Consider the following 57,413-nt stretch of genomic DNA (forward strand, 5'->3'; position numbering starts at 1 on the left):
ATTGTGCCCCCGGTCTGTTTCCCCTCTTCGAGGGCTCCGTTGGGGGGCAGCGTGTGCGGGGGGGGGGGGGGGCCCCCCCCCCCCCCCCCCCGCCACGTCGGCTATTGCAGGTAGCGCTCCACCTCGGGCTTGGGGCGTTCGCCCTGGGCGTCCGGATCGCCGTGGGTCTCCCGGGCGGCCCGTCGGCGGCGCAGCAGGTCCCAGCACTGGTCGAGGGACTCCTCCAGTGCGCGCAGTCGTTCGCTGGTCTCGCCCTCGGTGCCCGACTCGTGGGCCTGGGCGTCGGCACGCAGCCTGTGTTCCTCGTCGACCAGCTCGGAGATCCGGTTCAGGATGGTCTTGTCGTCCATGTCACAGAGCCTGGCACAGGGTGCCGGGCATCGCCCGGATTCGGGGGTACCGGTGCGTCCCATGTCACCGACCCGCACCGGCCAACCCGGGGCCGCCCGTCCGGTGCCGATGCGGCGGTCAGATCGGCGGCACGCGGCCGCTTCGTCCAGCGCGCGTGGTCGTCGGCGCACCCGGCCTGGTGTCGTTCCTGAATATCCACTCAGGATCTGCGTGCGGTGAAAACATCGATGAGTGTGCGTGCGCTTAGATGGAAATTGCGTCGTCCGCAAGTCTGGAGGTGCCCCTCGTTTGGTGAGATGCTTCCGTCGGCCCAGAAGGTGAAAGTTTCATCAACCTGCCCGACCGAAGTGGACCGCTGCGGTCGGCGGGACGACGAGGAGATGTGGTTCGATGTCACAGGTGTCCGAGGCACGCCCCGCCACCGTCAGCACCGAGCCCCGGACAATCCCGTTACGACGCGCTCTGCCGGCACTGGTCCGCGATCCGCTGGGCGCGCTCGTCGACTTCGCGCAGGACGCCGACGGCGACGTCATCCGGCTCAACCTCGGCTCGTTCCGCCCCTATCTGGTCAGCCATCCTGAGCACCTGCAACGCGTCCTGCGGGACAACGTTGCCAACTACACCCGGGACGGCGACGGGTTGCTCTGGCGACCCGTGCGTCGAATCGTGGGTGACGCCATCCTGGTCGCCGAGGGTGAGATCTGGGAGTCCAGCCGAGGCGCGCTGCAACCGTTGTTCACCGCCAAGCGGGCCGAGACGCTCGTCGACAAGATGGCCGAGGCGATCAACGAGGCGGTCGACGAGTGGCTCGAACCGGCCCTCGCCGGTCGCCCGATCGACGGCGGCGCCGAGCTGACCCGGATCGTCCTGCGCACCACAATGCGGGTGCTTTTCGCCGACCGGATCTCGGTCTCCGATGCCCTGCGGGTCAGCGCCGCGCTGGACACCGTCACCACCGCGATGCTCCCCCGGCTGCTGATGCCCGCCGTGCCGTACGGGGTGCCGATGCCCGGCGACCGGCGCTTCCGCGACGCGGTACGCGCCATCGACGAGGTGGTGCTGCCGATCATCCGGGAGGCCCGGGCCCATCCCACCGACGGCGACGACATCATCTCCACGCTCTGCCGGCCGCGCGCCGACGGCAGCGAACCCGACGAGTACGCGATCCGCGGCGACGTGGTCGCGATGTTCTCCACCGCCACCGAGACCACCATCGCCCTGCTCTCCTGGCTCTGGCCGGTCCTGGCGTCCCGGCCCGACGTGGCCGAGCGGATGACCGACGAGATCGAACGGGTGGTCGGCGTCGAACGGGTCGGCCGCGAGCACCTGCCCCAACTGCGCTACGGCCGGATGGTGCTCGACGAGATGCTGCGGCTCTACCCGGCCGGCTGGATGATCCCGCGCACCGCGGTCGGCGACGACGTGTTGGGCGGGGTGCGGATCAAGGCCGGCGGCACCGTGCTGGTCAGCCCGTACGTCACCCAGCGGATGTCGACGTTCTGGACCGACCCGGCGCTCTTCGACCCGGAGCGGTTCGCGCCGGAGCTGCCCCGGCGCCGCTACCGCTACTCCTACTTCCCGTTCGGCGGAGGCCCGCACCAGTGCCTCGGGCAGTACCTGTTCCTGCTGGAGGCACAGCTCATCGTCAGCACCGTGCTGAGCCGCTACCGCTTCCGGCTGCGCGAACCGGTCGACCTCACCCCTCGGATGGGCGCCTCGCTGCAACCCAAGCAGCGGGCCGAGGTCATCCTCACCCCGGTCGAGCGCCCGGTCGCATCGTGACGGAGACCCCGCGACCGGCGCGAGCCGGTCAGGACGCGGTCGCCGAACAGGGCCGGGTGTGTGCGCTCGCCGTGCGGGGCGTACGCGACCTCCAGGACGTCACCGCCGCTCACCCGGAGCTGTTCGACGCCGCGCCGTTCGACCCGGCGATGCTCAGCTCGGTGGCCACCGCCATCGCCTTCACCGCGCCGTGGCACACCGCCGCGGAACTGCGGATCACCACGCGTACCCTGCTCTGGGTCTTCGCGGCCGACTGGCAGGTCGACTACCTCGCCCGGTCCGTGGACGACGTCCGGCACGTGGTGAACGACTGCCTGGCGGTGGCCGACGGCGCGGTGCCCCCACCGGGGCGACACCTGGCCCGGCTGCTGGCCGACCTGCGCGACGAACTGGCCACCGTGCCGGCGTTCGCCCGGCTGCGCCCGATCTGGCGCGACGAGCTGGCCCGGATGCTCGCCGCCGTGGCGCGGGAGTGGGACTGGAAGCACCTGCCGACCGACCCGACCACCGGCCGGCGCCTGCCGGACCTGAACCGCTACCTGGACAACGCCGACAACCTCGCCTGTTCCTTTGTCAACGTCACCCACTGGATAGCCACCGGCGACGAGAAGACCCTCGCCCAGTTGACCGACCTGCTGGACGCCGGACGTGGCGTGCAGCGGGTGCTGCGGCTGGTCAACGACCTCGCCACGCAGAAGCGCGACGCCGAGTGGGGTGACCTGAACGCCCTCTCGCTGGTCGACGACCCGGCGCAGGTGCACGACCGGTTGGCCGAGCTGACCGCCCGGTCCCGCGGGGACTTGGCCGCCCTCGCCGAGCGGTGCCCCCGCCAGGCGGACTACCTCAACCGGCAGATCTCCTTCACCGGCGGCTTCTACCAACTGTCGGACTTCTGGGGGGCGCGCGATGAGTGAGCGCGCCACCCGGGTGCTCGCCGCCGACCCGGTCGCCGAGGCCGCCCGCGAGTTGATCGCCGGCCTTGGTCTGCGGCCGTGGGGGCAGGTCGCCGCGTCGGTGTACGAGACCGGGCGGCTGGTCGCCGTCGCGCCCTGGCTGACCGGGCACCACCAGCGGATCGCGTTCCTGCTGCGCAGTCAGCGCCCGGACGGGGCGTGGGGCCCACCCGAGGGGTACGCCCTGGTGCCGACGCTGAGCGCCACCGACGCGCTGCTCGCGGCACTGGCCGACGGCAGGGCCGGGACGGAACTGCTCGCCCCGGTGGCCCGTGGGCTCGGCGCGCTCGTCGGCACGCTGCTCCCCACCGACGCCCGGACTCTGCCGGACACCCCCGCGCTGGACCTCATCGTTCCGGCGCTGGTCGACACGATCAACGACCGGCTCGCCGGGCTGGAGCGGGCCACCGCCGCCCAACTGCCCCGCCCGCCGTTGCCGCTGCCCACCGGGCTCAAGCGGGACCGGCTGCGCGCGGTGCGGTCCGCTGTGGCCGCCGGAGCGACGCTGCCACCGAAGCTGGCCCACTTCTACGAGATCCTGGACGCGACACCCACCGACGCCGGCCCCACGCTCACCGCGGTGGGCGCCTCACCCGCCGCGACCGCGGCCTGGCTGACCGCGGCCGGCCCGGCCGCCGGCCCCACCGCGCACGCCTTCCTGCTGGCGTTGATCCGCGACGGAGGCGGCCCGGTGCCCTGCCCGGCACCGATCACCGTCTTCGAGCGGGCCTGGGTGCTGAGCGGCCTGCGTCGCGCCGGGATCGCTGTCAACCCGCCGGCCTCCGTCCTGGAGAGCCTGACCGCTGCCACCACCGGCCAGGCAATCGCCACCGGCGACGGACTGCCGACCGACGCCGACACCACATCGGTGTCCCTCGACGCGTTGGCCCGGCTCGACCGTCCTGCGGACCCGGCCAGCCTGTGGGCGTACGAGACGACTGACGGTTTCTGCACCTGGCCGGGGGAGGACGGCTTCTCGGTCACCACAAACGCCCACGTGCTGGACGCCTTCGGTCAGCACCTGACCCGGCACCCGGACGCGGACGGGCGCTATCACCGGGCGGTCGACCGGCTGAGCGCGGTGCTGACCGGGCATCAGCGCGCTGACGGCGCCTGGCAGGACCGGTGGCACGCCTCGCCGTACTACGCCACCGCCTGCTGCGTGCTGGCACTGGCCGAGTTCGGGCGGGGCGCGGCCGCCGCCGAGGCGGTGGATCGGGCGGCCGGTTGGGTGCTGAGCAGCCAGCGCGCGGACGGTTCGTGGGGGCGGTGGGACGGCACCGCCGAGGAGACCGCGTACGCCCTCCAGGTGCTGCTGACGGTGCCGACGACGGTGCCACGGGTCGACGACGCCGTGGCGCGTGGGCACGCCTACCTGCACGAATCCGCCGACCGGGAGCACCCTCCACTGTGGTACGGCAAGGAGCTGTACTGTCCGACCGTCATCGTTCGCGCCACTGTGCTCGCCGCCTGCCGACTGGCCGGCGTTCGTGCCTCGGGCGTGGACCGATCGGTGGTGGATTGCGGTTACCAGTCAACAAAAACAGCAACTTGAGGGGTTGTGTGGACACTGCTAGCGTACGCAGAGCCTCAGCCCGGATGCCCCGCTGTGGTGGGACGTCGCCCCCTCTGATCATTCGTTGATGAGCTGAGTCAACGCCCAGCCTGGGACGGTTCAATGCGTTCTCGCGGTACGAGTATCCGCACCAAGGTTGTCGCCCTGCTGCTCTCCCTGGTCGCGCTCTGGATGTTCGCGGCGTGGGTGACCCTGCGTGACGGGTTCAACCTGCTCGGTGTCCAGTTGCTCAACAGCAAGGTCTACACGCCGAGCGAGCCGCTCTTGCAGGAGCTCCAGGTGGAGCGGCGATTGACCCAGGCGTACCTGAGCAACCCCGAGGCCGCGCAGCGGACGGCGCTCGAGGCCGAGCAGCGCAAGACCGCGCAGTTGGCCGCCGACTTCGCCGCCTCGGTGCGCAACTGGCAGGTCGACGTCGCCGGCAGCTCCGCACTGGACACGCAGCTCGGTATGACGATCGCCCAGGTCAACGGGTTGGAGCGGACCCGCGCGGAAGTGCTGGACCGCAAGATCGACCGGATCGCCGCCGCCGAGGCGTACACCGACACTATCGAGTCGATCTTCCAGATCTACGACGTGACGGGCAGCCTGGACGACAAGCAGATCGCCGGCGAGGCCGCTGCCCTGATCCAGCTCAACCGGATGAAGGAGCTGATCTCCCAGGAGGACGCGCTGCTCAGCGGCCTCTTCGGCAACGGTCGGATGAGCGGCGCCGAATACGCCCGCTACGTCGCGCTGGTGGGCTCGGAGCGGTTCCTCGGTGAGGAGACCCGGGTCCGGCTCGCCGACGCCGACCAGCGCCGTTACCAACAGCTCGTCGAGGGTGAGGCGTTCACCCGGCTGCGCGCCGTGCAGGACAGCATCATCCGCGAGGGCCGGCCGTCGACCCAGCTGCCGGTCGGTGCCGAGCAGTGGCGGGGCACTGTCGAGCCGGCGCTGGCCGAGGTGAACGACGTCGTGACCGCCGGCGGTGAGGGCATCGTGGACCGGGCCACCGGCGTCGCCGTGATGGTCGTCGTCCGGCTGGTGCTCGCCACCGGCCTCGGCCTGCTCGCCGTCATCGCCTCGGTCGTCGTCTCCATCACCACGGCCCGGACCCTCCTGCGCCAGCTCGAGCGGCTGCGGCAGGCCGCCTGGCAGCTCGCCGACGAACGGCTGCCCCGCGTGGTTGAGCGGCTCGGCCGAGGCGAGGAGGTCGATGTCGCCACCGAGGCACCCCCGCTGGAGTTCGGCACCGACGAGATCGGCCAGGTCGGCAAGGCGTTCAACGCGGTCCAGGAGACCGCGCTGCGCACCGCAGTCGAGCAGGCCGACCTGCGTCGCAACGTCCGCGAGGTCTTCCTGAGCCTGGCCCGACGCACGCAGGCACTCGTCCACCGCCAGCTCACCCTGCTCGACGCGATGGAGCGCCGCGAGCACGACGCGGAAGAACTGGAGGACCTGTTCCGGGTCGACCACCTGGCCACCCGGATGCGGCGCAACGCGGAAAACCTGATCGTGCTCTCCGGCTCCACCCCCGGTCGGGCCTGGCGGCGCAACGTCCCGGTGGTCGACGTGGTACGCGGCGCCGTGGCCGAGGTGGAGGACTACACCCGGGTCAACGTGCTTCCGCTCGGGCCGGTCTCGCTCGCCGGCCGCGCGGTCGGCGACGTCATCCACCTGCTCGCCGAGCTGATCGAGAACGGCCTTTCGTTCTCCCCGCCACACACGACAGTCGAGGTCCGCGGCCAACTGGTCTCCAACGGGTTCGCCATCGAGATCGAGGACCGGGGCCTCGGCATGAGCGAGGAGGACCTGGCCGCGGCGAACCACCGGATCGTCGACCAGTCCGAGTTGAACCTCGCCAACGCCGCCCGCCTCGGGCTCTACGTGGTGAGCCGGCTGACCGAACGGCACGGCGTGCGGGTACGGCTCAAGGAATCCGCGTACGGCGGCACCACAGCGGTCGTGCTGATCCCGCTGGAGCTGGTCACCGAGGCCGGCGCCTCCCCGGAGGACTCCGGCTCGTTCCGGACCGGCTCGGCCATCGCGATGCCGTCGGCGCCCGCGAAGGACAGCGGCCGGCCGGCGACCCTCACACCGGTCGCGCTCGCCACACCGACGACCACCGCTTCGGAGGCGGCGGTGACCTCGGTGGCGCCGATGCCGGCCGACACCACAGCGCCGGCGACGGACGAGGAGGCCGAGGCGGACACCGTTCTCCCCACCCGACAGCGGACCACCCCGGCAACCGGCACCCCCGACCTGCCCACCCGCGCCCGGCGCGGGCCGGCTCAACCAGCCCTGGAAGCCCCGACCGTGCCCACCGGCCTGCCCGCCGTCGACCGCACCCGCCCGGAGACCCCCGACGGAGAGCCGGCCCCGGCCGGCGACGGTGGCCCGGCGCCCGCCCGCGCCGAGGCGGAGCGGACCGACTCCGGCCTGCCCGTCCGGGTCCGACAGGCGAACATCGTTCCCGAGTTGCGAGACGACCCGGCGGTGTCCGAAACCGACGACGAGGATGTGGTGCGCCCACCGGAGCAGGTTCGCCGGATGATGAGCTCCTACCAGACCGGCACCCGGCGTGGGCGGACCGACGCGGCTCGGCTGCTCGGCGGCGCCTCCGGCGCCCCGGCGGCGACGCCGTCCGAGCCGACCGACGAGGATCCACAAGCGACCTGACCGAGCACCGACGACGCGGGTTGCCGCGCGGTGTGACGGTCGAGCCCCAGACGAACAACGGCGCACAGCCGGGCGAGAAGAGGACGACGAAGTGACCCAGAAGACGGCTTCGAGCGCCGACCTGACGTGGTTGCTGGATGACCTGGTGGGCCGGGTGAAGCAGGCCGAACACGCGGTCGCGCTCTCCACCGACGGCCTCTTGATGGCCTCCTCCCAGGGGTTGAGCCGGGACGACGGCGAGCACCTCGCAGCGATGGCGGCCGGCATCCAGAGCCTCGCCCGAGGCGCCGGCAAGCGCTTCGGTGGTGGGCAGGTGCAGCAGACCATCATCGAGATGCAGTCGTCGTTCCTGTTCGTCACCGCGGCCGGCCGCAACGCCTGCCTGGCCGTACTCGCCAGCGAGGACGCCGACGTCGGCCTGATCGCCTACGAGATGGCGATGCTGGTCACCCGCGTCGGCAAGTACGTCGCGTCGCCGTCGCGCGGCACCGATCAGCAGGTCGGCGAGAGGTAGCGGCGATGACGGTCCAGGGGGAGTCCGCAGACCATCAGTGGGTGGATGACCACGCGGGTCCGGTGGTGCGTCCGTACGCGATGACGCGTGGTCGGGCCCGCCCGGTCACCGGCACATTCGACCTGATCTCCCTGGTCACGGCCACCCGAGCCGAGGTCACGCCCGAGGTCGGTCTCGGTCCCGAGCATTTGGCGATCGTCGGGCTGTGCCAACGCATACAGTCCGTCGCCGAGATCGCCGCCCATCTCGACCTGCCGGTGGGCACCATCCGGGTGCTCCTCGGTGATCTGGCGGCCCGCAGCCTGGTGCAGGTCCGCGAGCCGCAGACCACGGCCGGTCTTCCCGACAACAGCATCTTCGAGGCGGTAATCAATGGACTACGGGCACTCTGACCGGCCGGCGGGAGCGACGCCACTGCCCACCGCGATCAAGATCCTGGTCGCGGGCGGCTTCGGCGTGGGCAAGACGACAATGGTTGGCGCGGTCAGCGAAACCCGGCCGTTGCGCACCGAGGAGGTGCTGACGGAGACGGGGGTCGGCATCGACGACCTGTCCGGGGTGGAGGGCAAGACCACCACCACCGTGGCCATGGACTTCGGCCGGATCACCATCAGCGACGACCTGGTGCTGTACCTGTTCGGCACGCCGGGGCAGGACCGGTTCTGGTTCGTCTGGGACGAGCTGGCGTTGGGGGCGATCGGCGCTGTGGTGCTGGCCGACACCCGCCGGCTCGCCGACTGCTTCCCCTCGATCGACTACTTCGAGGGTCGGGGCACACCCTTCGTGGTGGCGGTGAACTGCTTCCAGGACGCCCGGAAGTACCGACTCGACGAGGTGCAGGCCGCGCTGAACCTGGACCCGGGTGTGCCGGTCCTGCTCTGCGACGCCCGGCAGCGTGAGTCCAGCAAGGAGGTGCTCGTCACGCTGATGGAGCACGCCATGAAGACCCGCGAGGCCCGCCGCCGCGCCGCCAGCGGAGACTGACCAGAGTTTTTCGGGGGAGGGTGTCCGGAACGCCGCCCGCCGATCGTCATGCTGGCGACACCCCGAGAAACCAGGGAGCGACCAGATGAAGTACATGATGTTCGTTTGCAGCGACACCGAGCCGGACACCGACCCCACCGAGCTACCCGACATCGAGAAGTGGGTGGCGGAGAACGACTCTCGGGGCCGCCGCCTGACCGGCAACGTCTTCGCGTCGCCCAGCGCGGCCACCACCGTCCGTGTTCGCGACGGTGAGCTGCTCGTGTCCGAGGGGCCGTTCGCGGAGACCGCCGAGGTGATCGTGGGCTTCGACCTGCTCGACTGCGCCGACCTGGACGAGGCGATCGAGGTGGCCCGCACCCACCCGATGGCCCGCGTAGGACGACTGGAACTGCGTCCGTTCGCGGACCTGTCCGACTGACGAGGTTGTCCACCCCGCAGCGCCGGCCGGTGCGCAACCCGGCACCGGCCGGCGCGGCGGCGGCGGAGGCCGTCGCGGCCGCCAGCGTCGAGGCGTACCCCCGGATCGTCGCGACCCTGATCCGGGTGACCGGGGACTGGGCGTTGGCCGAGGACTGCGCCCAGGAGTCGTTGACCGTCGCGCTGGAGCGTTGGCCCACCGACGGTGTGCCGGCCAACCCGGGCGGCTGGCTCATGACGGTGGCGCGCAACCGGGCGATCGACGTGCTGCGTCGGGCCACAGTGGAGCGGCGCAAGCTGCACGACCTGGCGTTGCTCACGCCAGACGAGGCGCAGCCCGAGCCCGAGGCGGGGCAGGACGTGGTGGACGACCGGCTGCGTCTCATCTTCACCTGCTGCCATCCGGCGCTCGCGATCGAGGCCCGGGTGGCGTTGACGCTGCGAACGGTCTGCGGTGTGCCGACCGCCGACATCGCGCGCCTGCTGCTGGTCAGCGAGTCGACGATGACCCGCCGGTTGACCCGGGCGCGCACCCGCATCACCCAGGCCGGCATCCCGTACCGGGTGCCGAGCGGGCCGGCGCTGACCGAGCGGCTGCCCGGCGTCCTCGCCGTGCTGTACCTGCTGTTCACCCGGGGCTATGTCGCCGACGGCGAGCCGGCTTTCGCCGACGAGGCGGTCCGGCTGGTCCGACTGCTCGACCGGCTGATGCCCGACCAGTCCGAGGTCGCGGCGTTGCTGGCGCTGTGCCTGTTCCAACACTCCCGTCGGGACGCCCGCCGCGACGCCGACGGCAACCTGCTCACCCTGGAGCGGCAGGACCGCGACAGGTGGGACCGTGCCGCCATCGCCGAGGCCCTGGTCGCCCCTCGATCGGGTACGCCACGACGGGCCGTACGCGTGGCAGGCCAGGATCGCCGCCTGTCACGCCACCGCGGCCTCGGCCGACGACACCGACTGGTCGACGATCGCGGGAGCCTACGACGCGCTCGCCGACCTCCGCCCCTCGCCGGTGATCGCGCTCAACCGCGCGGTCGCGCACGGCTACGCGTACGGGCCGGCTGCCGGGTTGGTTCTGCTCGACTCGGCGCGCGCCGGCGGCGGGCTGGACGGCTATCCGCTCGCCGTGGCGGTGCAGGCCGACCTGGTGGCCCGGCAGGGCGACCGGCGGCGTGCGGCAGGACTCTTCCGGGAGGCGGCGGCAGCTGTGGGCTCAACCGCCGAGCGTCGTGCGCTGCTCGACCGGGCCGACGAACTCGCCCGGTAGGGCAGTGGGGGTCAGCCGCGCTTGGCCAACACCAGGAACCGGGCCCAGGCCGCCGGGTCGAAGGCGAGCGCCGGACCGGCCGGGTCCTTCGAGTCACGTACGCCGATGACACCCGCGAGGTTGTCGGCCACCTCGACGCAGTCGCCGCCGTTGTTGCCACTCTTGCTGCTCTTGCGCCACCGAGCGCCGGTCAGGTCCATGATGCTGCCGCTTCCCTGATGAGATTGAGGGACTGCGCCCGCGACAGGGCGCCGTCGCGAATGCGTTCCCACCGTCGGTCGAATGTAGCAACGTCGGCAACCTTGTCGATGAGTTGCGCCTGCGCCTGGCTGTCGACGTGTGCGACCCGCGCCCCGTCCGGCATCTCTGCCACTGTGAACGGGCCACCGAGGCCTGGATACATGCCGACGTCGGCGGGTACGACGAACAGCGACACGTTCGGCAGCGCGGCCTGCTCGGCCAGCCGCTCGCACTGCTCCCGCATCATGGCCCGGTCGCCGTCGAGGGTGCGCCGCAGGACTCCCTCGTCGAGGACCGCGACGAGCAGCGGCGGGCGTTCCCGGCGCAGGATGGCCTGCCGGCTCAGCCGCGCCTCGGCGAGGTCGTCGGCCTCGGCCGGTGTCAGCGCCTCACCGACAAGCGTCGCCAGCGCGTACGCCTTGGTCTGAAGGAGACCCGGTATCCACGCGAGCTGAAACGACCGCAGCGACAGTGCCTCGCGCTCGATCTCGGCCCAGGGCCGGAACCAGGCCGGCGTCCGGCGCTTCAGCGCGTCCGGCCACAGCTCGTCGACGTTCCGGCCGAGCAGCTCGGCGACCCGCGCGCGGTGACGCGTCTGCGGAATTCGTCCCGTGCTCGCCCACTTGGCGGCCGTCTTCGGATCGACACCAATCTGCGCAGCGAGACTGTCCGCTGTGTGGCCCCTCTCGGCCATCGCCGCCTGTACGGCTCGATTCATCTCCAGACCCTCCAGAACGTTCCAGACGTCGGAAGGAAATACTTCTACGCGGTGTGATCGGTAGGGACTGGCCCTGCCCGGTGCTGCGAGCGACCCCGACGGACGCGGCCCGTCGCGCGACACTGATCCCCGAGTTCTCCCGGATCACCCGCCGGGCGATCCGCGACCTGCGCGGCCAGCCCGGCAGACCCGACCCGGTCGCCATCGTCCGCCGTTTCCTCTGGTTCCTGCCCCTCACCGACGAGGAAGCACGGGCGGTCGCACTGCGGCTGCGCTGAGCTGGGGCCTGCGCTGCTGACCCGCCCCTCGCACCATCCGGCCCGGCGGTGCAGGTGCTCCTCGTGTCCTTTGCTCTGCACCCGCCCACGCGCCAGTTACGGGCCGTTCGTGGTGCGCGGGCGGGTGCAGAGCAAAGGACGCACCTGAACCGGGCGGCGGGCCCGGCTGACCACCGAAGGCGGCGACAACCCGTGCGGCCCGGCGCCACGACCGGGCCGATGGAGGCCACTGCTGAGTCGAGAGCGAGGAGAAACGAAAGGGCCGCCCCCCGCAAGCGCGGAAAGCGGCCCTTTCGCCGGACGTCGGTACGTCAGTTGGCGATCATGCGGCGCAGCACGTACTGCAGGATGCCGCCGTGCCGGTAGTAGTCCGCCTCACCGGGGGTGTCGATCCGCACCACGGCGTCGAACTCCACGCCGGTGTCGGTGCTGACCTGCACGGTGCGCGGGGTCTCACCGTCGTTCAGGGCGGTCACCCCGGTGATGGTGAACGTCTCGGTGCCGGTCAGGCCGAGCGACTCGGCGGTGACGTCCACCGGGAACTGCAGCGGCAGCACGCCCATCCCGATCAGGTTCGAGCGGTGGATCCGCTCGTACGACTCGGCGATGACCGCCCGGACGCCCAGCAGCATCGTGCCCTTGGCCGCCCAGTCCCGCGACGAGCCCGAGCCGTACTCCTTGCCCGCCAGCACGACCAGCGGGATGCCGGCCTCCTGGTAGGCCACCGAGGCGTCGTAGATCGAGGTCTGCTCGCCGGTGAGGTGGTTGACGGTGAAGCCGCCCTCCACCCCGGGCACCAGCTGGTTGCGCAGCCGGATGTTGGCGAAGGTGCCCCGGATCATCACCTCGTGGTTACCCCGGCGGGAACCGTACGAGTTGAACTCGTGGCGCGGCACGCCGTGCTCGGCCAGGTACGAGCCGGCCGGGGAGTCCGCCTTGATCGCGCCGGCCGGCGAGATGTGGTCGGTGGTCACCGAGTCACCCAGCTTGGCCAGCACCCGGGCAGCGGAGATGTCGACGACCGGGCTCGGCTCCTGCTGCATGCCCTCGAAGTACGGGGGCTTGCGCACGTAGGTGGAGTCGTTCTCCCAGGCGAAGGTGTCGCCGGTCGGGGTCGGCAGCGACTGCCACCGCTCGTCGCCGGCGAAGACGTCGGCGTACGCGGCGCTGAAACCGGTGGCGCCGATCGCCTGGGCGATGACGTCCTGGATCTCGGCGCTGTTCGGCCAGATCTCGCGCAGGTAGACCGGGTTGCCCTCGGTGTCCTCACCGATCGGCTCGTTGGCCAGGTCGATGTCCATGGTGCCGGCCAGGGCGTAGGCGACCACCAGCGGCGGCGACGCCAGGTAGTTCATCTTGACGTCCGGGTTGATCCGGCCCTCGAAGTTCCGGTTGCCGGAGAGCACCGAGACCACCGACAGGTCGTGCTCGTTGACCGCGGCGGACACCTCCTCGGGCAGCGGGCCCGAGTTGCCGATGCAGGTGGTGCAGCCGTAGCCGACCAGGTTGAAGCCGAGCTTGTTCAGGTACGGGGTGAGGCCGGCCCGCTCGTAGTAGTCCATGACGACCTTCGACCCGGGCGCCAGGGTGGTCTTCACCCACGGCTTGCGGGTCAGGCCCTTCTCCACGGCGTTGCGGGCCAGCAGCGCGGCACCGATCATCACCTGCGGGTTGGACGTGTTGGTGCAGGAGGTGATCGCGGCGATCACCACGGCGCCGTGGTCCAGCTCGTACTCGACGCCGTCCGCGCCGGTGACCCGAACCGGGTTGCTGGCCCGGCCACCCGCGCCGACCGCAGCGGTCTCCAGGTCACGAGGCTCGTCGGCCGGGTCGCTGAACTCGTTGGCCGGCGGGTCGCTGGCCGGGAAGGACTCGGCGCTGGCCTCGTCGGCCGGGCCGTTGGCGCCACGCGGCAGCTCCTCGCGGGGGACACCCGGCTTGAGGTCGCGCTCACCGACGGAGTCGTCGGCCACGTAGTCGGTCAACGCGGAGCGGAACAACGTCTTCGCGGCACCCAGCGGCACCCGGTCCTGCGGGCGCTTCGGGCCGGCGAGCGACGGCTCGATGGAGCCGAGGTCCAGCTCCAGGCGCTCGGAGTAGTCCGGCTCGGCGTCCGGGTCGTGCCAGAGGCCCTGCTCCTTGGCGTACGCCTCGACGAGCGCGACCTGCGCCGCGTCGCGGCCGGTCAGCTCCAGGTAGCGGATCGTCTCCGCGTCGATCGGGAAGATCGCCACGGTGGAGCCGTACTCCGGGGACATGTTGCCGATGGTGGCCCGGTTGGCCAGCGGCACGGCGCCCACGCCGGGGCCGTAGAACTCGACGAACTTGCCGACCACACCGTGCTTGCGCAGCATCTCGGTGATGGTCAGCACCAGGTCGGTGGCGGTCGTGCCGGCCGGCATCTCACCGGAGAGCTTGAAGCCCACCACCCGGGGGATCAGCATGCTGACCGGCTGGCCGAGCATCGCGGCCTCGGCCTCGATGCCGCCGACGCCCCAGCCCAGCACGCCCAGGCCGTTGACCATGGTGGTGTGCGAGTCGGTGCCGACCACCGTGTCCGGGTACGCCTGGCCGCCCCGCTCCATGATGGTGCGGGCCAGGTACTCGATGTTGACCTGGTGCACGATGCCGGTGCCCGGCGGGACGACCTTGAACTCGTTGAACGCGGACTGACCCCAGCGCAGGAACTGGTAGCGCTCCTTGTTGCGCTCGTACTCCAGCTCGACGTTGCGGGCGAACGCGTCCTCGCGGCCGAACAGGTCGGCGATGACCGAGTGGTCGATGACCAACTCGGCCGGGGCGAGGGGGTTGACCTTGCTGGCGTCGCCGCCCAGGTCACGCACTGCCTCGCGCATGGTGGCCAGGTCGACCACGCAGGGCACGCCGGTGAAGTCCTGCATCAGGACCCGCGCCGGGGTGAACTGGATCTCCACGCTCGGGGCGGCGGTGGAGTCCCACCCGCCGAGCTGGCGGATGTGGTCGGCGGTGATGTTCGCGCCGTCCTCTGTCCGCAGCAGGTTCTCCAGCAGGATCTTCAGGCTGTACGGCAACCGCGCGTGGCCGTCCACCTTGTCGATCTTGAAAATCTCGTAGCTCGCGTCTCCGACGCGTAGCTGGGTCTTCGCACCGAAGGTGTCGAGGCTCGCCACGTCGTACTCCTTCACACCAGCGACCGTGAGTAGTCCTGAGCAGTCTGTCGCACCGGTCGGGGTGCCGCCGAGGTTAGGTGACACTTACCGCCCGATTCCGCTTCCAACAAAACCGTACGTCCGTCTTGCTATATGCGCAACCCGGCGTCACGGGTCGGGTGACCCACGACCACGCCGCGCCGTCGGGTCGGCGGGGTAGGGTCGGGGCCGATTCGGAAGGGGTGCCGAGTGATCGACGTTCAGCACTGGCTCTCGGCACTGCCTCCGGGCGTGGTCTACCTGCTCGTCGCCGGCGTGATCGGCGTGGAGAGCATGGGCGTCCCGCTGCCCGGCGAGATCGTCCTGGTCAGCTCCGCCCTGCTCGCCGCCACCGGAGTGGTCGAGCCGGAGTGGGTGGCCAGCGCGGCGGCGTTCGGCGCCATCGTCGGCGACTCCGTCGGGTACGCGATTGGCCGACGCGGCGGTCGTCCGCTGCTCGCCCGGCTGGGCAGACGGTTCCCCAAGCACCTCGGCCCGGCACAGCTCGCCCGCGCCGAACAGAGCTTCGCGCGGCACGGCGTCTGGGCGGTCTTCTTCGGTCGGTTCGTGGCACTGCTGCGGATCCTGGCCGGGCCGCTCGCCGGGGCGCTGCACGTGCCGTACCGCCGCTTCCTGGTGGCGAACGCGGCCGGCGGGTTGGTCTGGGCCTTCGGCACGACGTACCTGCTCTACTCCGTCGGCCGGGCGGCCGAACACTGGCTGAAGGACATCTCCTGGGCCGGGTTGGTCCTCGCGGTGCTCGCCGGGCTCGGCAGCACCTGGTGGCTGCGCCGCCGCGCGCACCGCGTCACGTCGGCCGACGGCGCCGCTGACATGACGGCGACCGAGGTGCCTTCCGGCGTGGAGACGGCCCAGGTGGCTTCCGGTGGTCAGTCGGCTGCGGTTGCGCCCGGTGTGGAGTCGGTGCGGGCGGGCAACGAGCACTGACCTGGGCGTGCACGAAGGGCCGGACCCTGGTGGGGGTCCGGCCCTTCGGTGTGTGCTGGGTGTGTGTGGTCAGCTGGTGGCGTAGCCGCGGGTGGCGATCCAGTCCGCGAGGTGTTCGGTGCTGATCCAGTAGGAGGCGGTGTTCGCATCGGCGGAGTCGGCGATCTTGACGGTGTTGCCGTTGTCGCGGTAGCCGACGACGCTGATGTAGTGCCCGCCCTCGTAGGAGTGGGTGACGCCGTCGGTGTCGGTGCTGGTGCCGGCGATGTTGGCGACCACGGCCCGGCCGTCGTCGACGGTGCGGACGATGTCGGCGCGCAGGGTGTCGGTCTGCTTGGTGTCGGCGTCGCGGGTGCTGATCTCGACGGACCGGTAGGCGTCGTTCTTACCGGTTTCCTTGTTCAGCACGGGGGTGATGTCGTTGATGGAGTTGGTGCCGGCCTCGGTGGTGCCCATCTCCTTGGCCATGTCGTCGACGTTGATGTTCTTGCCCTGCACGGACAGGGCGTTTCGGGTCGCGGCGGGCCCGCAGTAGTAGAAGTTCGGCTGGGCCTCGTAGCGCACGCCGAGCTCTCGCTCGCCGTGGCCCTTGCGGTCGGTCTGGGTTTGCGCGGCCGGGGTGCTGGTGGTGGGTGCGGCGAACGCGGTGGTGACGGGGCCGGCGATGGCGCCACCGGTGAACGCGAGACCAGCGGCGGTCAGAGCGGTCTTACGGATCAGATCGGTACGCATGATGGCGTGCTCCTCTGCATCGGGGGTGCCCGCACCACACCCGGGGGTGGATGGTGCGGGAAAGTTCGTGGCGACGCCGGCGATCCGGGGGGACCTGCTCGGGCGTTGCGGGGGATGTAACCGGGGCGGCCTGCCGGGTGTTCCCGGCGGCTGCCGCGCCCCACGACCGGGACAGTCGCGGTGGTCTGCCAGGTATAACGACCCGGCCCGGCCCACGATTCCGCGACCGGGGTGGCCCCCGACCACCCGACAGGCGGGGTCAAACCAGACAACCCGCCCAACCGTCCAGCCCTGCCCACCGGACGGAGCCGACACGCGGCCGTGCTGTCATGATCCATTCGGTTTCACGGAGGTGTCCCGGTGCCGGGGGATACCCCGACTTCAGGAAAGACGAGTGGATCATGCCTGGTTGCGCTGGTCGGGGATCGAGCACGATCATGCGGAACCGGCCGCTGACGAGTCGAGTACCTGGTCCACGACGCACTGCCATGAGGCAACATCTAGGCTCTGACCGAGAGGGGTGGATCATGGACGCTGCAACATGCCGGGCTCTGGCTCCTTCCCCGCCCGGGGTTGGCCGATGAGCACGATGGCATTCCTGAACATCGCCATGCACGGGCACATCAACCCGACATTGCCCGTTGTGGGTGAGCTTGTGCGTCGTGGTCACTCCGTCACCTATCACACGACGCCGGCCTACGCCGAGCAGATCGCGGCCACCGGGGCACGGGTTTTCCTTTACCCCGGGGACGACCTACCGCTCTCCGGCCCGCCGACGCCCGTCACGGTGATGGAGCAGCTTGCGCATACCGCCGTACGCGTGCTGCCCGCCGTCCTCACCGACCTGCGGGGCGTCCGGCCCGATCTGATCGTGCACGACTCCCTCTGCCCGTGGGGGCCGGTGGTCGCCCGGGAACTCGGCGTGCCGCCGGCATCGTCGTTCACCACGTTCGCCTTCAACCGGTACGTGCCCAGCCCGACCCGTGGCTCCTGGGAGCTGCTCAGCGCGGCCGCGGCCCTTCCCCGCTCGACCGTCGGGTACCTGAGATCGCGGTGGGAGCTGCGCCGCCGGTACGACACACGCGCCTTGCCCCTGATTGACCTGGCCAACATCCGTCAGCCGCTCAACCTGGTCTACACCTCGCGGGCGTTCCACCCCGAGGCGGACAGTTTCGACCAGTCCTATCAGTTCGTCGGACCCAGCATCGGTGCCCGTCGAGCGGACTCGTCGTTCCCGGCCGATCGATTGCGGGACCCGGTGATGTACGCCTCGATGGGCACGGTGTTCGACGCCCCGCAGTTGCTGCGCACCTTCGCCGATGCGCTGGCCAGGCTGGGTGGCACCCTGGTCATTTCCACCGGACACACCGATCCTGCCGCGCTTGGCCCGCTACCGGGCAACGTGCTCGCCTACCGTTCCGTCCCGCAGTTGGAGGTGCTGGCCCGTGCGGCGCTGTTCATCACCCACGGCGGGGTGAACAGCGTCAACGAGGCCCTGTACGCCGGCACCCCGATGTTGGTGGTCCCGCAGGGCGCCGACCAACTGCTGGTGGCTTCCCGCATCGTCGAGCTCGATGCCGGCCTGTCGATCCGCACCGAGGACGTCACGGTGGAGGCGGTGCGGGCCCTCGCCCAGCGCCTGCTCGACGAGCCTCGATTCCGGGCCGCCGCGAGCACCCTGCAGGTCGCCCAGCGTCAGGCGGGCGGCTATGCGCGTGCCGCCGACGTACTCGAGCACTTCGTGCAGCAGACCGGCTCGGTCACGCAGCCGGGTCTCGCCGATCTGCCACCACAGGGCTGACCGATGTCTTCCGTCGTCGCCATCCTGCTGCTTGTCGCCGGGCTGTCCGAAGCCGCCGGGCGTCTCCTGCCGGTGGTGGCACGCCTGTCCGGCGTGTCGCACGTGAGAGTGGTCAGCCTGTTGCTGGCGGGCGCGATCGTTGACGGCGCGGTGTTCGCGCTCTGGCCGCTGTCCGCGTGGGCCGTTGCCGGTCTGGTGCTGCCCACCGCACCGTCCGACGCACTGATCTGGACACCACGGCTGGCTGCTCCGCTGGTGCTTGCCGGGGTCCTCGCGTTCCCGCTTCTTGGGCCACTGTTGCACCTGTTGCTCATGGTGGGAGTGGGCGCCGGCCTCGCCGGTGCACTCGCCACGGCGGCCGGAGTCGGATGGTGGGAGGCCGCCGGCTGCGTAGCGGTCGCGGGAGTCGGGCTCGGCGTCTCCGTCGAGGCCGTCCGCCGCCTCGTCGTGAAGCTCAACACCAGACGAGCACCGGAGTCAGTCGCGTGATCGGACTGGCGCTCCTGGTGCTGCTCGGAGGGCTGGGACTGGTGCTGATCGCCGAGGCCCTGCTGGCCCGCTACGAGGTGCTGGTCTACGCCGCAGGCTGGCGCACACCCACCATCTCCCGCCCCGAGGGCATGTCCTACGCCCGCGGGGCGGATCCAGACCGCCCTCCGGACGCCTACCTGGTCTATCTCGACGGCATCGGGAAGCGCCGTTTCCACGACACCCGCGATGGTGGCCGACTGGTCAAGGCCCTGATCAATCGAGCGCCGGAGCTGCGGGTGCTGGGCCAGGTGCAGCCCTACTCCCCGCTGGCCGTGCCGCTCGCCGACCGGCCGGTCTGGACCTGGGTGCGCCGCCGCGTCGGGCTGCTGCTGTTCCTGCACAACGTGATGCAGATCTTCGTCGCCGCCGACCGCCGCTACCGCCCCCTCTACAACCGCGCCGTCGGTGCGCAGATCGCCACCGAACTCCAGGTCGCCGGCTACCGGCCGGACAGCGGTATACCCGTGGTACTGCTCAGCTACAGCGGTGGCGCCCAGGTCGCCAGCGGTGCGGTGAACGAACTGTGGTCCGAACTGCGTACCCCGCTCTGGCTGATCACTCTCGGCGGGTTCCACAACGGTGCCAACGACATCACCCACGCCCAGCACCTCTACCAGCTCACCAGTGCCGGCGACTGGATCGAGCGAGTCGGCACCTGGATCTTCCCGCAGCGGTGGCGGCTGTTCCGCTGGAGCGGATGGAACCGGGCCGACCGCGAAGGCAAGATCACCGTGCACCGGCTCGACCCTGCCACGCACATCGGTCCCCGCAGCTACATCGCTCCGGAGGCTCGCCTGCCCGACGGGCGCAGCCACCTCGACCGGACCACCGACACCGTGCTCGCGCTGATCCGGGACCGCCTCAGCCGGACGGCGGAGACCGACGGCCCGCTGCCCTGAACGCTCACACGTCGGCGTTCAAACCGGCCTGCTGGTTCGCCTCCGGCTGAGGGAGCCCGGAGATCTGGAGCAGTTGACTGACGACAACGCGCAGTTGCGAGACGACGACAGCCCCGGAGGACCCGACACCCTCGGCGCATGCCTCGTTGATGTCACTGATCACCTGTAGCGCTCGCTCCCGCGCGCGGTCCGGCTCCCGTCCGGCCAGGAAGTCACGATGCAGGAGCCTGAACGCCTGGCCGAAGTGCTCGATCGCCGTGGAGAGGCCGGCCGGCAGCGTCTCCCGGGCGTGTAGTGCCGACACCGCCCACTGCACCATCTCGCGGCTGCTGGTGTAGGCGAGTTCAAGGTGCTCGGCCGCCCGCGCGTACCGACGCATGATGCCCAGCCGTCTCCGCCGCCAGGGTGAAAGAATTGCGACTTCGCATGCTGCGGCGACCACGTCGGCCGTGTTTCGTCGCTGCGCCTCTGCCGCACGCAGTCGCTGTAGGGCATCCTCGGCCTGCCGCACGTCGTGGTGAGACAGCGCACTGGCGATGGCTGTCATCTCCCGGGCGATGGCATCGACTGTCGGACCAGCGGCGCGGCGCACGATCCGCACCGGATTGAGCGGCAGAATCAGCAAGGCCACCACGATGGCCACCGCCACACCGACCAGCGCATTCGCCGTGCGGGGCACGGCCAGGTCCGGCCGGTCCGGAGACACCGTGCCGAGCAGGACGGCGGTGCTTCCCGCCTGCACCATGACGGCTCCGGTGCCGCGAAAGACGGCTGCCGCCGAGATGGCCAGTGCCACGACCACACCGGTCTGTATCGGTCCCGCCCCGATGAACCGTATGATCCCGTTTCCGACCAGCACTCCCAGGAACACCCCGGCGAGAAGTTCGAGAGTTCGACGGGCCCGATTACCGACGGCCGCCGCGATGGTGCCGACCGCGGCGGCGGGTGCGAACAGCGGCTGCGGATTGTGCAGCACGTCGCTGGCGACGAACCAGGCCAACCCGGCGGCCACCCCCGCCTGCACCGCGAGGATGAGGTAGGTGCGAAGCCGTTCGTAGGCCTCCCGGCCCTCGCGCAGCGCACTCTCCGCCGGTCGGGCACCCCGACGTCTGCTGCGCACCTCTCACCCCCGCCATCGACCGGCTCTCTCACGATCGTCGTACGACGGCGAACGTCGGGTGCGAGAGATCCCCAATCTGATGCGGCACCGACGGAAGCCTGCGCCTCCGCGCGCGGAGGGGTATTCGGCCGGCGCAGTGGGTCAGCCGGCGCCGAGCAACTCCAGGACCGCGTCGCGGGCCGCCAGGACGGCTGCCTCGGATTGCGGGCCGTGGTTGAGAATGTCGAAGGAGTGCTGGCCGTCCGGCACCTCGATCATCCGCATCGGCCAGCCCTGGGCGGTCGCTGCGGGGAGGAACGCGTCGATGCCGGCCAGGACCGGCGGGATGTCCTGGCCGGCGCGGGTCAGCACCAGTGGCACGCCCGTGCCGGAGCTGAGTGCCTCGACTGGCAGGAACCGGGCGTCGACCTCCCAGCCGGGGAACGGGACGAGCAGCGGGTACGTCAGTGCGATCCCGCGTAGCCATGGCGGCGGGACGCGCAGCCAATCGGCCGCGAAGAGGCCACCGCCGGAGAAGAACCACAGCACCACCCGCTCGGGGTCGACTCGCGGATCGGCGCGGACCTGCTCGACCATCGCCGCGATGTCGTCGGCTGCGGCGGGCAGCGCCGACAGGTCGGACACCTGGTAGCTGACCAGCGCGCCGACCACGCCGCTCGCGGCGAGCAGCGCGCCGTAGCCGCGGTAGAGCAACCAGTCGCGGGGGTCGGGCGCGTCGGGTGGCAGCGGAGCGCCGTGCACCACCACGACGGCCGGCGAAGGACCGGTGTGGGTGGGCAGGTGCAGGTCGACGTTGCCGTGTCGCTCGACCGGCGCGGCCGGGGTGGACAGGACGAAGGGCCGTTGTGCGACGGGCGTCGTCATTGCCTCATCGTATCGATCATCAACCTGCCCGGCTGCCCCAACGATGATCTACAGAGGACCGTGGATCAGGTCGGATCGCCGGGTTTCGCGGCGTCGCCGGCCTGGGCGTGCCGCTCCAGCAGCCGCCGCCGGATCTCCTCGGGGGTGTACGCGCGCCGACGCCGTTCGGCCCGCGCGATGACCACACCGGAGGCCGCGACGCCGGCGAGCCCGGCCAGCCCGAGAACCTTCCACCACCGCATTCGTTGCCGCATCGGCCTAGGCTAGTCCCTCATGAGCATCAGCCTGGATGAGGCCGTCGAGTTGACCCGCACCGGTGACGTGTGGGTGTTCCGGGGTCGCAGCGTGCCGGACCGGGCGATCCAGTTCACCACCAACAGCCCGGTGAACCACGTCGGGATGGCGGTGGTGCTGGACGACATGCCGCCGTTGATGTGGCACGCGGAGTTGGGCAGGTCGTTGCCGGACCTGTGGTCGGGCGGCCACCAACGCGGCGTCCAGCTGCACGACCTGCGGGACGCGGTCTGCGTCTGGGCCAACCGGTACGGCCAACGGGCCTGGCTGCGGCAGCTCGACCCGCCGGCCGACGCGGAGATGGAGCGGGCTGTCCTGCGGACGATCGCGCGGTTGGACGGCACGCCGTTCCCGTCGACCGCCCAGTTGGCGTGGCGCTGGGTGCGGGGTCGGGTGCCGGCGCTGCCGCGCCCCGGCCGGCTTCCCGCGCTGCCGCACCTCGGTCGGCTGTCGGCGCTGTCACGCCTCGGCCAGCCGACACCTCGCCCTGACCCAGCCGACCAGGCCGACCGCCCCACCCCGGCCGACCGCGCCACCCCGGCCGACCGCCCCACCCCGGCCGACCGCGCCACCCCGGCCGACCGCCCCACCCCGGCCGACCGCGCCAACCCCTCCGGCCCGGTCAGCTCGGCCCGATCGGCGGGGGAGCGGGACCGGGCGCTGGAGACGGCGTACTGCGCCGAGGTGGTGGCGGTGACCTATGAGGCGATGGGGTTGCTGCCGGCGGGTCGGCGTCCGAACTGGTATGACCCGGGGCGGTTCTGGAGCGGGGACGACCTGGGTCTGGCCGCCGACGCCCGGTTGGGTTCCGAGATCGAGGTTCAGGTACCGCCGCGCTGAGGTTTGACCCGTGCGGTGACCGGCAATTGCTGTGACCGTGAACGCCTCCACGGATCTTGACACGTTGGCCGACTTCTTCGACCGGTACGGCGTGGCGTTGACCTCCGGCGACCTGCCGGCCATCGCCGGCTGCTACGCCCTGCCGGGGCTGGTGGTGGCCGACACCTACAGCTTCTCGTTCACGTCCGCGGCGGCGGTGGCGCTGTCCTTCGTGGGCGCCGCACCCGACTATCAGGACCGGGAGTTGGTGGCGGCCCACGCCCGGATCGACGACGTGCAGCCGGTGTCCGCGCTGTTGACGATGGTGGCGGTGGAGTGGGAGTTCCTGGACAGTCGGGGGCGGCAGGTGCCGGGGGAGCGGTACCGGTACCTGCTGCGCATCTCGGACGACGGACCACTGATCTGCACTGTCGTCCGGACGGGCTGACCGACGGGGGCCGGTCGGCCCGATCCGTACCCGCCCGGTTTCTGGTCCGGGCGGCGCTGGCTACGCTGTCGCGTCGGTGGGGACGAGGGGAGACCTGATGGCGGTGCGGCCGGACGGTGCGGCAGATTCGCGGGCGGCGCGGCTGTTGGTGTCGGTGCCGTGGATCGTGGTGCTGCTCGGTGTGTGCGCGCTGGTGGTGCTCCTGGTGATCGCGCTGTTGTCGTTTCGGACCAGGGAGCGGGACGCGCCGCCGCAGGCTGCGCCTCCGGCGTTCCTGCCGACCGTGCCGGCCGCCGCGTCGGCCACCGGTGGGCCGACTCCGGCCGCTGTGGAGCGACGCTCGGTGTCGCCGCGACCGTCGCGCAGTAGTCGGACGCCGTCACCGCGGGCCAGCGTCACCGGCTCGCCGACTCCCGAGCGGACGGGCGTCCTGATGGCGCCGTCGGCGGACGACACTGTCAGCGCCCGGTACGAGGTCGGTTCGAACGGCTGGGACGGGGAAGCGGCGGTGCTGGCGATCGCCAACGAGTCGAGTCGGTCGATGGACTGGCAGGTGGAGCTGGTGTTCGACGACGACACGTGGACTCTGCGAGTAAGTGATGACTCGGGCGTCTCGGTGCGGGGGCGCGGGCACGGGGAGTTCGTGTTGCGCGGCACCCGTTCGCTGGATGCGGGTGACTCGCGGACGGTGCGGCTGCGCGTCGGCTGGGGTGACTCGGCGCAGCGACCGGCCAAGTGCACTGTCAACGGGGTCGCCTGCCGGATCGGCTGAGCCAGCACTCCGCCGCCAGACCGCCGACCGCCCGCACCGCTAGACCGCCGCACCGCTAAACCGTTGCACCGCTAGAACGCCGCGCCGCTGGACCGCCGCGCCGCCAAGGCTTTCCGGGTCGGGCCGCCGATCGCTACGCTGCGCGGACGGTCCGCTGAAGGAGGTACATGTCCGGCATGCGCCGTGTTCCGCGCCCGCCACACGGTCCGGTGGCGATCGCCACGTCGCCCTGGATCGTGGTCGGCGCCGGTGTCGTCGTGATGGTGGTCCTGCTCATCGTGGCCCTGGGCGCGTACCGGGGACGTAGCCCTGCGCCGGACGGCGCGCAACCGCCGGCACTGCCGGTGCCGTCCGCGGTGGTGGCGCCGAGCGCGCCCACCTCGGTGCCGTCTCCAGCGCCGGTGCTGCCAGGGGTATCCGGCCGTGCGAGCGGGCTGCCGCCGAGCGCCGCGGCCGGGTCCGGGTCACCGTCGGCCGACCCGACTGGCGGTCCGATCGGGAGGCCGTCGGCGACGCGGTCGCCGAGCCGGGCGGCGCCGGGGCAGCCGGCGATGACCGGGCGGTACCGGGTGGTGCAGAGCTTCGACGGCGGTTTCATCGGCGAGGTGGCGATGGTCAACACGTCCACCCGGAGCCGTGGTTGGACGGTGCGGTTGGAGTTCTCCGGTGGACGGCTGGTGACCGCCTGGGTGGAGGGCGTCCCACAGGGGACGATCCGTCAGTCCGACGACGGCTTCACGTACGTCAGCGGGGTCGACGTGTCGCCCGGCGGTTCGGTGTCGTTGCGGTTCCACATGGAGCGGGCGTTCCACACGCCACGGGAGTGCAGTGTGGACGGGGTCCGCTGCAACGGACTCTGAGCGTCGATTCCGCAAGGATGCTGCTGTGTTGCGACCATGTTTGCAAGGTATTGCAGAATGTTTCGGCAAGGGTTAGCGTGCGGCCAATCAGCGACCAGAGGAAGGCGTCGATGAAACCCCCGCCGATACCGCGCACTGCCCTGCTGGCCCTTGCCTCCCTGCTCACCGTCACGCTCGTCGGCGCTCCGGTCGCCGTGAACCCCGCCGCCGCGGGCCCCCGGCCGTCCGACGGCGCCACACTCGCGATCGGCGGCGCGACCCAGTGGCGTGCCGAACCCACCGCCGAGGCGCTGCTGAAGGCCGGCGGCAACTCCGCCCGAGCCGAGCAGTTCTACTTCGTCCTGCCGGACCGGTTCGCCAACGGAGACCCCCGCAACGACCGGGGCGGCCTCACCGGCGACCGGCTGCGGACCGGCCTCGACCCGACCGACAAGGGCTTCTACCACGGCGGCGACCTCAAGGGCGTCATCGACAAGTTGGACTACATCCAGGGGATGGGCACCACTGCCATCTGGCTCGCCCCGATCTTCAAGAACCGGCCGGTGCAGGGAGCCGGCAACGACATCTCGGCCGGCTACCACGGTTACTGGATCACCGACTTCACCCAGGTGGACCCGCACTTCGGCACCATGGAAGAGATGAAGCGACTGGTCAAACTCGCCCACCAGCGCGGCCTCAAGATCTACCTCGACGTGATCGTCAACCACACCGCCGACGTGATCAAGTACGCCGAGGACAAGTACGCGTACGTGGACAAGGCGACAGCGCCGTACACCGACGCGCAGGGCCGGGCGTTCGAGGACCGCAACTACGCCGACGGCTCCCGGGCGTTCCCGCCGGTCGACAAGGAGTCCTTCCCGTACACGCCGACGTTCGCCGAACCGAAGGACGCGAGCGTCAAGGTCCCGGCCTGGCTGAACGACGCCACCATGTACCACAACCGGGGTGACTCCACCTTCGCCGGCGAGAACAGCGAGTACGGCGACTTCTTCGGCCTCGACGACCTGTGGACCGAGCGTCCCGAGGTGGTCCGGGGCCTGACCAAGGCGTACGGGGACTGGATCGGCGCGACCGGCGTCGACGGCTTCCGACTGGACACCGTGAAGCACGTCAACATGGACTTCTGGCCGCAGTTCAGCCAGGGCATCGAGCGGGCCGCGGAGAAGGCCGGCAAGAAGGACTTCTTCATGTTCGGCGAGGTGTACAGCGCCGACCCGGAGATCAGCTCCAGCTACGTCCGCCAGGGTGGCCTGCCGGCCACCCTCGACTTCGCCTTCCAGGAGGCCGCGCGGGGCTTCACCGCCGGCGCCGGCTCCGCGAAGGCGCTCGCCGACGTGTACGCCCGCGACGACCTCTACGCGGCCCGGGACACCGACGCGGGCCGGTTGACCACCTTCCTCGGCAACCACGACATGGGCCGGATCGGATCGTTCATCGCCGGTGGTGGCAGCGACCCGGCCAGCCACCTGCGTCGTGACCAGCTCGCGCACCAGTTGATGTTCCTGACCCGTGGTCAGCCGGTGGTCTACTCCGGCGACGAACAGGGCTTCACCGGCCCGGGTGGGGACAAGGACGCCCGCCAGGACATGTTCGCGTCGAAGGTTCCCGACTACCTCGACGACGACCTGCTCGGCACCGACCGCACGCACTCCAGCGACCAGTTCGACCCGACCCACCCGCTGTACCGGACCATCGCCGACCTGGGCCGGCTGCGCCAGGCCCATCCGGCGTTGCGCGACGGCGTGCAGGTCACCCGGTACGCGGCCGACGGGCCGGGCGTCTTCGCCGCCTCCCGGATCGCCCCTGCCGACCGCACCGAGTACGTGGTGGCCGTGAACAACGCCGACACCGCGCAGACTGTCACAGTGGACACCTGGTCGGCCGGCGCCACCTTCACCGGCATCTACGGCGGCTCGGGCGACGCGAAGGCCAGCGGTGACGGCGAACTGACCCTGACCGTGGCGCCGCTGTCGGCGGCGGTGTACCGGGCCGGCAAACCCATCGCACCAGCGGCCGACAAGCCGACCATCACCATCACCAGCCCGGTTCCGGACGCGGCGGTCGCCACCCGCGCGGCGGTCACCGCCCGGGTGACCGGCGACCCGCTGGCGACCGTCACCGTCGCGGCGCGGGTGGCCGGCGGCCGGTGGACGCTGCTGGGCAGCGCCGACCACGCCCCGTACACAGTGCAGCACGACCTGACCGGCCTGGCCGGCGGCACCCGTGTCGAGTACAAGGCGGTGGTCCGCGACGGCCGGGGCCGTACCGCCACCGCCCGGTCCACCGCCGCCGTGGGGACCCCGGCGCAGGGCAGCTCCCGGGAATGGGCGGTGGTGCACTACCAGCGCCCGGCCGGGGGGTACGACGACTGGGGGCTGTACGCCTGGGGAGACATCGACCCCGCGTACGTCACCGAGTGGCCGAAGGGGCAGCCGTTCGCCGGGGAGGACTCCTACGGCCGGTTCGCCTGGGTGAAACTCAAGCCGGGCGCGACGTCGGTGAACTTCCTGGTTGTCGACAAGGCTGGCACCAAGGACGTCGCCCAGGACCGCAGCATCGACGTCACCGAGACCGGCGAGATCTGGCTCAAGCAGGGCGACCCGGCGATCTACCCGAGCAGGCAGGCGGCCGTCGGTGAACCGGAGCCGCCGGTCGAGGAGGGCACCGCCGTGCTCCACTACCGGCGGGCCGACGGCAACTACGACGGCTGGGGCCTGCACGTGTGGGACGGTGCGGCCAACCCGACCGAGTGGTCCGCGCCGCTGAAGCCCACAAGGACTGACGCGTTCGGGGCGGTGTTCCGGGTGCCGCTGGCGGCCGGCGCCACCGGCCTGAACTACATCATCCACCAGGGCGACACCAAGGACCTGCCCGACGACCAGCGGCTCGACTTCGCCAGCGCCGGCCGGGAGGTGTGGCTGCTCGCCGCCACGCCGGGGCGCCTGCTGCCGTCGACGGCCACCACCGCCAGCGGAGACACCGACATCGCCAAGCAGAAGGCGCACTGGATCGACCGGTCCACAGTCGCCTGGCAGACCCCGCCGACCGACGGCAAGACGTACGCGCTGGTCACCGCCCCCACCGGCGGGGTCAGCGTGGTCGACGGCGAGCTGACCGGCACGTACACCACGTTGCCGCTGCGGGCGCAGCGCAACGGGCTCACCGAGGCCCAACGCGACAGGTTCCCGCACCTGTGGTCGTACCGTAGCTTCGCCCTGGACCGGGCGGACCTGGCCAAGGTCCCGGCGGCGTTGCGGGGGCAGCTGCTGGTCACCGAGCGCGACGCCGAGGGTGCGCTGCTCGCCGCGACCGGCGTGCAGATCCCCGGCGTGCTCGACGACGTCTACTCCCGGGCGACCGACGCCACCCTCGGGCCCACGTTCGCGGGGCGGACGCCGAGCCTCGCGCTGTGGGCGCCGACCGCCCACAGCGTGCGCCTGCACCTGTTCGACTCGCCCACCGCCGCACCGAAGACGGTGCCGATGCGCCGCGACGACCGCACCGGCGTCTGGTCGGTGCGCGGCGACCACACCTGGACCGGCAAGTTCTACCGGTACGAGGTGCGGGCGTGGCAGCCGGCGGCGCAGAAGGTGGTCACCGCGTCGGTGACCGACCCGTACTCGGTGGCCCTCGCCGCGGACTCCACGCACAGCCAGCTCGTCGACCTGAACGATCCGGCGCTGGCACCCCCCGGGTGGCGCACGCTGCGCAAACCGGCACCGGTGCCGGCCGCGAAGGCGCAGATCACCGAGCTGTCCGTGCGGGACTTCTCCATCGCCGACGACACGGTGTCGGCCGAGCGGCGGGGGACCTTCCTCGCGTTCACCGATCCGAAGACCGCCGGCATGACCCACCTGCGGGCGCTCGGCGACGCCGGGGTCACCCACCTGCACCTGCTGCCGGCATTCGACTTCGCGACGATCCCGGAGAAGCGGGCCGACCAGCGCGAGCCGGCCTGCGACCTGGCGGCGCTGCCGCCGGACTCGGCCGAGCAGCAGAGGTGCGTGGCGGCGGTCGCCGAAACCGACGGCTACAACTGGGGGTACGACCCGCTGCACTACACGGTGCCCGAGGGCGGTTACGCCGTCGACCCGGTCGGCGCGGCGCGGACCACCGAGTTCCGGCGCATGGTCGCCGGGGTGAACGACGCCGGGCTGCGGGTGGTCATGGACGTGGTCTACAACCACACGTCGGCGGCCGGCACCGACGCGAAGTCGGTGCTCGACCAGATCGTGCCCGGCTATTACCACCGGCTGCTGGAGGACGGCACCGTGGCCAACTCCACCTGCTGCGCCAACACCGCCCCGGAGCACGCCATGATGGGCAAACTGGTGGTCGACTCGCTGGTCACCTGGGCCCGGCAGTACAAGGTGGACGGCTTCCGCTTCGACCTGATGGGCCACCACCCGAAGGCGAACATCCTGGCCGTCCGGGCGGCACTGGACCGGCTCACCGTCGCCCGCGACGGCGTCGACGGCAAGGCGATCATGCTCTACGGCGAGGGCTGGAACTTCGGCGAGGTTGCCAACGACGCCCGTTTCGTCCAGGCCACCCAGGCCAACATGGCCGGCACCGGCATCGGCACCTTCAACGACCGGCTGCGCGACGCGGTGCGTGGCGGCGGACCGTTCGACGCCAACCCCCGGGTGCAGGGTTTCGCCTCCGGGCTCTACACCGACCCGAACGGCGACGCGGTCAACGGGTCACCGGCCGAGCAGAAGGCCCGGCTCCTGCACGCCCACGACCTGATCAAGGTGGGGCTCACCGGCAACCTGCGCGGCTACCGGTTCACCGACACCGCCGGGCGTGAGGTCACCGGGGCGCAGGTGGACTACAACGGCTCCCCGGCCGGCTACACCGCCGCGCCGGGCGAGGCCGTCACCTACGCCGACGCGCACGACAACGAGATCCTGTACGACGCGCTGGCGTACAAACTGCCGCAGGCCACGACGGCGGCGGACCGCTCACGGATGCAGGTGCTTGCGCTGGGCACCGTGGTGTTGGGACAGGGCACCGGGTTCGTCACCGCCGGCACCGAGCGGCTGCGGTCGAAGTCGTTGGACCGCAACTCGTACAACTCCGGTGACTGGTTCAACCAGATCCGCTGGGGCTGTGAACGGGGCAACGGGTTCGGCGCCGGTCTGCCGCCCACGCCCGACAACGAGGACAAGTGGTCGTACGCGAAGCCGCTGCTGGCCGACCCGGCGCTGGTGCCGGACTGCGCGGCGATCAACACGACCGACGCCCGGTACGCCGAGTTGCTGCGCATCCGGGCGTCGTCGCCGGTGTTCGGGCTGGCCACCGCCGAGCAGGTACAGCGGAGGGTGGCGTTCCCGCTGTCCGGCGCGCAGGAGACGCCGGGTGTGCTGACCATGACCCTGGACGCCGGTGGGCTGGGCGGGCCGTGGAAGTCGCTGACCGTCGTCTTCAACAGCACCCCGTCGGCGGCCGACCAGACGGTGACCGGACTGCGCGGAGCGGACGTGGCACCGCACCCGGTGCTTGTCGACTCGGCCGACCCGGTGTTGCGTACCGCCTCGTTCGACCCGGCGGCCGGCACGTTCACGGTACCGGCGCGCAGCGTGGCGGTCTTCGTCCAGAAGTGACATGAACCGGCCCCCCTCCGCGTCTCGCGGAAGGGGGCCGGTCCGTTGTGCTGGTGCTACGTGATCGATCAGGCGAAGCAGTTGTCGATCGTGCCGCCCGGGATGGCCAGGCAGTTGGTCGGACGGTTCGCGGTGATGGCGGACTTGTCGTCCACGTTCACGTCTCCGAAGAAGCTGAAGACACCGCCCGGCTCGAAGGTGGAGAAGTTGTGGGCGACCTTCGTCTTCGACAGGTTGACCTCGCCGAAGATGTTGAAGATGCCGCCGCCGACCCCGATCGGGCCCACGGCCCGGTTGCCGACAACCTCGCTGTCGCGCAGCGTGGTGATGCTGCCGGCGTTGAAGAGCCCGCCGCCGAAGAAGCCGGCGGTGTTGTCCTTGATGCTGCTCTTCTCGAAGGTGGCCACGCTGTCGAAGGCGATGGCCACACCGCCACCGACACCGGCGGTGCTGTTGCGCTCCACAGTGACGTGGTGCAGGTTCAGCTGGCTGTCCGCCGCAGCGATACCGCCACCGGCGAGAACCGCGGTGTTCGAGACGAACTTGGTCTCGTACGCCGTGGTGTTGCCCTCGATGTCGAGGTAACCGCCACCGAAGCCGAGCGTCTCGTTGTCGGTGATCTCGGCCTTCTTGAGCTCGACCGTTCCGCCGTTGACGTCGTCGGTGAAGATCTCCGCGGCACCGTTGGAGATACCGCCACCACCGATGACGGCGGTGTTGTCCTTGATCTTCGACTCCTCGACCTTGAGCAGCCCGGCGTTGAAGACGCCGCCACCGAAGAAGAAGGCGGTGTTACGGGTGACGGTGCTGTGCCAGATCTTCGTGGTGCCGAAGTTGGCCACACCACCACCGTTGCCGCCCGACTGGTTCAGGACGACCTCGGACTCCAGGATCTCGGCGGTGCCACCCGGCTGAACCAGGATTCCGGCGCCGTCGTTCTCCTCCGGCTGCTCGACGAGCGGCGTGACGACGCCCGGCGTGGCCTTCGGGGTGACCTTCGGCGCGGCCTTCAGGCCCGCCTTCGGGTTGGCCTGCCGCGCGGTGAGCGCCTGGGCCAACGGGGTGCCCGCCTTCACCTGCGCGGCGAGCGCCTCGGAGTCCGAGTAGGCAGCCCAGACCGCGGCCGGCTCCACGCCGTTCTCCAGTTCGAGGGTCTGCCCGCCCTTGATGGTCAGGCCCTTGATGGTGAGGTGACCACCGGCGCCGACGTTGAGGATGCGGAAGTAGTCCGCCGTGGCTTCCCGAGAGATCGTGGTGTGCTCGCCCTTGAGCGTGATCCGTTCGGTGATGACCGGCAGGCCGTTGCCCTCGTAGTCGTTGCGGGTCAGGTTGTAGGTGCAGCCCTTGGCCAGCTCCAGCACACCGCCGTGCTTGTTGTTGGCGAACACGATCGCCTGAATCAGCTTGTCGGTGTCGCAGGGCACCTCCTTCCCGCGCTCGTGGTCCTTGTCCCGGTCCTTGTCGTCCCGGTTCTTGTCCTTGTCCCAGTCGCGTCCCTCGTCACCCCGCTGGTCGCCGTCCTTGCTGACCTGCGCGGTGTTCCAGTTCAAGCCGACCGCTCCGGCGCTGCCCGCGACGCCCACCGCCGCGAGACTGATCACGCCCGTCAAACCGGCCACGCCACTGGCGAGCCAGAGCTTGCGGCGGCTCTTGGCCGTCGCCCGCCCGGAGGCTTCGTTGTTCGTTAGGTAGTTGGACATCGGAGCTCTCTGCCCTCTCCTCGTACCAGACAGGGTCGCCGCCGTCAGACGGGCGTCCCCTGCTACAAATCGGTTGTAGCTCCCAAAACCACCGTATGAGAAGGTTCCTCGCCTCGCGGGCTTATCCGAGAGAAGCCCACATTCGGTTCATGTTGCCCCCAGCGGGGGCCGGACCGACACAGGGCCACCCAAGCCGGCCTGCACGCTCCTGACCTGCCCAAATGGGTACGCCCCTCCGAGCCGGTCACGGCTCGGAAGGGCGCGCCCTCTTCTATGTGGTTCAGCCCCACCCGATCAGGCGAAGCAGTCCAAAACGTTGAAGCAGTTGGTCGGGCGATTGGCGGTGACGGCGGACTCGTCGTCCAGCGTCACTTGGCCGCCGAGGCTGTTGAAGATGCCCCCCGGCTCAAGGGTGGAGAAGTTGTGCGCCACCTTCGTCCGCTGGAGCGTGACCTCGCTGCCCTCGGTGTTGAGGATGCCGCCGCCACGGCCGAACGGACCGACGGCCCGGTTGCCCACCACCTCGCTGTCGCGCAGCGTGGTGACGCTGTCGTCGTTGAAGAGGCCGGCGCCGGAGAAGCCGGCGGTGTTGTCGTTGATCCTGCTGTTCTCGACCGTCGCGACGCTGTCGAAGGTCACCGCCAGGCCGCCACCATCGCGAGCGGCGCTGTTCTTGACCACCGTGGCGTCCTTGAGGGTGAGCTGGCTGTCCGCCACCGCGACGCCACCACCGTCGAGCACCGCGGTGTTGTCACTGACCGTCGTCTGGTGCAACGTCGTGGTGCCCTCGACATCCAGGACGCCGCCGCCGAAGCCGAGTGTCTCGTTGTCGGTGATCTCGCTCTTGTAGACCCAGACCGAGCCGCCGTCGACGTCCTCGGTGAAGATGTCGGCAGCGCCGTTGGAGATGCCACCGCCGCCGATGATCCCGGTGTTGTCCTTGATCTTCGACTCGTCGACCTGGAGTACGCCGGCGTTGAAGATGCCGCCGCCGAAGAAGAAGGCGGTGTTGTGCGCAACCGTTGTCTTGCTGAGCCTGGTGCTGCCGAAGTTGGCCAGCCCGCCGCCGTTGCCACCGGACTGGTTGTAGAGCAACTCGCTGTCCAGGATCTCCGCGCGACCACCGGGCTGCACCAGCACCCCGGCGCCGTCAGTGAACCCAGGCTGCTCGACCAGCGGCACTACCGCCGTACCGGCACCCACCGGCTTCGCCGCTGCGGCTACCGGCTTGGCGGCTGCCGGCGTGGCGGCGGCGGCCTTGGTGGCCGTCGGCGCGGCCTTGGTCGCTGCCGCCGGGGCCTTGGCTGGTGCTGCTTTGGCGGTGGCCTTGGCGGGCGCTGCCTTGTTTGGCGCCGCCTTGGCGCTGGCCTCGACGGCGGGCTTGGCGACCGGCTTGGCAGCGGTAGCTGCGGGCTTCGTTGCTGCTGCCGCTGCCGGCTTGGCGCCGGGTGTGGTCGCGGCCGCCGGCTTGGCCACTGTCGAGTACGGCGCCCAGACCGTCGCCGGGTCGGCGGTCATCGGGAACTGAAGGGTCTGGCCACCCCTGATGCTCAGGCCCTTGAGAGTGAGGTGCCCGCCCGCGCCGACGTTGAGGATGCGGAAGTAGTCGGCAGTGGCTTCGCGGCCGATGGTGGTGTGCTCACCCTTGAGGGTGATGTGCTCGGTGATCACCGGGAGGCCGTTGCCCTCCTGGTTGCGGGTCAGGGTGTAGGTGCATCCCCTGGCCAGTTCCAGCACGCCGCCGTCCTCGTTGTTGGCGAACGTGATCGCCTGGATCAGCTTGTCGGTGTCGCACGGGACCTGTTTCGTGCGGTCCTTCTCGTCGTGCTTGCCGTCCTTGCGGTCCTTGCCATCCTTGCCGGAGTGGTCGTCGAAGCCGCTCCAGTCGTCGCCGCTCCACTCGTCGTCCTGACCGCCGTCGTCCTTTGCGCCGCCCTTGTCCGCGCCGCCGTCGTCGCTGACGTTCTGTCGGTTGGTCGACGGCTGCGCGTCCGACACCTGGTCGGACTTCGGCTTGTCGTCCCGAGCGGCGACGCCGCCGAGAGCCGCCAGGCCGACCACGCCGGTCAGCCCGGCCACGCCGGCGACCCAGAGCGCCCGCCTTCGCCGTGTTGGCGGAGCTGTCGAGGCCCCGCCGTCGGTACTCGTTACGTCGTTGGACATCAGAGCCTTCCGCCCTTTCCTGCTACCAGACGGGATCGCACCGCCCGAGGCGCCACGACCAGCTACAAATGGGTTGTAGCCTCTGATCCACACCGTATGAGAACCATCTTCGCGATGCGGACTTATCCGAGACAACCACGCATTCGGCGCAGGTCAGGTGAGGGCGGCCAACCGGTCCGGGCCGGTGGAAAGGGTCCGTGCAGCGCAGGTACCGATCGCTGCCGGCCCCCGGGTGGATCACAACAGAAACCCCTGGCCGCCAGCCCTCAAGAAGGGGCGGGCGGGCCAGGGGTGGACGGGCCAGGGGCGGGGGATTGATCCACCAGCCCCTGCAGACAGCCGGCTCAGCCGGGCAGGCGGGGGCCGGCTTCGCGCTGCTCGGCCAGCCAGGTCTCCACCTCGTCGGAGGTGCGGGGCAGCCCAGCCGACAGGTTGACCGCGCCGGTCGCGGTGACCAGCACGTCGTCCTCGATCCGAATGCCCACACCGCGCAGCTCGGCGGGGACCAGCTCGTCCTCCGGCTGGAAGTACAGACCAGGCTCGACGGTGAGCACGTAGCCCTCGCCCAGCGCGCCGTCGCGGTACGTCTCCTTACGGGCGTTGGAGCAGTCGTGCACGTCGATGCCGAGCATGTGGCCGAAGCCGTGCAGCGTCCACCGCCGGTAGACGGTCGACTTCTCGTCCATCGCCTCGTCCACGCTCACCGGCAGCAGACCCAGCTCGGACAGGCCCTCGGCGAGCACCCGCATGCAGGTCAGGTGGACGTCCTTGAACTTCACCCCGGGACGGATGGCCTCGATCCCGGCCTGCTGCGAGGCGTACACGATGTCGTAGACCTGGCGTTGTAGCGCGGTGAACCGGCCACTCACCGGCAGGACCCGGGTGACGTCGGCGGTGTAGAGGTTGCGGCCCTCGACACCCATGTCCATCAGCAGCAGGTCACCCGGTCGGGTGGCGCCGTGGTTGTGCACCCAGTGCAGGATCGTGGCGTGCTCGCCGGCACCGACGATCGAGCCGTACCCGACGTCGTTGCCGTCGTGGCGGGCCCGCAGCGCGAAGACGCCCTCCAGCAGCCGCTCGGAGACCGCCCGGTCGGCCGGCAGGATCCGGGCGACGTCCTCGAAGCCACGTACTGTGGCGTCGATCGCGTCCTGGAGTTGGCCGATCTCCCACTCGTCCTTGACCAGCTTCATCTCCGAGATGGCGATGGCCAGCTCACGGTCCCGGGCCGGCTGGCCCTCGGTGCGGGGCCCGTCGTAGGAGCGGACGGCGGCGTCCACCTGGGCGTCGAAACCGCGCAACACCCGGGTACGCCCCGGAGCCAGGTCGGCGAGCGTCGCCTCCAGACCGGTCAGGTCGGCGGTGGGCAGGCCCAGCTCGGTCGACTTCTCGCCGAGGGTGTGCCGCCGGCCCACCCACAACTCGCCGTTGCGGCTGCGGAAGAACTCGTCGGTCTCCCGGGAGGACCGGGGCCGCATGTACAGCGTCGCGTCGTGCCCCGAGCCGTTCGGGCGCAGCACCAGGACGCTGTCGGCGTCGTGGTCGCCGGTCAGGTAGGCGAAGTCGCTGCCCGGCCGGAACGGGTAGTCGGTGTCGTTGGCCCGGACCTTCTCGGTGCCGGTGGGGATCACCAGCGTCTCGCCGGGGAAGGCCGCCGAGAGGGCCGCCCGCCGCTTGGCGTAGTTGGGCGTCTCCGGGCGGGGCGTCACGGGGAGCGCGGTGTCGCTCCAGCCCTGCCGCATGAAGGACAGGAACGCCTCCGGGAAGTCCGGATCGTGCGATTCCGTACCGTCCGTCGGCGTACCGTCGGTCTGTCCCTCGGTCATTGCGCCGCTCCCTCCGCTTCGTTGCTGGTCCCGACGGTACCGCGCGTCCGGTTGGCGGTAACGCCCCCTGTGAGTCGGGTGGATCGACGGACGGCTGCAAGGGCCGACAGCGCGCGTGGAAAGATGGCCACCATGTGCGGACTTCTGGCCTTCTTCAGCGCGAACGGCAACGCCGCAGCGCATCGCGACCACATCGCCGGAGCGTTGGAATGCCTGCACCACCGCGGCCCCGACGAGACAGGGGTCGAGGTGGTCGGCGACGCCTCCGGCCGGTACGCGGACGGCGTGTTCGCCCACAAGCGGCTGGCCATCATCGACGTCGCGTCGAGCCACGAGCCACTGCCCTACGCGAACGGCCGTTACCTGCTGACCTTCAACGGCGAGATCTACAACTACATCGAGCTGCGCGAGGAGTTGATCAGAAACTTCGGTGCCCAGTTCGCCACCGCCGGTGACGGCGAGGTGATCGTCGCGGGCTACCACTTCTGGGGTGAGCAGGTGCTCACCCGGCTGCGGGGCATGTTCGCCTTCGTCATCTGGGACCGGCAGGAACGCCGGGCGTTCGGTGCCCGCGACTACTTCGGCATCAAGCCGATGCACTACCTGGAGACCGCCGACGGCCTCTACCTGGCCTCGGAGAAGAAGGCGCTGCTGCCGTTCGCGCACAGCAACTACCAGGGCGACGCGGGCGTCGACACGGCGAACCTGAGCCACTACCTGACCCTGCAGTACGTCCCCGAGCCCGGCACCCTGCACAAGGGCATCAGCCGGATCGGCTCCGGGGAGTACCTGAACTGGACGCCGGGCGGGCGGATCGACGTACGCCGGTGGTACCGGCCGGTGTTCCGGCCGGCCCCGGTCGACGACGAGCAGAAGCTCTACCACGAGATCCGCGAGACGCTGCGGGAGAGCGTGCGCATGCACATGCGCTCCGACGTGCCGGTCGGCTCGTTCCTGTCCAGTGGCATCGACTCCACGGCGGTGGTGGCGCTGGCGCGGGAGTTCAACCCGAACATCCTCACCTTCACCGTCGGCTACGACGTGCCGGGTTACTCGGAGATCGACGTCGCCCAGGATTCGGCCCGGCACCTCGACGTCACCACGATCCCCACCAAGATCGGTCCGCAGGACATGATCGACGCGCTGCCGAAGATCGTCTGGCACCTGGACGACCCGGTGGCCGACCCGGCGCTGGTGCCGCTCTACTTCGTGGCCAAGAAGGCCGCCGAGCACGTCACCGTGGTGCTCTCCGGTGAGGGCGCGGACGAGTTCTTCGGCGGTTACACGATCTACCGGGAGCCGCTGTCGCTGGGCACCGTCAACGGTCTGCCCGGCGGTGTGCAGAAGGGGCTGCGCGCGGTCTCCAAGGCGATCCCGCAGGGGGTCAAGGGCAAGAGCTTCCTGGAGCGCGGCACCACCCCGATCGAGGAGCGCTACTACGGCAACGCCCGGATGTTCACCGAGGAGGAGAAGCAGCACCTGATGCGCCGCTACGACCCCTCGGTGCGCTACACGGACGTCACCGCCCCGATCTACGCCGAGTGCACAGAGCTCGACGACGTCACCAAGATGCAGTACGTCGACCTCTACACCTGGCTGCGCGGCGACATCCTGGTCAAGGCAGACCGGATCTCGATGTCGCACTCGCTGGAGGTGCGGGTGCCGTTCCTCGACCGGGAGGTCTTCGACGTCGCGGCGAAGATTCCGGTCGACCTGAAGTTGCCGCCGCGCTCCGACGCCACCAAGTACGCGATGCGTCAGGCGTTGCAGGGTGTCGTGCCGCCGGCCATCGTCAACCGCAAGAAGTTGGGCTTCCCGACCCCCACCCGGGTCTGGCTGCGTGGCGAGATGTACGAGTGGGCACGGCACGTGCTCAGCACCTCGGGCGCGGGTGACCTGCTCGACCTGTCGTACGCGCTGCGCCTGCTCGACGAGCACAAGCGGGAGGAGGCCGACCACTCCCGCAAGGTGTGGACGGTGCTGATCTTCTGCATCTGGCACGCGATCTTCGTGGCAAAGACCCTCGACCCGGGTATCCAGCGCAACCAGTCCGCCCTGCTCACGAAGCCGGTGGTCGGCTCCATGGTCCGCTGACCCCTGCCCCACCTGTTGACTCCTGCCCCACCTGCTGACCCCTGCCCCACCTGTTGATCAAGAGGTTTGCGTCATTCGGAGCGGTTCCGGTGACGCAAACCTCTTGATCATTTCAGGGTGGTGGTGGGGTGGTGGTCAGCGGCGGGCGCAGGTGACTGTGGGGAGCCCGTTGGTTCCTGTGGAACTCGCCAGGAAGCCGAACGTCGTGGTGCCATTCGGTGCGACTGTGCCGTTGTAGGCGACATTCGTCGCCGTCACCGTCGAGCCGGACGATGTCTGGGTGGCACCCCAGATCTGACTGATCGCCTGCCCGTTGGGCCAGGTCCAGCTCGCTGTCCAACCGGCGAACGGCGTACTGCCGTGGTTCATGATCGTGACCTCGCCCTGGAAACCGCCCTGCCAGGCGCTGGACACCTTGTAGGTGGCCATGCAGTCACCGCCGGACGGCGGCGGGGTGGTCGGGTCGGTCGGCGGATCCGTCGGGTCGGTCGGCGGATCGGTGGGGTCGGTCGGCGGATCGGTCGGCGTACCGCCCGGACCCACACCGGTGACCTGGCCGCTGCCGCCGTCGAAGGTCACGTCGGAGCAGCCGAAGAAGTTCTCCTGCGAGTCCGAGCGGACCCAGCGGGAGTAGATGATGTGCCGGCCACTCTTACCCGACGGCAGGTTGCCGCTGAAGTAGTAGTGCCCGTCGTTGCTGCCGACCGAGCCGCGCTGCGGCGGGTTGGTCACCGTCAGGAACGGCTCCTCCAGGTCACTCCAGGCCAGGGCCCGGGTCGGGCTCCAGCTGTTCTTCGTGACGTAGAAGTAGAACGTGCCCGGGTGGTGCGCCCAGTTGCTGTACTTGAAGTCCAGCCGCGCCCCGGCGGTCAGGTGGGTCAGCGGCCAGTCGGTGCGGGGCAGGTCGTAGCCGCGGAAACCGGTTGCGCCGCCGCTGCACAGTTGCCCGTCCGGGATGAAGCCGGTGGTCCGGCCACCGGCGTCGGAGCGCAGCACGCTGAACCAGTTGTACAGCGAGTTCGCCCCGCTCTGCGCCACGGCCGCGGAGCACGCGGGGTTGTTCGGCCTGATCTCACCGGTCTGGCTGCGGCCGTCCTGCCAACACAGGTAGGTGCGGCTGCCCGGCGTCATCGCCGCGCCGTGCGCGGCGGCCGGCTGAGGATTGGACGCCAGGGCGACAACGCCCAGCGCGAGGGTCATGGCCGCGGTGAGCAAGGCGGCCATACGGGAACGGTTCACGGGTTCTCCTGACTCGCGAGGGGCGCTGGCTGAGCCGCCCCGCCGCAATCGGGTGGGATGTGGCGTGATCGCCCCGCTGTCGTGAGCGGTGCGACGATCACGGCGACGTGCCCCGGCGGAAAACAGCCAGTGGACGTGCGCCGTCGACGGTCCTGTCCGGGACCGGTGCCCTCGCGTCTAACCAACCCGGCAACCGGGGGGCGCCCGCAGCCCTCGCACCGCCCGGTACGCGTCATCCCACCACGCCGCAGCGGCCGAGCGCAATAGTCGTTCCTCGATGCATGAGAAGACCCGCCGATCGCCGTTGAACGCCATATCCTGCGTACGGGGAGCGGGAACGGAGAGGCGGCAGTCGGTGCCGGACGTGTTCGACGAGGTGCACCGCCGGTGCCGCGACCGCGAGCCGGTCGCGCTGGCCACAGTGGTGGCCACCTGGCACTCCGCCCCGCAGCCACCCGGCACCGCCATGGTGGTCGCGACCGACGGCACTGTCATCGGCAGCGTCTCCGGCGGCTGCGTCGAGGCCGATCTCTACGAACGCGCCCGCCGTGTGCTCGACACCGGCCAACCCGAGCTGTGCCGCTACGGGATCAGCGACGACGACGCGTACACAGTGGGCCTGACCTGCGGCGGCATCCTCGACGTGTTCGTGGAGCGCGTCGACGCGAGCACCCTGCCGGCGCTGGACGCGGTCGCCGCCGCCCGCCGCAGCGGCCGACCGGCGGCGATCGTCACCTGCGTCGCCGCCGACGTCGGCACTTCTCCGGGCACCGGGCCGATCGACCCGGCCCGGCGGCTCGGCCGGCGGCTGGTGCTGACCGGCCAACGGTCCGTCGGTTCGCTCGGCGACGACCGGCTCGACGACGCGGCCAGCACCGACGCCCTCGGGCTGCTCGCCGCCGGGCGCAGCGGCATGCTCCGGTACGGGTACCACGGGCAGCGCCGGGGCGGCGGCGTCAGCCTCTTCGTGACCGCGTACGCCACCCCGCCCCGCATGATCGTCTTCGGGGCGATCGACTTCGCCGCCGCGGTGGCCCGGATCGGCGCGTTCCTCGGCTACCGGGTCACCGTCTGCGACGCCCGGCCGGTCTTCGCCACCGCGCGGCGCTTTCCCGAGGCGGACGAGGTCGTGGTGCAGTGGCCGCACCGCTACCTGCGTACCGAGTTGGCGGCCGATCGGCTCGACGAGCGGACGGTGCTGTGCGTGCTCACCCACGACCCCAGGTTCGACGTGCCGTTGCTGGAGCTTGCGCTGCGCCACCCGCTGGCGTACGTCGGTGCGATGGGTTCACGACGCACCCACGACGAGCGACACAAGCTGCTGAGCGAGGCGGGGCTCAGCCCGGCGCAGCTCGCCCGGCTCGCCTCCCCGATCGGGTTGGATCTCGGTGGTCGTACCCCCGAGGAGACCGCCGTGAGTGTGGCCGCGCAGATCGTCGCGGCCCGGTGGGGCGGCACCGGACGCCCCCTCGCGGTACTCGACGGGCCGATCCATCAGCCGGGGTAGCGCGCACGTCGGTGCGTGGCCTTCGGTGCCCATCGGGCCGTGCGCTGTGCCAGCCTGGTGCCACGGCGACCGGCTCGGCGAGCGGCGGCCGGTGGCGACGACGAGAGGATCGGCATGGGATACGCGGTGGTGCTCGGCGAAGCGCTCGTCGACCTGCTCGACAGCGAACTCGACGGGGAGCGGGTCTACCGGCAGGCCATCGGCGGCGGGCCACTGAACGTCGCCGTCGGGGTGGCCCGACTCGGCGGTGCGGCACAGTTCGTCGGCTCGCTCGGTGACGACGCGCTGGGCGGCCGGATCCGCGCCTTCCTCACCGCTGCCGACGTCGGGGTGGCCGGTGCGATCACGGTCCCGGCGCCGACCACGCTCGCTGTGGTCACGTACGCCGGGCCGGAGCCGGACTTCCGTTTCTACGGCGAGCCGGCCTCCTACGGACTGTTCGGCCCCGACGATCTGGACCTGGCGTTGCTGGAGGGCGCCGACGTGCTCTACTGCGGCTCGATCGTGCTGCTCCGACCCGACACGCTGGCCGCCGCCCGCCGGGCCTGGTCGCTCGCCACCGGCCTGCGGGTCTTCGACCCGAACGTACGCCCCCGGCTGCTGAACGGGCCGGCCGCGCTGGAAGGGCTGCGCGAGGTGGTGGCCGAGTTCGCCGCCGGCGCGCACCTGGTCAAGCTGAGCGCCGCCGACGCGGTGCTGCTCTATCCCGGTGAGCCGGTCGAGGGGGTGGCGGCGTACCTGCGTGAGTTGGGGGCGGCCACTGTGGTGGTGACGCTCGGCGCGGCCGGTGCGGTGTTGGCCGCCGCCGACGCCGACCCGGTCCGGGTGCCGGCCCCCAAGGTCGACGCGATCGACGCCACCGGCGCGGGCGACTCCGTGATGGCAGCGCTGATCGCCGACCTGCTCGTCGACGGCGAGCCGGAGGGCCCGTCGGGCTGGGTCGACCGCGTCGCCTTCGCGCTGCGGGTTGCCGGCCTGGTCTGCGAATCCCCGGGCGGCGCCACCGCCATGCCCACCCGCACCGCCGTCCAAAACCGCTTCAACACCTAACCCCCCCGCCCCCGCCCCCGCTCCCCACCCCCGCCCTCGGCGCCGATCTTGCAGTTTCGGTCGACGTTTGGTCCGCTTTGCTCCTCTTTGGCACCGCAGAAAGTGCAAGATCGCGGCGGGGGTGCGGCGGGGGTGGGGTGGGGTGGGGGTCGCGTGTGGGTTGACCTGGGGGTTTTGTGAGCGTTAACATCGACGATGCACGATGGAAACGTGAGTGCCGTCGGGGAGGCTCTGATGCGGGTGGTTCTGGTACCTCTGGCGTTCCGCCGCGTCGCGGCAGTACTGGTCGTGCTTCTCGTGGCTGCCGGGATGGTCGTCGCCGACCCGCCGCAGCGGGCGGTCGCGTGGGACAACGGGGTGGCCGACACCCCGCCGATGGGGTGGAACAGCTACGACTCGTTCAACTGGAGCGTCACCGAGGCCGACGTCCGGGCCAACGCCGACTACATGGGCACCAACCTGCGGCAGTTCGGCTGGGAGTACGTGGTGATCGACTGGGCCTGGTACTACCCCGGTCGGCACAACAACAGCCCCAACCAGGACGCGAACCTGCAACCCCGGCTCCGGATGGACGCCAACGGACGGCTGCTGCCGGACACCACCAGGTTCCCCTCCGCCGCCGGTGAGAACGGGTTCAAGCCGCTCGCCGACTACGTCCACGCGAAGGGGCTGAAGTTCGGCGTCCACCTGATGCGAGGCATTCCCCGCCAGGCGGTCGCCGACAACGTCCCGATCCTCGGCACCACCTGCCGCGCCAACCAGATCAACAACACCACCACCGCGAACTGGCTCAACCTGATGTGGGGCCTGAACATGTCCAACCCCTGCGCCCAGACCTACCTGGACTCGATGTTCCAGTTGCTGGCGTCCTGGGGGGTCGACTACGTGAAGGTGGACGACATCGCCGCCCCGACGTACCGGCAGTCGGAGGTCGAGGGATACCGACTGGCCATCCAGCGCAGCGGCCGCCCGATGGTGCTGAGCCTGTCACCCGGCCCGACCTCGCTGGCCAGCGGCGCACACGTCCAGGCCAACGCGCACATGTGGCGGATCGTCAACGATCTGTGGGACAACTGGTCGTCGGTGGACGCGCTCTTCGACCAACTGCGCAACTGGACCCCGTACCGCGCCACCGGCGCCTGGCCCGACGCCGACATGATCCCCATCGGCCGGCTCTCCAAGTACGGGCCGGTCGGCTCGCCGCGGTACTCCAACCTGACCCCCGACGAGCAGCGCAGCCTGATGTCGCTCTGGGCGATCAACCGGGCGCCGCTGATGTGGGGCGGCAACCTGGTCGAGAACCGCGCCGCGGAGTTGGCGCTGATGACCAACGCCGCGGTCATCGGGGTCAACCAAAACAGCACCAACAACCGTCAGCTCTACGGCGGCAGCCGGCAGGTGTGGATCGCCGACGTGCCGGGCAGCAACGATCGGTACGTCGCCCTGTTCAACCGGGACGGCAGCGCGGCGCAGGTGTCGGTGAACCTCGCCGACCTCGGGATCGGGTCGGCCGCCGTGACCGACCTGTGGTCCGGCGCGGCCCTCGGCACGGTGACCGGCACCCTCACCCGGTCGCTCCCGGCCCACGGAGCGGGGCTGTACCGGCTGACCCCGGACACCACGGTGCCGGTGCCGAGCACGTACACCCTCGCCGCGCGGCACAGCGGCAAGCTGCTGGACGTCTACAACAACGCGACCACCGACGGCGCGGAGATGGTGCAGTGGGCCGCGAACGGTCAGCCCAACCAGCGGTGGCGCTTCCAGGACGCGGGTGGCGGTTACCAGACGGTGGTCAGCGTGCACAGCGGCAAGTGCCTCGACGTGTACGGCGGCGCGACCGCTACCGCCGACGGGGTCCGCGTGATCCAGTGGAGCTGCAACGGCGGCACCAACCAGCAGTGGCGCGTACAGGATCTCGGCTCGGGGTACGTGCAGCTCGTCGCCCGGCACAGCGGCAAGTGCCTGGAGGTGCTCAACGCCGCCACCACCGACGGTGCCCGCCTGGCGCAGTGGACGTGTGGCACCGGTACCCACCAGCAGTGGAGGCGTACCCAGGTGTAGCCGCGCTGGGTGGGTCAGGCCGTGCCGGTCAGTTCCAGGTAGCCGCGGTGGGCCGCGACCAGGGCCGGGCGGGCCCCGAAGGGGGCCTCGGCGGCCACCCGCTCCGGCGGGGCGCTGCCGGTGTGCGCGGCCCGGATCAGCCAGGCCAGCTTCGCCAGCTCCGCGTGCTGGGCCCGGACGAAGTCGACGTCCACCAGGTCGCCGTGGCCCGGGATCACCACAGTGCGCGCGGTGGTGAGTCGCAGCAGGTCCGCGACCGCGTCCGGCCACTGCAAGGGGTACGAGTCCTCGAAGGCTGGCGGGCCGCTCTGCTCCACCAGGTCTCCGACCACCAACACGTCGGCGTCCGGCACGTGCACCACCAGGTCGGCCTCGGTGTGCCCCCGCCCCGGGTGGCGCAGCAGCACCCGTCGACCGCCCAGGTCGAGGACAGTCTCGACGTGCACTGTGTGCGTCGGGGCGAGCAGCGGGGTGTCGGCCAGCTCGGCGGCGAGCGCCGGGTGCTCCGTGCGCAACTCCTCGTACGCCTCCCGGCGCAGCCGCTCCGGCTCTTCGCGCAGGGCGGTGGCGGCCAGTTCGTGCGCGTACACCGGGCGGGGTGGGTCGCCGGCCAGGACGGCGTTGCCGAAGCAGTGGTCGTAGTGGTGGTGGGTGTTGACCAGCGTCAACGGACGGTCGGTGACCGCCCGGACTGCCGCGGCCAGCTCGGTGGCCTGGGCGGCCGAGGAGAGCGTGTCCACCAGTAGCGCCTCGTCGTCGCCGACGACCAGTGTGACGTTGACCCGCAGCAGCGGTTCGGCCAGCACGTGCACCCGGTCGGCGACCTCGACGAAACCGCCGTTCACGACGCCCGCCCAGCCCGTTCGACGAAGCGTCCCCGGTCGACCAGGATCCGGTCCACCCGGCCCCGGGCCACCGTCTGGTCGCCGTCGCTGACAGTGACCTCGAACGACAGCCGGCGACCGTCGACGGTCGCCAGCAGCGCCTGCGCGCGGACCGTCCGGCCGACCACTGTCGGCGCGAGGTGCTCCAACTCGACCCGGGTGCCTACTGTCGTCGTACCGGGCGGCATCCCGGTCGCCGTCGCCGCGACGGTGGCCGCCTCAGCCAGCGCCAGCACCCGGGGAGTGCCCAGCACCGGTACGTCCCCGGAACCGACCGCCTGGGCGGTGTCCGCGTCGGTGACGGTCAACTCGACCTGGGCGGTCAGACCCGGCGCGAAGGCCGGCTCGGGCTGCTCCTGCATGGTCGTCAGCCTAGGTGCTCGCCGGACGCGTCGAACACGCGCCCGACGATCCGGGCGCCACCACCCCCGACGGCCAACGGGTGGTCCCCGTCGGTCGATGCCGTACCCGTCGTTAACCTTGACCCCGATGGCCGTCGTGACTGACCCCCAGCCCCCCGCCCGGACCGACCCGCCCGCGTCCCCGGACGGGGGTCGTCGGCGCGTCGTCGCCATGACCGTCTGGGCGGTCGCCTTCGTCGCCGCGTGGCTGGCCATCGGGCTGCCCACCGACCCGGCGTACGCCTTCGTCTGGATCTGGCTGGCGACCATCGCATGGAACAGCGAACGGCCGTGGCGTAGCCACCTGCGCTTCGCCCGGGACTGGGTGCCGGTGGTGCTGCTGTTCGTGATCTACAACCTCTCGCGCGGGTTCGCCGACAACGGGGCCACGCCGCACGCGATGGAGCTGATCGTCGCCGACCAGTTCATGTTCGGCTGGGCCACCGGCGGTGAGGTGCCCACCGTCTGGTTGCAGCAGCACTTCTACCACCCGCAGGTGCACTGGTGGGATGTCGCGGCGAGTTGGGTGTACTTCTCCCACTTCGTGGTGGCGCTTGCCGCCGCCGCGGTGCTCTGGCTGCGCGACCGGCACCGCTGGGCCGCGTACATGAGGCGGTGGGGTTTCCTCTGCGCGGCCGGCCTGGTCACCTACTTCATCTACCCGGCCGCCCCGCCCTGGTGGGCGGCGCAGAACGGCCTGCTCACCGAGGTCGCCCGGATCTCGACCCGGGGTTGGAAGGCGTTCGGCATGCACGGTGCCGGAAACGTCCTCAACGCCGGTCAGATCGCCTCCAACCCGGTCGCCGCGATGCCGTCGCTGCACACCGCGTGGGCGTTGTTCGTGGTGTTGTTCTTCCTGACCGCCACCCGTCGTCGCTGGTGGCCGCTGCTGCTCGCGTACCCGCTGGCGATGACCTTCACCCTGGTCTACTCGGGTGAGCACTACGTGATCGACGTGCTGGTCGGCTGGGCCTACGTGGGTCTGACCTTCCTGGTGGTCGGTCTGGCGGAGCGCGGCTGGACGGCGTGGCGGGCCCGCCACCCGAGCGCCAAGGCGGCACGGCCCACGGAGCAGCCCGCCGACCCCACGGACCCCACCGATCCCCCGCCCGGCCAACCCGAGCCCCCAACGCCACGGGAACCAGACACCACCACCCACCCCGCAGTCCCCGCCGACCACTAACCCCCCGGCCCGGGCCCGGACGGGGTGGGGGTGGGGTGGGGTGGGGGTCAGGGTTGGGTGCGGGCTTGGTGGGCTCTTGTGGTCAGGTCGGCTGCCAGGGCCCAGGCCTCTGCCAGGTCGCGGTCCTGGGCGGTGGCGCCGGAGCCGCCCGCGGTGTCCGCGTGGACGGTGGCCAAGCCGAGACGGCGCTGGATGGGCCCCTGGACCACTCGCACGCTCTGGATCCGGGCGTACGGCACGATCACCAACTGTCGGGTGAGCCGTCCGGACCGGGTGGCGAACACCCGCTCGAACAGGCCCGCGCCGAACGCGGCACGGCCCAGCGGGTGCAGCCAACGGGTCCGGCGCGGCGGCGGGCTCAGCGTGAGCGCGTCGAGGCGTACCCCCGGAAGCACCTCGGCGACGATCATCGTCGCCGTCGGCAGGTCGCCGACCGGCAGCAGCCGGTCGGGCCGGTTGCGGTCGTCGGCCTCCGCGACGGAGTAACCGGCCACCTCCAGCCGCAACCGCAGCCAGCCCTTCATCCGCCACAGCAACGGCCAGGTGGCCCGCACGGTCTGCACCCGCTCCAGCGGCACGGTCTGCGCCCGCGTCTCCAGCAGGCCGTTGTGCACCCGCAGCGTGGCGCCGTCGCGGGCCAGCCGGAAGTTCCAGTCGTCGAGGACCCGGCGGATCGGTTGCAGCAGCACACCCGCCATCGCGGTCAGGGTGCTCGCCACCGCGACGAACGACCACGAACCCGCGGTGAGGAACTGCACCACGACGAAGGCCACACCGAACGGGAGCAGGAACGCCTGCGGGGTGAGCAGTTGGCTGATCAGCAGGTTCTGGTTGCGTACCGCGTGCAGTGGCCGGCCCGGTACGGCCGCCGGTGGCGCCGTCGCACCCGGGGCCACCGGGGCCGCCGCGTCGCCGGGCGCGGGCTGCTGCGCCACCCGCCCGGCCAGCGCCAGCAGACGCTCGCGCAGCAGCGCCGCGTCGGCCACCCCGAGGTACGCCAGTGGCGCCTCGGCCTTGCCTCCGCCGACCACTTCCAGGCGCAGCTCGGCCAGGCCGGTGAGCTGGGCGAGCAGCGGTCGGACCACTTCCACGGCCTGCAACCGTTCCAACGGGATGGCCCGGGTACGCCGCCAGAGCAGCCCCTCGTACACCCGTAGTTCCCGGCCGACGACGTGGTAGCCGGTGTTGTACCAGCTGATCACCGACAGCACTGTCGCGCCGAGCGCCAGCACCGCCACCATGGCGGCGAACCAGCCGAATCCCACGCGCGAGAGCGTCGACCAGGACAGCCCGGCGATCACCACGACCAGGGACTTGGCGCCGTGCAGCACCGGGCTGAGCGGGTGCAGTCGCTGCCGGGGTTCGCCCTCGCCGCCGCCCGGTGGTGCCGGCCACGGCGCGGGCGTGCCGGGCGGCACCGGCCCGTCAGGTGCCGCGCCAGTTGGCACCGGCCCAGGCGGTGCCGCGCCAGCGGGTGCCGCGCCAGCGGGCAGCACCGGCCCCGGTGGCGTCGGGCCGGTGGGCGGCACGGTGCTCGGCTCGGCTGGCCCGTCGCTCATCGGAGCGGCCCTCGGCGCGGTCGGCGGCTGCGCGCGCGGGTGCTCACAGCCCCTCCGCCCGGTCCTCGCCGAGCGCTGTGAGTCGATCGCGCAGCCGGGAAGCCTCCGCCGGACGCAGTCCGGGCACCCGGGCGTCGCTCGCGGCCGCCGCGGTGTGCAACTGCACTGTGGCCAGGTCGAAGGCGCGCTCCAACGGCCCGGCGCTCACGTCGACGAACTGCATCCGCGAGTACGGCACGATGGAGAGTCGACGGACCAGCAACCCGTGCCGGACCAGCAGGTCGTTCTCCCGCTCGGCATACCCCCAGGCCCGGACCGCGCGGACGATCGCGACGGCCCGCCACGCGCCGAACACCAGCACGACGGCCACGGCGAGCCCGAACAACGAGTGACCGCTGAGCGCCCAGCCGACCCCGGTCACCGCCAGCCCGATGGCGACCACGATCGCCAGCCGGATCAGCTCCACCCAGATCAGATCGGTGGAGATCGGCTGCCAGTTGACAGTGTCCGGCCAGGGCTCCAGTGGACCCCGACCACCCGGCGCAGCCGTCAGCAGCGCGCCGGGCTCGGGCGGCAGGAGGCCGGGGGGCGGTAGGTCGGGAGCGCGCTGGTCGGCGGCGGGTGCCGGCCGGTGACCGGGCGGCAGCGCGCCCGGTGGCAGCGGGGCGGGCGTCGAGGCGTCCGGCGCGGTGGGCTCCGGGCCGAGCGTGCCGGGTGCCGGAAACGCGCCGGGCGGCGGGTCGACGCCGGGTGGTGCGGTGGCCGGGGTGGGCGGCCAGGACGGGGAGGTGGGGCCGGGGGAAGCCGGAGGGTCGCCGCTCACAGGTCGAGCGTAGGCGATCCGGGCACCGGAGTGACGGCACGCAGGAAGCCTCGAGCGTCGAGGAAGTCACCGAGGCTGCCCCGGTGCGCGGCGCAGGCCAGCCAGGTCTTGCGCCGATCGGCGTCGTGCAGACGGGGATTGTTCCACTCCAGCACCCAGACGGCGGCGGACCGGCAGCCCCGGGCCGAACAGACCAGGGCCTCGTCGGCGGGGGAGGGGATGCTCATCCCGGCCAGTCTAGGGCGGCGGGACGGAGAGCTTGAGCGCCGGGCGACCACGGGGGGAGTCGCCCGGCGACGGGGTGAATCGTACACGCGGCGGGCCGGTCCGTGCACACCCTCGATGCGTGATTCGGCCGCCGGGGACGGCGCGGTCAAAATCGGCTTCTCCCCACCTCGACACTCAGCAAGGCGTGCGAGTCTTGATACCGCACGAGCCGCGACGACCGACAAACGCTGTGGAGGACCGGTGGCCCAGCCGACCATGCCCGACGCCCCGACGCCGAACGGAGCGGCACCCGCCCCGGTGACCACACCCGCGCAGGACGCCACCCTGCTGGAGAAGGGCCTGTTCGAGATCAAACGTGTGATCGTCGGGCAGGACCGGATGGTGGAGCGGATGTTCGTCGCGCTACTCGCCCGCGGTCACTGCCTGCTCGAAGGCGTGCCCGGGGTGGCCAAGACCCTGGCGGTGGAGACCCTCGCCAAGGTCGTCGGTGGGTCCTTCGCCCGGGTCCAGTTCACTCCGGACCTGGTGCCCGCCGACATCATGGGCACCCGGATCTACCGGCAGTCGAGCGAGAAGTTCGACGTCGAGCTGGGCCCGGTCTTCGTCAACTTCCTGCTCGCCGACGAGATCAACCGGGCGCCGGCGAAGGTGCAGTCCGCGCTGCTGGAGGTCATGAGCGAGCGGCAGGTGTCCATCGGTGGGGAAAGCCACCGGGTGCCGGACCCGTTCCTGGTGATGGCCACCCAGAACCCGATCGAGCAGGAGGGCGTCTACCCGCTGCCGGAGGCGCAGCGGGACCGGTTCCTCATGAAGATCGTGGTGGGCTACCCGACCGACGCCGAGGAACGGGAGATCGTCTACCGGATGGGCGTGACCGCGCCCGAGCCGACCGCGGTGTTCGACACCCCGGAGCTGATCGCCCTGCAACGCAAGGCGGACCAGGTCTTCGTCCACAACGCCCTGGTCGACTACGCGGTGCGGTTGGTGCTGGCCACCCGGGCCCCGGCCGAGCACGGCATGCCCGACGTCGCGCAACTGATCCAGTACGGGGCCAGCCCGCGCGCCTCGCTGGGTCTGGTCCGGGCCACCCGCGCCCTGGCGCTGCTGCGCGGGCGTGACTACGCGCTGCCGCAGGACGTGCAGGACATCGCGCCCGACATCCTTCGGCACCGGTTGGTGCTCAGCTACGACGCGCTCGCCGACGACGTACCCGCCGACCACATCGTGCAGCGGGTGATGTCGACGATCCCGCTCCCGGCGGTCGCTCCCCGGCAGCAGGCCACCCCGCCGTCGATCGCGCCGCCGCCGGGCGCTGGCTGGCCCGGGCAGCGCCCGTGACCTCACCCACCCCTCGTCCGGCTCCCCTCGCCGACCGTAGCGAGGCCGTGCTGTCCCGGCTTCAGCTGCTCGTCACCCGCAAGCTCGACGGTCTGCTCCAGGGCGACTACGCCGGCCTGCTGCCCGGACCGGGCAGTGAGGCGGGAGAGTCCCGGGAGTACCGCCCCGGCGACGACGTGCGCCGGATGGACTGGCCGGTCACGGCCCGGACCACCACACCGCACGTGCGGCGTACGGTCGCCGACCGGGAGTTGGAGACCTGGCTCGCGCTGGACCTCTCCGCCAGCCTGGACTTCGGGACAGGTCAGTGGCTCAAACGGGAGGTGGTGGTGGCCGCCGCGGCCGCCATCACCCACCTGACCGTGCGCGGGGGTAACCGGATCGGCGCCGTGATCGGCACCGGCGGCGGGGCGTCCGCCCCGGCCCGACGCTGGCGGGGCGGACCACCGCCGGCCGGGCCCGGGGTGCTCACCCGGCTGCCGGCGCGCTCCGGGCGCAAGGAGGCGCAGGGCCTGCTGCGTGCCGTCGCCGGCACCGCCATCCAGCCCGGCCGTGGTGATCTGGGCGCCCTGATCGAGATGCTCAACCGTCCGCCCCGCCGTCGCGGGGTGGCAGTGGTGGTCTCGGACTTCCTCGCGCCCGCCGAGCAGTGGGCGCGGCCGATGCGCAAGCTGCGCGTCCGCCACGACGTGCTGGCGATCGAGGTGGTCGACCCGCGTGAGCTGGAGCTGCCTGACGTGGGAGTGTTGCCGGTGGTCGACCCGGAGAGCGGCGAGCTGCACGAGGTGCAGACCGCCGACCCGCGGCTGCGGCAGCGCTACGCCGAGGCCGCCACCGCCCAACGGGCCACCATCGCCGCCGCCCTGCGCGGCGCCGGCGCGGCCCACCTGCGTCTGCGTACCGACCGAGACTGGCTGCTGGACATGGTGCGATTCGTGGCCGCGCAGCGGCACGCGCGTACCAGGGGGACGACACGATGATCCGTTTTCTGCAACCGTGGTGGCTGCTGGCTGTGCTGCCGGTCTTCGCCCTCGCCGCGTTCTACGTCTGGCGGCAGTTGCACCGCCGGGCGTACGCGATGCGGTTCACCAATGTGGACCTGCTGCGTACTGTCGCGCCGAAGGGCCTGGGCTGGCGTCGGCACGTCCCGGCGACCGCGTTCCTGCTCTGCCTGCTGGTGCTGGCCACCGCGCTGGCCCGTCCCGCCGTGGACACCAAGGAGCCGCTGGAGCGGGCCACAGTGATGCTCGCCATCGACGTGTCGTTGTCGATGCAGGCCGACGACGTGGCGCCGAACCGGCTGGAGGCGGCCCAGGAGGCGGCCAAGCAGTTCGTCAGTGAGCTGCCGGAGAGCTACAACCTGGGCCTCGTGTCGTTCGCCAAGGCGGCCAACGTGCTGGTGCCGCCGGGCAAGGACCGGGACGCGGTGACCAGTGCCATCGACGGGCTGGTGCTGGCCGAGGCGACAGCGACCGGCGAGGCGGTGTTCACCTGCCTGGAGGCGATCCGGTCGGTGCCGACCGACGGCGCGGCGGGCATTCCGCCGGCACGGATCGTGCTGCTCTCCGACGGTTTCCGGACCTCCGGTCGGGCGGTGGAGGAGGCGGCGGCAGCCGCGCAGGCCGCGAACGTTCCGGTCTCCACCATCGCCTTCGGCACCGACACCGGGCAGGTCGACATCGGCGGGCAGTTGCAGCGGGTGCCGGTGGACCGGATGGCCCTCGCCGAGCTGGCCGAGACCACCGAGGGTTACTTCTACGAGGCGGCCTCGGTGAGCGAGTTGAAGCAGGTCTACCAGGACATGGGCAGCTCGATCGGGTTCCGCACCGAGCCGCGTGAGGTGACCCAGTGGTACGCCGGGGTGGCGTTGCTGCTGGCGCTCTGTGCGGGAGCGTTCAGTCTGCTCTGGTCGTCCCGGATGCTCTGAAGCCGGCTCAGGGTTTCATCAATGGGTCCAAGGCCAGGCGGGCGGGCAGGCTGAGCGCGGCGCGGGCCAGGACGGGTGGCGTGGGCCGGCGGGTAACCAGGTGAAGTATGAGCCGACCCGCCACCGCTACGGCCCCGACCCGTTCCTGCGGTTCGGCGTAGGCGAGGCCCATTCCCCGGGGCAGGACGACCGGGCACCGCAGCAGACGGCCCATTCGTACGGCTGTTTCGGCGGTGGCTGCCGCGCGTGGTCGAGCACCCAGTTCGGAGAGCCGCCGGTGCAGCGCAGCCGTGGACAGGTCGTAGGTGTACGCGATGACGTCGAGTCCGGCGAACGGCCGACGTCCGGCATGGAGCGTCACGTCCGGCGGGGTGAGTACGGCCAGCCTGTCGGCGCCGATGGGCAGCGCGCTCACGGTGCCGGGCAGCCGCATCTGATTGGCGATCGCGACGAAGGCCGCATCCAGTGAGCCCTCGCCGACCCAGTCGACCAGTCGGTCGCCATGGTCGGTGACCTGGTGCACGTTTCTTCCGGCCAGCAACTCCTCCAGCGCCGGAAACAGCCAGGGGGCGAGGCTGCCGAAGGTGCCGATCGTGAGCGTCCCGGTGTGCGCTGCCACCCGGGTGCGATCGAAGATCTCTGCCAGATGGGCGAGGACGTGTGCCGCCTCTGCCGCGAGGGCCCTGCCGGCCGGGGTGGGCCGCGCCCCGGTGGTGTCCCGATCAAAGAGCCGTTCGCCGATCCGCCGTTCCAGCGCCGCCAGCCGGTTGCTGGCGGCCGGCTGGCTGATCAGCAGTTCCCGCCCCGCCGCTCCGAGCGAGCCGTGTCGAGCGAGCGCCTCGACGAGCCGAAGGTCCTCGACCGATGGCGATGAGTTCATAAGCCAAGGTTATGAGCTACTCCGCCGATCCGCGATCTACCCGACGGTGCCAGGCAAGATCAGGATTGGTTCCATGACCGCTCGACGTGACATCGCCGTCATGCTGACGACGACATTCCTGACCTGGATGGGGCAGCGTACGACAGCCCTCGCGCTGCCCCTCGTAGCGCTCGCCGAGACCGACTCCACCTGGGCCACCGGGCTGGTCGGCGGGGCGGTCGGGTTACCCATGCTCACCTCGGCCTGGTGGGCTCGCCGCATCCGGCAGCGGCTCACCACCGGCCGGGCGCTGGCCGGCGTGCTCGCCGTCCAGGTGATCGGGCTGTTGGTAGTGCCTGTCGGCGCCGTGCTCGGCACCGTCGGCCCGATCCACCTGATCGCCGCGGGCCTGATCACCGGCTGTGGCACCGCGCTCAGCGGCCCGGCCCAGCGGGCGTTGCTCGCCGACATCTGCGACGGACTGGGCACCGAACTCGCCGCCCGGATGCTCGCCTGGCAGGACTTCGCCCATCGCGCCACTATGATCCTGGCACCGCCGCTGGCCGGCTGGGCGATCACGCTTGACGGTCCGTTCCGGCTGCTCTGGGCCGAGGCGCTCGGCGTCGGGATTGGTGTGGTCGCGCTGCTGACCGTACGGGGCCGCGCCCCCGTCGCCCCGGGTGGGGCAACGGGCGACGCTCCTGCCCTGCGACACGTCCTGTCCCGACATCCCGATGTGCGTCGCGCTGTGGTCATGGGTGGGGTCGGAGGGCTCGCCTGGTTCGCCTTCACGCTCGGCCTGGCGATCCTCGGCGCCGAGACAGGTCGGCCGGGCCTACTCATCGCGGCCGGTATGACCGGGTACGGTGCGGGCTCCGTCGTCGGCGCACTGCTCGCGCCGATGCTCGTACCCCGGCTGCCGCCACTGGCGACCATCGCCGCCGGTTGGGTCGTTCTCGGTGCGACCTTCATGGTTCTGCCGCTGTTCACCGCGTCGCTGGCGTCGATCGCCTACCTGGCGGCGGTCGGCGGCTTCGCCATGCCTCTCGGTATCGCGGCGGTGAACCGGTTGATCAGTGTCCGCACCGACGGCGCGGAACGACGAGCGGCCTTCGCCGCAGAGAGCTTGGTGCACGACGGGGCTGTGTCGCTCGGCCTGCTCGCCGGCGGAACGATCATCGGCCTGCTCGGCACGGGAACAACGCTGGTCGTCGCTGGCGTCGCGCAGATCGGCGTCGCGCTCCTCGCCGGGCCCTGGCGGATTCCCGCACCGTTACGGGTCAGCCGAGCAGGCGCCCGCGGCGACGGGACACCTCCTGCCACGATTCGCCCCAGGTGGGCAATCGCGCGCAGGAGTCGTGGGTGAGCAGGCGGTCCAGATACTCCCGGCGCTTCGTGTCGGTGACCAACTTCTACGCTTCGATGGCGGTTGCGGCGCACCCACGCCGGCAACCGACAACCTCGGACGAGCGACGGTCAGTGACCGCCACCGGCGAGCACGAAGACGATGGCCACCCAGACGGCGGCGAGGGTGAAGCCCAGCGGGGCGACGTAGCGGCTCATGACGGCTCCGGGTGGCGGCTGGACGGTCCGCGTGCGGGGGCGGACCGCAGGGGGTGGGGACGCGCACACGAAGTCGTGACCGGGCGGCTCCCGGCGACCGCCCGGGATCGGGCGGCGCGGCACACTCACCTCGGCAGTTGCCGACGTGGTGGGGAGCGGAGCGGGGTCAGCTCACCAGACTGAGTCGTGGCTCAGCGGGACTGACCATCGGCCCGGCCACGACTGGGAGGATCGCTATCTCGCACAGCGATCACCTCCTGCAAGTCGGGCGGGCCGGAACGTCGATGATCGTACACCTGCGGTGCCGGCGGAACGCACTCGGCCGACCGGCCGGAGACCCCTCCACCGCCCGGTTGGCGACGCCGCTCGCCACCAGCGCGTACGCCTCGGCGGAACGACATCGGCTGCCCCACCCGCACCACGGTGACCAGCACCACGGCGAGCAGCGGCAGCCAGCAGCAGCGCGCCAGCACCCACCCCGGGCCGTCCGGGGCGGTGTGCAGACCGGGCAGGGCCAGCCCGCTGCGGGCGGTGAGCGCGGTCACCGCCACCAGTACCGGCTGGTGCCACAGGTAGATCCGGACGGCGGACCGGTTCACATCGGTCACCGCTCGACCCGGCAGCGGCCGGGTCACCAGCCGGTGCAGTGCCGGCCGGGCGAGCAGCCCCAGCCCGACCTGGGTCACCGCCAGCGCCACGACCAGCAGCGACGGCGGGTTCAGGTTGGACACCCCCGCCCCGGGCACGCCGACCGCGCTCGCCGGGTAGCCGAGCGCCAGCAGCGCCGCCAGCGCGACCGCCCCACCGGCCGCCAGTGTGCCGCCCGCCCGCCGCCCGTCCAGCCACCCCTCGGCGTGCGCCACACCCAGCAGGTACGGCACCGACCAGGCCGCCAGCACGGTGACCGGGGGCAGGTCGGTGCCGGCCGGCAGCAGCCGGACGGCCAGGTCGACAGCGGCCACCACGGCCACCGCCGGCGCACCGCACCGCGCCACCCCCCACCGGCGTACGGCGACGCGCAGCGGGCCGGTCACCGCGACCAGGATCACCAGCGGGAGCAGGAACCACAGCGGGCTGACCGCCAGCCGCAGCGCGACGGCGAGCGTGTCGTCCGAGGTGCCGACGACGGTGGCGGTGAGCAGCACTGCGGCACCAACACCGAGCAGCGCCACGGTGGGCAGCAGCAGGCGGCGCAGCCGACCGGCCAGCCAACCGCCCGCGCCGCCCGGGTAGCGGGCCAGCGACCGGGTCGAGCCGAACCCGGCGGTGAAGAAGAACAACCCGAGCGTCTGCAACACCCAGGTCACCGGGGCCAGGTCGGGCAGGGCGGTCAGCGGACTGGCCTGGTGCAGCCCGCCGTCGCCGGCCAGCACCAACCCGGTGACCAACCAGTGCCCCAGCACCACACCGCCGACGGCGTACGCCCGGAGCGCGTCGACGGCACGGTCCCGGCTCATCGGGCCTCCCCGATCCGATCGGTGTCGACGCCGCCCAGCACGACCGCCGCCACCGCGACCAGCGCGGCGCTGCCCGGCGCGAGGTAGCCGTCGTGCCCCGCCACCCCACCCACCGGCAGGGGGCGGGCGCCGAACGCCGGATCGCCGGGTCGCCGGCCGAAACCCAGGCCCGGCAGCCGCACCGGCGGTACCCGACGGATCCAGTCGGTCGGCGCCTCCGCCGCCCAGAACCGCCGCCCGCCGGGCAGGTCGTCGGCGCGCTGCACCCCGGCGCCGACGCCGCCGAGGCTGACCACGTCGGTGACCTGGGCCGGGGCCTGCGCCGCCGCCAGCGACACCACCAACGACCCGTAGCTGTGCCCGACCAGCGTGATCGCCGCGGCCGGACGCCGCCCGGCCAACTCCCTCAGCAGCGTGGCCAGCCCGGCCGCGCCGCGCCGTGCGCTGACGCCGCCGGCGGCGGTCAACACCCCGTCGGGCGGGTCGTAGCCGAGCCAGGCCAGCACCGCGACCCGCGCCGTCGGGTCGGTCGCCCGCAGCTCCCGGTAGAGCTGCCCGGCCTGCACCGCCGGCGCCCGCCGGGCCACCCCGCCCAGCCCCCTGTCGAAGTCGGCGAGGGTGCTGCCGACCCCCGGCACCAGCACCGCGATCCGGTCCGCGTCGGCGAGGTCGCCGAACACCTCGACCGCGCGGCCGTCACCACGCCCGTCGAACAGCAGGAACCGGCGTCCGTCGGCCACCCAGTCCGCGTACGGGGGGCCGGCCGCGCGCATCGCCGCCGCCATCACTGGGTACGCCTCGACGAACCCCGCCACAGTGGCCGGCTCGGGTCGGGTCGGCAGGACCAGGTTCACGCCGAGCAGCGCGGCCATCGCCACCCGGCTGGCACCTCGTCGTCGCATCACGTTCTCCCTCCGGAATGTCGTCCGGAGGGAGAGTGCGCCCA

49 protein-coding genes and 1 pseudogene are annotated in these 57,413 nt (G+C 71.3%); 29 read left to right on the forward strand and 21 right to left on the reverse strand.

The window, feature by feature from the left end:
• Window positions 1-101 precede the first annotated feature (101 nt).
• A complete protein-coding gene (locus ABZ794_RS29950) occupies window positions 102-350 on the reverse strand; it encodes a DUF2630 family protein (protein ID WP_238688182.1) in 249 nt (82 codons plus the stop codon).
• Between the two features lie 445 nt (window positions 351-795).
• On the opposite strand from ABZ794_RS29950, the gene ABZ794_RS29955 reads away from it, so the two are divergent.
• The 10 genes and pseudogenes from ABZ794_RS29955 (at window position 796) to ABZ794_RS30000 (ending at window position 10,508) form a co-directional block, all read left to right on the forward strand.
• Window positions 796-2,133: a cytochrome P450 gene (locus ABZ794_RS29955; RefSeq protein ID WP_238688434.1), complete on the forward strand. Its 1,338-nt coding sequence runs from the start codon at window positions 796-798 to the stop codon at window positions 2,131-2,133.
• The gene (locus ABZ794_RS29960) at window positions 2,130-3,047 is read left to right on the forward strand and encodes a terpene synthase family protein (RefSeq protein ID WP_238688183.1); all 918 of its coding nucleotides are present in this window, start codon (window positions 2,130-2,132) and stop codon (window positions 3,045-3,047) included. The genes ABZ794_RS29955 and ABZ794_RS29960 overlap by 4 nt, the downstream gene beginning before the upstream one ends.
• Window positions 3,040-4,641 carry a prenyltransferase/squalene oxidase repeat-containing protein gene (locus tag ABZ794_RS29965; RefSeq protein WP_357518720.1) on the forward strand — a complete coding sequence of 534 codons (1,602 nt, stop codon included), beginning with the start codon at window positions 3,040-3,042 and terminating at the stop codon, window positions 4,639-4,641. Before ABZ794_RS29960 ends, ABZ794_RS29965 begins: the two co-directional genes overlap by 8 nt.
• Before the next feature lie 123 nt (window positions 4,642-4,764).
• On the forward strand, window positions 4,765-7,323 hold the full coding sequence (locus ABZ794_RS29970) for a nitrate- and nitrite sensing domain-containing protein (RefSeq protein WP_238688185.1): 2,559 nt from the start codon (window positions 4,765-4,767) through the stop codon (window positions 7,321-7,323).
• Between the two features lie 91 nt (window positions 7,324-7,414).
• Entirely contained in the window at window positions 7,415-7,837 is a 423-nt protein-coding gene (locus ABZ794_RS29975; RefSeq protein WP_091403761.1) for a roadblock/LC7 domain-containing protein, read from the forward strand.
• Between the two features lie 5 nt (window positions 7,838-7,842).
• Complete coding sequence (locus tag ABZ794_RS29980) at window positions 7,843-8,229, forward strand: DUF742 domain-containing protein (protein WP_203125011.1); 387 nt, start codon at window positions 7,843-7,845, stop codon at window positions 8,227-8,229.
• Window positions 8,210-8,821, forward strand: a complete 612-nt coding sequence (locus ABZ794_RS29985; protein WP_112588672.1) for an ATP/GTP-binding protein — start codon at window positions 8,210-8,212, stop codon at window positions 8,819-8,821. The genes ABZ794_RS29980 and ABZ794_RS29985 overlap by 20 nt, the downstream gene beginning before the upstream one ends.
• Before the next feature lie 85 nt (window positions 8,822-8,906).
• A complete protein-coding gene (locus ABZ794_RS29990) occupies window positions 8,907-9,242 on the forward strand; it encodes a YciI family protein (protein WP_210787214.1) in 336 nt (111 codons plus the stop codon).
• A 125-nt stretch (window positions 9,243-9,367) separates the two neighbouring features.
• Window positions 9,368-10,042 (forward strand): annotated as a pseudogene (locus ABZ794_RS29995) (sigma-70 family RNA polymerase sigma factor); the annotation flags it as partial.
• 37 nt (window positions 10,043-10,079) lie between these two features.
• Window positions 10,080-10,508: a hypothetical protein gene (locus ABZ794_RS30000; protein ID WP_357518723.1), complete on the forward strand. Its 429-nt coding sequence runs from the start codon at window positions 10,080-10,082 to the stop codon at window positions 10,506-10,508.
• Between the two features lie 11 nt (window positions 10,509-10,519).
• On the opposite strand, the gene ABZ794_RS30005 is transcribed toward ABZ794_RS30000, so the two are convergent.
• The gene (locus ABZ794_RS30005) at window positions 10,520-10,708 is read right to left on the reverse strand and encodes a DUF397 domain-containing protein (RefSeq protein ID WP_091403772.1); all 189 of its coding nucleotides are present in this window, start codon (window positions 10,706-10,708) and stop codon (window positions 10,520-10,522) included.
• Window positions 10,699-11,466 carry a DUF5753 domain-containing protein gene (locus ABZ794_RS30010; protein WP_238688188.1) on the reverse strand — a complete coding sequence of 256 codons (768 nt, stop codon included), beginning with the start codon at window positions 11,464-11,466 and terminating at the stop codon, window positions 10,699-10,701. Before ABZ794_RS30010 ends, ABZ794_RS30005 begins: the two co-directional genes overlap by 10 nt.
• Before the next feature lie 80 nt (window positions 11,467-11,546).
• Between ABZ794_RS30010 and ABZ794_RS30015 the strand changes: the two genes are divergently transcribed.
• Window positions 11,547-11,744, forward strand: a complete 198-nt coding sequence (locus tag ABZ794_RS30015) for a hypothetical protein (RefSeq protein ID WP_357518726.1) — start codon at window positions 11,547-11,549, stop codon at window positions 11,742-11,744.
• A gap of 311 nt (window positions 11,745-12,055) precedes the next feature.
• Here ABZ794_RS30015 and ABZ794_RS30020 read toward each other — a convergent pair whose 3' ends face one another.
• Window positions 12,056-14,908: an aconitate hydratase gene (locus tag ABZ794_RS30020; protein ID WP_357518728.1), complete on the reverse strand. Its 2,853-nt coding sequence runs from the start codon at window positions 14,906-14,908 to the stop codon at window positions 12,056-12,058.
• A 213-nt stretch (window positions 14,909-15,121) separates the two neighbouring features.
• Between ABZ794_RS30020 and ABZ794_RS30025 the strand changes: the two genes are divergently transcribed.
• On the forward strand, window positions 15,122-15,859 hold the full coding sequence (locus ABZ794_RS30025; RefSeq protein ID WP_307850699.1) for a DedA family protein: 738 nt from the start codon (window positions 15,122-15,124) through the stop codon (window positions 15,857-15,859).
• Window positions 15,860-15,928: 69 nt separating this feature from the next.
• Here the strand turns inward: ABZ794_RS30025 and ABZ794_RS30030 are convergent, their stop codons facing one another.
• Window positions 15,929-16,591: a C39 family peptidase gene (locus ABZ794_RS30030; RefSeq protein ID WP_357518730.1), complete on the reverse strand. Its 663-nt coding sequence runs from the start codon at window positions 16,589-16,591 to the stop codon at window positions 15,929-15,931.
• A gap of 580 nt (window positions 16,592-17,171) precedes the next feature.
• On the opposite strand from ABZ794_RS30030, the gene ABZ794_RS30035 reads away from it, so the two are divergent.
• From ABZ794_RS30035 to ABZ794_RS30045, 3 genes are read left to right on the forward strand one after another with little or no spacing between them, the layout of a single operon-like run.
• Window positions 17,172-18,392 (forward strand): macrolide family glycosyltransferase, encoded by a 1,221-nt coding sequence (locus ABZ794_RS30035; protein WP_357518732.1) that lies wholly within the window; start codon window positions 17,172-17,174, stop codon window positions 18,390-18,392.
• A gap of 3 nt (window positions 18,393-18,395) precedes the next feature.
• Complete coding sequence (locus ABZ794_RS30040; RefSeq protein WP_238688194.1) at window positions 18,396-18,881, forward strand: hypothetical protein; 486 nt, start codon at window positions 18,396-18,398, stop codon at window positions 18,879-18,881.
• Window positions 18,878-19,822: a hypothetical protein gene (locus tag ABZ794_RS30045; protein WP_238688195.1), complete on the forward strand. Its 945-nt coding sequence runs from the start codon at window positions 18,878-18,880 to the stop codon at window positions 19,820-19,822. Before ABZ794_RS30040 ends, ABZ794_RS30045 begins: the two co-directional genes overlap by 4 nt.
• 4 nt (window positions 19,823-19,826) lie before the next feature.
• Here the strand turns inward: ABZ794_RS30045 and ABZ794_RS30050 are convergent, their stop codons facing one another.
• The 3 genes from ABZ794_RS30050 to ABZ794_RS30060 form a co-directional block, all read right to left on the reverse strand.
• Window positions 19,827-20,942, reverse strand: coding sequence for an FUSC family protein (locus ABZ794_RS30050; RefSeq protein WP_238688196.1), 1,116 nt, complete (start codon window positions 20,940-20,942; stop codon window positions 19,827-19,829).
• Between the two features lie 141 nt (window positions 20,943-21,083).
• Window positions 21,084-21,806 carry a hypothetical protein gene (locus tag ABZ794_RS30055; protein WP_238688197.1) on the reverse strand — a complete coding sequence of 241 codons (723 nt, stop codon included), beginning with the start codon at window positions 21,804-21,806 and terminating at the stop codon, window positions 21,084-21,086.
• Window positions 21,807-21,871: 65 nt separating this feature from the next.
• Window positions 21,872-22,060: a hypothetical protein gene (locus ABZ794_RS30060; RefSeq protein ID WP_210786436.1), complete on the reverse strand. Its 189-nt coding sequence runs from the start codon at window positions 22,058-22,060 to the stop codon at window positions 21,872-21,874.
• Window positions 22,061-22,079: 19 nt separating this feature from the next.
• Between ABZ794_RS30060 and ABZ794_RS30065 the strand changes: the two genes are divergently transcribed.
• From ABZ794_RS30065 to pulA, 5 genes are all read left to right on the forward strand, one after another.
• A complete protein-coding gene (locus ABZ794_RS30065; RefSeq protein ID WP_357518735.1) occupies window positions 22,080-22,940 on the forward strand; it encodes a hypothetical protein in 861 nt (286 codons plus the stop codon).
• Between the two features lie 37 nt (window positions 22,941-22,977).
• Window positions 22,978-23,367 carry a hypothetical protein gene (locus ABZ794_RS30070; protein ID WP_210786428.1) on the forward strand — a complete coding sequence of 130 codons (390 nt, stop codon included), beginning with the start codon at window positions 22,978-22,980 and terminating at the stop codon, window positions 23,365-23,367.
• 97 nt (window positions 23,368-23,464) lie between these two features.
• Window positions 23,465-24,139, forward strand: a complete 675-nt coding sequence (locus ABZ794_RS30075; RefSeq protein WP_357518737.1) for a hypothetical protein — start codon at window positions 23,465-23,467, stop codon at window positions 24,137-24,139.
• A 167-nt stretch (window positions 24,140-24,306) separates the two neighbouring features.
• Complete coding sequence (locus ABZ794_RS30080) at window positions 24,307-24,999, forward strand: cellulose binding domain-containing protein (RefSeq protein WP_357518739.1); 693 nt, start codon at window positions 24,307-24,309, stop codon at window positions 24,997-24,999.
• 110 nt (window positions 25,000-25,109) lie between these two features.
• Window positions 25,110-30,605 carry a pullulanase-type alpha-1,6-glucosidase gene (gene pulA, locus ABZ794_RS30085; protein ID WP_357518741.1) on the forward strand — a complete coding sequence of 1,832 codons (5,496 nt, stop codon included), beginning with the start codon at window positions 25,110-25,112 and terminating at the stop codon, window positions 30,603-30,605.
• Between the two features lie 68 nt (window positions 30,606-30,673).
• Here the strand turns inward: pulA and ABZ794_RS30090 are convergent, their stop codons facing one another.
• The 3 genes from ABZ794_RS30090 to ABZ794_RS30100 all read right to left on the reverse strand — a co-directional run bounded on the left by ABZ794_RS30090 (window position 30,674) and on the right by ABZ794_RS30100 (window position 36,294).
• Complete coding sequence (locus ABZ794_RS30090) at window positions 30,674-32,305, reverse strand: hypothetical protein (RefSeq protein ID WP_238688201.1); 1,632 nt, start codon at window positions 32,303-32,305, stop codon at window positions 30,674-30,676.
• A 294-nt stretch (window positions 32,306-32,599) separates the two neighbouring features.
• Entirely contained in the window at window positions 32,600-34,468 is a 1,869-nt protein-coding gene (locus ABZ794_RS30095) for a right-handed parallel beta-helix repeat-containing protein (RefSeq protein ID WP_238688202.1), read from the reverse strand.
• Between the two features lie 344 nt (window positions 34,469-34,812).
• A complete protein-coding gene (locus tag ABZ794_RS30100) occupies window positions 34,813-36,294 on the reverse strand; it encodes an aminopeptidase P family protein (protein WP_210786422.1) in 1,482 nt (493 codons plus the stop codon).
• Window positions 36,295-36,426: 132 nt separating this feature from the next.
• On the opposite strand from ABZ794_RS30100, the gene asnB reads away from it, so the two are divergent.
• Window positions 36,427-38,388 carry an asparagine synthase (glutamine-hydrolyzing) gene (asnB, locus tag ABZ794_RS30105; RefSeq protein ID WP_091405235.1) on the forward strand — a complete coding sequence of 654 codons (1,962 nt, stop codon included), beginning with the start codon at window positions 36,427-36,429 and terminating at the stop codon, window positions 38,386-38,388.
• A 135-nt stretch (window positions 38,389-38,523) separates the two neighbouring features.
• Here asnB and ABZ794_RS30110 read toward each other — a convergent pair whose 3' ends face one another.
• The gene (locus ABZ794_RS30110) at window positions 38,524-39,612 is read right to left on the reverse strand and encodes a lytic polysaccharide monooxygenase (protein WP_210786435.1); all 1,089 of its coding nucleotides are present in this window, start codon (window positions 39,610-39,612) and stop codon (window positions 38,524-38,526) included.
• 370 nt (window positions 39,613-39,982) lie between these two features.
• On the opposite strand from ABZ794_RS30110, the gene ABZ794_RS30115 reads away from it, so the two are divergent.
• From ABZ794_RS30115 to ABZ794_RS30125, 3 genes are all read left to right on the forward strand, one after another.
• A complete protein-coding gene (locus ABZ794_RS30115) occupies window positions 39,983-41,134 on the forward strand; it encodes an XdhC family protein (protein ID WP_357518744.1) in 1,152 nt (383 codons plus the stop codon).
• Window positions 41,135-41,248: 114 nt separating this feature from the next.
• Window positions 41,249-42,184, forward strand: a complete 936-nt coding sequence (locus ABZ794_RS30120) for a carbohydrate kinase (RefSeq protein ID WP_357518746.1) — start codon at window positions 41,249-41,251, stop codon at window positions 42,182-42,184.
• A gap of 234 nt (window positions 42,185-42,418) precedes the next feature.
• Window positions 42,419-44,245 carry an alpha-galactosidase gene (locus tag ABZ794_RS30125; protein ID WP_357518748.1) on the forward strand — a complete coding sequence of 609 codons (1,827 nt, stop codon included), beginning with the start codon at window positions 42,419-42,421 and terminating at the stop codon, window positions 44,243-44,245.
• Between the two features lie 14 nt (window positions 44,246-44,259).
• Here the strand turns inward: ABZ794_RS30125 and ABZ794_RS30130 are convergent, their stop codons facing one another.
• Window positions 44,260-45,090, reverse strand: a complete 831-nt coding sequence (locus ABZ794_RS30130) for an MBL fold metallo-hydrolase (RefSeq protein ID WP_210786377.1) — start codon at window positions 45,088-45,090, stop codon at window positions 44,260-44,262.
• Window positions 45,087-45,491, reverse strand: a complete 405-nt coding sequence (locus ABZ794_RS30135; protein WP_210786378.1) for a hotdog domain-containing protein — start codon at window positions 45,489-45,491, stop codon at window positions 45,087-45,089. The genes ABZ794_RS30130 and ABZ794_RS30135 overlap by 4 nt, the downstream gene beginning before the upstream one ends.
• A gap of 127 nt (window positions 45,492-45,618) precedes the next feature.
• On the opposite strand from ABZ794_RS30135, the gene ABZ794_RS30140 reads away from it, so the two are divergent.
• Complete coding sequence (locus ABZ794_RS30140) at window positions 45,619-46,713, forward strand: phosphatase PAP2 family protein (protein WP_282102933.1); 1,095 nt, start codon at window positions 45,619-45,621, stop codon at window positions 46,711-46,713.
• A gap of 47 nt (window positions 46,714-46,760) precedes the next feature.
• Here ABZ794_RS30140 and ABZ794_RS30145 read toward each other — a convergent pair whose 3' ends face one another.
• The 3 genes from ABZ794_RS30145 to ABZ794_RS30155 all read right to left on the reverse strand — a co-directional run bounded on the left by ABZ794_RS30145 (window position 46,761) and on the right by ABZ794_RS30155 (window position 49,322).
• Window positions 46,761-48,272, reverse strand: coding sequence for a PH domain-containing protein (locus tag ABZ794_RS30145; protein WP_247670212.1), 1,512 nt, complete (start codon window positions 48,270-48,272; stop codon window positions 46,761-46,763).
• A gap of 43 nt (window positions 48,273-48,315) precedes the next feature.
• Window positions 48,316-48,849, reverse strand: coding sequence for a PH domain-containing protein (locus tag ABZ794_RS30150; protein WP_210786396.1), 534 nt, complete (start codon window positions 48,847-48,849; stop codon window positions 48,316-48,318).
• A 242-nt stretch (window positions 48,850-49,091) separates the two neighbouring features.
• A complete protein-coding gene (locus tag ABZ794_RS30155) occupies window positions 49,092-49,322 on the reverse strand; it encodes a hypothetical protein (protein WP_210786379.1) in 231 nt (76 codons plus the stop codon).
• A gap of 241 nt (window positions 49,323-49,563) precedes the next feature.
• Here ABZ794_RS30155 and ABZ794_RS30160 point away from each other — a divergent pair, with 241 nt between their 5' ends.
• The 3 genes from ABZ794_RS30160 to ABZ794_RS30170 are packed head-to-tail and all read left to right on the forward strand — an operon-like array spanning window position 49,564 to window position 52,588.
• A complete protein-coding gene (locus tag ABZ794_RS30160; protein ID WP_210786380.1) occupies window positions 49,564-50,661 on the forward strand; it encodes a MoxR family ATPase in 1,098 nt (365 codons plus the stop codon).
• Window positions 50,640-51,641, forward strand: a complete 1,002-nt coding sequence (locus ABZ794_RS30165) for a DUF58 domain-containing protein (RefSeq protein ID WP_210786397.1) — start codon at window positions 50,640-50,642, stop codon at window positions 51,639-51,641. The genes ABZ794_RS30160 and ABZ794_RS30165 overlap by 22 nt, the downstream gene beginning before the upstream one ends.
• Window positions 51,638-52,588: a VWA domain-containing protein gene (locus ABZ794_RS30170; RefSeq protein ID WP_112619645.1), complete on the forward strand. Its 951-nt coding sequence runs from the start codon at window positions 51,638-51,640 to the stop codon at window positions 52,586-52,588. The genes ABZ794_RS30165 and ABZ794_RS30170 overlap by 4 nt, the downstream gene beginning before the upstream one ends.
• Window positions 52,589-52,595: 7 nt before the next feature.
• Here the strand turns inward: ABZ794_RS30170 and ABZ794_RS30175 are convergent, their stop codons facing one another.
• Window positions 52,596-53,468, reverse strand: coding sequence for a LysR family transcriptional regulator (locus tag ABZ794_RS30175; RefSeq protein WP_210786381.1), 873 nt, complete (start codon window positions 53,466-53,468; stop codon window positions 52,596-52,598).
• Window positions 53,469-53,541: 73 nt separating this feature from the next.
• Here ABZ794_RS30175 and ABZ794_RS30180 point away from each other — a divergent pair, with 73 nt between their 5' ends.
• Complete coding sequence (locus tag ABZ794_RS30180) at window positions 53,542-54,813, forward strand: MFS transporter (RefSeq protein WP_238688207.1); 1,272 nt, start codon at window positions 53,542-53,544, stop codon at window positions 54,811-54,813.
• Between the two features lie 110 nt (window positions 54,814-54,923).
• On the opposite strand, the gene ABZ794_RS30185 is transcribed toward ABZ794_RS30180, so the two are convergent.
• From ABZ794_RS30185 to ABZ794_RS30195, 3 genes are all read right to left on the reverse strand, one after another.
• Window positions 54,924-55,139, reverse strand: coding sequence for a hypothetical protein (locus ABZ794_RS30185; protein WP_196925116.1), 216 nt, complete (start codon window positions 55,137-55,139; stop codon window positions 54,924-54,926).
• 62 nt (window positions 55,140-55,201) lie between these two features.
• Entirely contained in the window at window positions 55,202-56,467 is a 1,266-nt protein-coding gene (locus tag ABZ794_RS30190) for an acyltransferase (RefSeq protein ID WP_357518753.1), read from the reverse strand.
• Window positions 56,464-57,369: an alpha/beta hydrolase gene (locus ABZ794_RS30195; protein ID WP_357518755.1), complete on the reverse strand. Its 906-nt coding sequence runs from the start codon at window positions 57,367-57,369 to the stop codon at window positions 56,464-56,466. Before ABZ794_RS30195 ends, ABZ794_RS30190 begins: the two co-directional genes overlap by 4 nt.
• Window positions 57,370-57,413: the final 44 nt, after the last annotated feature.

This window comes from Micromonospora sp. NPDC047187, from assembly GCF_040643355.1.
Classification (GTDB): Bacteria; Actinomycetota; Actinomycetes; order Mycobacteriales; family Micromonosporaceae; genus Micromonospora; species Micromonospora salmantinae.

Coding starts and splice junctions, on each gene's coding strand:
- ABZ794_RS30175 (WP_210786381.1), bottom strand. CDS start 53,468: ATGAACTCATCGCCATCGGTCGAGGACCTTCGGCTCGTCGAGGCGCTC.
- ABZ794_RS30145 (WP_247670212.1), bottom strand. CDS start 48,272: ATGAGCGACGGGCCAGCCGAGCCGAGCACCGTGCCGCCCACCGGCCCG.
- ABZ794_RS30040 (WP_238688194.1), top strand. CDS start 18,396: ATGTCTTCCGTCGTCGCCATCCTGCTGCTTGTCGCCGGGCTGTCCGAA.
- ABZ794_RS30110 (WP_210786435.1), bottom strand. CDS start 39,612: ATGGCCGCCTTGCTCACCGCGGCCATGACCCTCGCGCTGGGCGTTGTC.
- ABZ794_RS30155 (WP_210786379.1), bottom strand. CDS start 49,322: ATGAGCATCCCCTCCCCCGCCGACGAGGCCCTGGTCTGTTCGGCCCGG.
- ABZ794_RS29985 (WP_112588672.1), top strand. CDS start 8,210: ATGGACTACGGGCACTCTGACCGGCCGGCGGGAGCGACGCCACTGCCC.
- ABZ794_RS30030 (WP_357518730.1), bottom strand. CDS start 16,591: ATGCGTACCGATCTGATCCGTAAGACCGCTCTGACCGCCGCTGGTCTC.
- ABZ794_RS29970 (WP_238688185.1), top strand. CDS start 4,765: ATGCGTTCTCGCGGTACGAGTATCCGCACCAAGGTTGTCGCCCTGCTG.
- ABZ794_RS29990 (WP_210787214.1), top strand. CDS start 8,907: ATGAAGTACATGATGTTCGTTTGCAGCGACACCGAGCCGGACACCGAC.
- ABZ794_RS30180 (WP_238688207.1), top strand. CDS start 53,542: ATGACCGCTCGACGTGACATCGCCGTCATGCTGACGACGACATTCCTG.
- ABZ794_RS30060 (WP_210786436.1), bottom strand. CDS start 22,060: ATGCGGCAACGAATGCGGTGGTGGAAGGTTCTCGGGCTGGCCGGGCTC.
- ABZ794_RS30140 (WP_282102933.1), top strand. CDS start 45,619: ATGGCCGTCGTGACTGACCCCCAGCCCCCCGCCCGGACCGACCCGCCC.
- ABZ794_RS30055 (WP_238688197.1), bottom strand. CDS start 21,806: ATGACGACGCCCGTCGCACAACGGCCCTTCGTCCTGTCCACCCCGGCC.
- ABZ794_RS30125 (WP_357518748.1), top strand. CDS start 42,419: ATGCGGGTGGTTCTGGTACCTCTGGCGTTCCGCCGCGTCGCGGCAGTA.
- ABZ794_RS30080 (WP_357518739.1), top strand. CDS start 24,307: ATGTCCGGCATGCGCCGTGTTCCGCGCCCGCCACACGGTCCGGTGGCG.
- asnB (WP_091405235.1), top strand. CDS start 36,427: ATGTGCGGACTTCTGGCCTTCTTCAGCGCGAACGGCAACGCCGCAGCG.
- ABZ794_RS30120 (WP_357518746.1), top strand. CDS start 41,249: ATGGGATACGCGGTGGTGCTCGGCGAAGCGCTCGTCGACCTGCTCGAC.
- ABZ794_RS30095 (WP_238688202.1), bottom strand. CDS start 34,468: ATGTCCAACGACGTAACGAGTACCGACGGCGGGGCCTCGACAGCTCCG.
- ABZ794_RS30035 (WP_357518732.1), top strand. CDS start 17,172: ATGAGCACGATGGCATTCCTGAACATCGCCATGCACGGGCACATCAAC.
- ABZ794_RS30135 (WP_210786378.1), bottom strand. CDS start 45,491: ATGCAGGAGCAGCCCGAGCCGGCCTTCGCGCCGGGTCTGACCGCCCAG.
- ABZ794_RS29950 (WP_238688182.1), bottom strand. CDS start 350: ATGGACGACAAGACCATCCTGAACCGGATCTCCGAGCTGGTCGACGAG.
- ABZ794_RS30075 (WP_357518737.1), top strand. CDS start 23,465: ATGGCGGTGCGGCCGGACGGTGCGGCAGATTCGCGGGCGGCGCGGCTG.
- ABZ794_RS30190 (WP_357518753.1), bottom strand. CDS start 56,467: ATGAGCCGGGACCGTGCCGTCGACGCGCTCCGGGCGTACGCCGTCGGC.
- ABZ794_RS29965 (WP_357518720.1), top strand. CDS start 3,040: ATGAGTGAGCGCGCCACCCGGGTGCTCGCCGCCGACCCGGTCGCCGAG.
- ABZ794_RS29980 (WP_203125011.1), top strand. CDS start 7,843: ATGACGGTCCAGGGGGAGTCCGCAGACCATCAGTGGGTGGATGACCAC.
- ABZ794_RS30005 (WP_091403772.1), bottom strand. CDS start 10,708: ATGGACCTGACCGGCGCTCGGTGGCGCAAGAGCAGCAAGAGTGGCAAC.
- ABZ794_RS30065 (WP_357518735.1), top strand. CDS start 22,080: ATGAGCATCAGCCTGGATGAGGCCGTCGAGTTGACCCGCACCGGTGAC.
- ABZ794_RS30010 (WP_238688188.1), bottom strand. CDS start 11,466: ATGAATCGAGCCGTACAGGCGGCGATGGCCGAGAGGGGCCACACAGCG.
- ABZ794_RS30100 (WP_210786422.1), bottom strand. CDS start 36,294: ATGACCGAGGGACAGACCGACGGTACGCCGACGGACGGTACGGAATCG.
- ABZ794_RS30170 (WP_112619645.1), top strand. CDS start 51,638: ATGATCCGTTTTCTGCAACCGTGGTGGCTGCTGGCTGTGCTGCCGGTC.
- ABZ794_RS30195 (WP_357518755.1), bottom strand. CDS start 57,369: ATGCGACGACGAGGTGCCAGCCGGGTGGCGATGGCCGCGCTGCTCGGC.
- ABZ794_RS30090 (WP_238688201.1), bottom strand. CDS start 32,305: ATGTCCAACTACCTAACGAACAACGAAGCCTCCGGGCGGGCGACGGCC.
- pulA (WP_357518741.1), top strand. CDS start 25,110: ATGAAACCCCCGCCGATACCGCGCACTGCCCTGCTGGCCCTTGCCTCC.